The sequence below is a fragment of the uncultured Psychroserpens sp. genome (genome assembly GCF_947503375.1).
Taxonomy (GTDB): Bacteria; Bacteroidota; Bacteroidia; order Flavobacteriales; family Flavobacteriaceae; genus Psychroserpens.
In genome coordinates, this window is the sequence record NZ_CANNDQ010000009.1 from 1 (window position 1) to 57671 (window position 57671).

Consider the following 57671-nt stretch of genomic DNA (forward strand, 5'->3'; position numbering starts at 1 on the left):
TTAACGGTCACAGACACTAATGGAAATCAATCTACTTGTACAGCAACAGTTACAGTAGTAGACAATACGAATCCAACAGCGATATGTCAAGATGCGACCGTAGTATTGGATGGCTCAGGCAATGGAAGCATCACCACAGGTGATATTGACAATGGTTCAAATGATGCATGTGGTATAGCCTCACTGAGTTTGGATCAGACGAGTTTTGATTGTACAGATATCGGGACAAACACGGTAACCTTAACGGTCACAGACACTAATGGAAATCAATCTACTTGTACAGCAACAGTTACAGTAGTAGACAATACGAATCCAACTACACCAACATTACCTGCCATTACAGCACAGTGTTCTACTACAGTTTCAGTACCAACTATTGCAGATGTTTGTTCAGGAACAATCACAGGAACTACTTCAGATCCATTAACTTATAACACACAAGGGGCTTTTGCTATTACTTGGAACTTTGATGATGGTAATGGAAATTCAATTAATGTTGTTCAAAACGTGGTTATCAATGATACTACAAATCCAATACCAGCATGTCAAGACATTACAATTCAGTTAGATGATACTACTGGAACTGCTACAATTACTGGAAATCAGTTAGATAATGGATCTACTGATAATTGTGATACTGTTAATTTTACCTTATCTCAAAGTACATTTGATTGTACAGATATAGGTGCAAATGTGATTGTTTTAACTGTCGATGATGGAAATGGTAATAGTGAAATTTGTACATCAACAGTTACTGTTACTAGCCCGAATATTACGGGAGGAACTGTTCTAGGATATTTGAACAATACTGAAACCATAGCAGATGAAGATACTTTAGTTGAAGTTACCGCATGTCCTGACGAACCACAAAATGCAACGTTTAATTTAACAGGACAGACTGGAAATGTAGCTTACTGGGAATCTTCAACAGATGGAGGTTTAAATTGGACAACTATCGTAAATACAACGACAACTTATTATTATGCCAATATTCTTGAAACAACTTTGATAAGAGCAGTAATTCAAATTGGAGCTTGTCAAGCCAATTCAACAATAGTTCAAGTTGTGGTTATTCCACCTGACGTTCCGCCAACAATTGTTGGTCCAGATACTTTTGAAGTTTGTATAGGTGAAGTCATTACTGTTGAAGCACAAAGTTCTTTTGGTGTGAACCCAGCAGTTGGAGAAGGAGGCGATTTTGATACAGCCAATCTGAATACATTAGGCTGGTTAGTGGATGGTTCAGCATCTTTCTCGGCTGGCGGAAACAATACAAGCCCAACAGAATGGAAAGGTACTAATGGACCAAAAAAATTTCAAGGACGTTGTTATGATGTTGCAGACAATTCAAAGTTTGCAATCGCACATGGTGATATAGGCTATGCGACTACTTTAGAGACTCCTATTTTCAATACTTTAGGGTTGTCAACAGCCACATTAGAGTTTGATCAGGCTTATTATCTTACGGCTGGAGCATGGTGTAGAATTGAATTATCTTTAGATGGAGGAGCAACTTATCCTATACAATTAGATCCAGGAGGAACTTATAATTATACTGGGCCAAGTAATACAGGGTTTGTGGATTTAGGGTTTAATGGACAATGTAATAATACTGAATCTACTATGGTTGATCGACCAGTATCTATCGATTTACAAAATTATATAGGTCTTACTGGATTAAGAATAAAATGGACATTCAATGGAACTAATGGTAGTGCTTGGGCAATGGATAATATTGTAATTCCTGATGCACCTGTAGATGAAGTTATTGAATGGACAGATGGAACAGGAACTGTAGTGACTACAGGTTCAACAACAACAATTACACCAGCAACTCCAGGTGTACAAACGTATGGTGTTACCTCATTAATTAATGGGTGTAGAGCAGATGGAGATGAAGGAACAGAATTTATTTCAGTGGATGCAAGTTTAGCTTATGCTGGCGAGAATATTACTCAATTAGCTGCAGATTGTGGAGGAGAAATAAGCTTGAATGCTTATGATAATGATCTTACTGCTGCTCAAAATATTGCTAATGGTGTGTCTAATCCAGCAGTATTTACAACTGGAACTTATGCAGGTACAGGAGAAGCAGGTGTTTGGTCCGCTACGCCAATATCTGGATGCGGTAGTAATTATGAGTTTTCAGATATATCTAGTCCTAGTTCAAAATTTTCTGCAGATCCTGGAACTTATCAATTAACCTGGACAATACCTTCTATTAATTGTTCAGATAGTATTGAAGTAACTATTGAAAGTTGCCCTACAGTAGATTTTGATGGTACAAATGATTATATCACTTTTGAGGACAACTACGACCTTTCTAATCAATTTAGTATTGAAGTATGGGTTAAACCAGAATCAACAGTTGGAACACAAACCGTTTTCTCTAAGAGAGATGCTAATAATTTATCAACGGGTTATGATTTGACTTTAGTTGGAACATCTGTCAGATTCAATTGGAATGCTGCAGGTTCTATTCAGTCTTCATTCCAATTATCTACAAACAGATGGTATCATATAGCTATTACCAATAGCAATGGTACATATAGAATGTATATTGATGGCATAGAAGTAAGTGCGCCAGTAGCTGGAGTAGCACCAGCAACAAATACAATGCGTTGCATCATAGGAGCTATGGATCAAGCTAATAATCCTCCCAATAGCCCTATTAATTATTTTAACGGCTGGTTAGATGAAATTAGAATATGGAATGCAGCATTATCTGTAAATCAGATTCGTCAAATGATGAACCAGGAAATCATGAATAATACAGCTGTTAGAGGAGAAATCGTCCCTTTAGATATTTCTGGATTGGCTTGGACTGCTCTTGACGGATATTACCGTATGCAAGTCAATTGTGGTTACCTTATACCATTTGCTGGAATTATTAATGGTAAGTTGAGAAATATGAATTCATCTCAACAAGAAACAGCTCCTATTCCTTACACGTCAAGAGTTGATGGACAAGATTGGAGTACAGATAACACTTGGACACATTTTGCAGTTTGGGATGCTCCTAATAGTTTAGGTTATAACAATACACCAATCGATTGGAATATTGTTCAAATATCTCATAATATAGATTCAGGAAATAAGAACATCACTGTTTTAGGATTAATTTCTGATACAGCCAATAAAGAACTTAAGATCTCAGACCCACTTACTACACAAGACGAAACCAATGATGGGCAATCTTTACGAGTAACACATTACCTAAGACTTGATGGTAATATTGACTTGTTTGGAGAGTCTCAATTAATTCAAGATGAAGGAAGTATCTTAGATGTTACTAGTTCAGGTAAGTTAGAGCGAGATCAACAAGGAACATCTAACTTATACAATTACAATTATTGGAGCTCGCCAGTGAGTACAATAAATACTATTTCAAATAATAATCCATATGCTATAAATACGGTATTGAAAGATGGTACAGATTCAGCAAATCCATTAAATCTACAATGGACAACAGCTCACAATGCAAATGCAAACACTACACCGATTACGCTTAGTAGTCGATGGTTATATGCTTACGAGAATTTTCCAGAAGATACATATGCTGCTTGGAGAGATTTAGCAGAAACAGATGTTTTAAGTACAGGGTTGAGTTTTACAATGAAAGGAAGTGGTGCGGGAGATCCAATTGCTGATGTGCAAAACTATGTTTTTGTAGGAAAGCCAAACAATGGTACCATTACCACACCAGTAACAGTTGGTAATCAAGCGTTAATAGGTAATCCTTATCCATCGGCTATAGATGCAAATACATTTATTTTAGATAACATACCAGGCGGAAATGTTGGATCCTCGCAAAGTATTGACGGAACCTTGTATTTTTGGGAACATTATACCTCTAATTTTACTCATATACTAGAAGACTATGAAGGCGGATATGCAACGTATAATCTTACTGGAGGAAATGCTGCTGTATCACCACCACTAATTAGTGGTAATGGAACACCAACAAAATTGCCAGGAAGATATATACCAGTATCACAGGGCTTTTTTGTTACAGCAAGCAATCTAGGTGGTAATATTCAATTTAAAAACAGTCAGCGTATATTTGAAAAAGAAACGTCTACTAATTCTGAATTTTTTAGATCAAGTAATCCTAACATGTATGCTTCTCAAGAAGATCCTAACGAGGCTATAAAACGAGTTAGGATAGATTTTAAAACAACTGAAGGAGCTACAAGACCATTATTACTAGGTTTTGTGCCAAATGGTCTAGCTACTGAAAGTATCGATTACGCATATGATGCTGAAAATTCTGATGCCGAATTCCCTAACGATATGTTTTGGAGAATTGACGATAGAGACTTTACTACTCAAGGAGTAGGAGTATTTGATATTGAAAGTCAATATCCTTTAGCAATTTACGTCGCGCAAACAGGAACTTATAGAATATCACTTAAAGGACTTGAGAATTTTAATGATGCTGTAGATGTTTTTGTTTATGATTCGGTAACAGGAAACTATTTTAATATTAGTTCTGAAGCTTTTGAAATCACACTAGAACCAAATACATATTTAAATCGTTTTTACATAACCTTTACGGCATCTGAAGATACATTATCTACTTCTGAAGAAATTAAAAGCCAGACCATAATCAATTATTTGAACTCTACTCGTGAAATATACGTGAAAACACCTAATATTTTTGAGGTGAATGAGATACGTCTTATTAATTTATTAGGTCAAGAGGTTCAAGTTTGGAAGCATATACAAGAGTATTTTATTGGAACAACTATTCGAATTCCAACAGAAAATCTATCTGAAGGAACATATATAATAGAAGTCAATACAGAAAAAACATCATATAATACTAAGGCAGTAATTAAATATTAGTCTATTTATAGACGTGACAAAAATATCTACAAAATGCATTTCATCGAATTTTTATGCATTTTGTAGATATTTTTAATTATTTACATTACATTGGCAATGTAACAAATCAATGTTTCATTAAAGCCCTAATATAATGAAATCCCTAATCTACCTTTGTTTTATCATACTGTTTAGTATGACCTCAATAGACATACATGCTTTTTCTGGTAATAATTCTGAAGATACAAACTCTCAAATACAACGTGTACGAATCAATATCACTACAACCACTGGTTATACAAGACATTTGCTATTAGGATTTACACCAGACAATGCTGCTAGTGATGGTTTTGATTATGGTTATGATGCTCAAAACATTGATAATTTTGATAACGATTGCAATTGGATGATCGATAACGAACGCTATGTTATACAGGCTGTTGGCGCATTCAATAATAATAAAACCTATCCTTTGGGCTTGTTTTTAGCAGATGCAGGAACTGTAGAGTTTTCATTGCAGTCTCTTGAAAATTTCGAACAAAATATCAATGTGTATATTTATGATGCTCTAAACGATTCTGTAGTCTCAATTACAGATGCAAGCTTAATTGAAAGCATATCTGAAGGAAATCATATCAATCGTTTCTACATTACTTTCACTAATGATATTGATGCTATGATTTTTTCAGATGATTTATTATCTACAATAGAGTCTTCAATTCAACATCCAGAGATCAGTTATTATAACACCTCTAATGAACTAGTAATCAAAAATGGCCAAAATTACTATATTCAAATGCTCTCTCTTTATGATATTAATGGAAGGTTAATACAGCAATGGTCTTCTGAAAGTTTAGACAGATCGAATAACTCTAGAGTTTCTTTAAGTACTGTTTCTAAAGGAAACTATATTGTATTGATTAAAAGTAATAACCGTAATTATTATAAAAAAATACGAGTAACTAAGTAGTTTCTGGTTTTTTTAAGTGCGATATTAATGGTTACATTGATATTCTTTTTTTGTAATTTTAATATTTACAAATTGAGATGTTATGTCAAAGCAAAAATTAGGAATGCAAACCATTTGTACACATGTAGGAGAAATTAAAGATGAACAGTTTAAAGGCGCAATTTCTCCTATATACCTGTCAACGTCTTATGAGTTTGATTCAGTTGATATCAAGCGATATCCTCGATATTTTAATACACCAAATCAAGAACATCTTTCAAAAAAGATTGCTGCTCTTGAACAAGCAGAAACAGCTATGATATTTGGTAGTGGTATGGCAGCGATTAGCACCATGTTCTTAGCATTTTTAAAGCATGGAGATCATATTGTGGTTCAAAACACGCTATATGGTGGAACCAGTAATTTTATTCGTGAAGAATTTCCAAAATACGGTATAGAATTCACTTTTACTAATAGTTATAATGTTTCAGATTTTGAAGCAGCTCTACAACCTAATACTAAAGTGATTCATATCGAAACACCTTCAAACCCACTATTAACTATTACAGATATTAGAGCTATTGCTAGTTTAGCAAAGTCAAAAGGGATTATCTCTACCATTGATAATACGTTCGCAAGTCCTATAAATCAAAACCCTATTACGCTAGGTATTGATATTGTTATGCATTCAGCAACCAAATATTTAGGAGGACATAGTGATATTCTTGCTGGTGCAATTGCATGCTCACAAGAGCATATGGATTGTATCTGGAATGTAGCAAAAAACCTAGGAGGTAGTTTGAGCGATTTTACAGTTTGGATGTTAGAACGTAGTATGAAAACATTAGGGTTGAGAGTTAAAGCACAAACAAAAAATGCCAAGAAGCTTGCTAAATTTTTAGAAGCAAATCCTAACGTGGCTCACGTATATTATCCAGGTTTAAAAAGTCATCCTCAGCGTAAGTTGGCGAAATCTCAAATGAAAGATTTTGGGGCGATGTTATCTTTTGAATTGGTTGAAGGCATAGATGCCATGGCATTTCAAAAACAACTACATCTAATAAAGTCCTCGATGAGTTTGGCTGGAGTTGAAAGTACCATGTTATTGCCTAGTGAAACGTCTCATGCGCTATTAACTCAGGAGCAACGAGATGCGGTAGGTATTAGTAATCGACTCATTCGTTTTTCCGTAGGTATTGAGAATTTTAAAGATTTGAAGAATGATATTGAACAAGCTATAACTAAAACTAAAATTGCATCATTTGCACAAGCATAATAAACATTCTGAAGGCTACAATTTTGAAGCTTTAATTACAAAAAAACCAGCTTTGGAGGCTTATGTTTTTCAGAATAGTTTCGGGAATCTAACTATAAATTTTGCAGATCCAAAAGCAGTCAAACTATTAAACACAGCTTTGTTGAAGCACTATTATGGTATTAAATATTGGCAATTTTCAGATGAACATTTGTGCCCTCCAATTCCTGGACGTGTTGAATACATTCATTTGCTGAATGATTTATTACAGTCTTCTGGTCTTAAAAACAATCTAACCATTCTTGATATAGGTACTGGAGCAACATGTATTTACCCATTGCTGGGAAATGCTGAATACAATTGGCACTTCATCGCTTCAGAAACTGATAGTTCTGCATTTAAAACGGCACAAGTTATAATTGAAAAGAATAATTTAAATAAAGTTATTTCGCTTAAGCATCAAGATAATCCACTGCATGTATTAACAGGAATTATTAAATCATCAGATGCTATTGCCGCTTCAATGTGCAATCCACCGTTTTATAAGAATGAAGAAGAAGCTATGCAGAGTACAAAACGTAAACTGAAAGGCCTAGGGCTAAGTACCTATAAGGTCGTAAGAAATTTTAGTGGTACAGCCCAAGAGCTTTGGTATCCTGGAGGAGAAAAAGCATTCCTACATAATTATTTGTATCAAAGTTCACTTTTTAAGACCAATTGTTTTTGGTATACGAGTTTGGTATCTAAAAAGGAACATATCAAATCAATGCGAAAGTCATTGAATAAACTCGGCGCAACAAATATTAAGGTTTTAGAGATGGCTTTAGGAAATAAAATTAGTAGAGTAGTCGCATGGACTTTTTTAACAGATAAAGAACAACGCACATGGAATGTGTAAGTTCTGCTATAATTTGTAATTTGCATTATAATTAAATACATATGAAGTTAGATATATTGGCGTTTGGAGCACATCCAGACGATGTTGAATTGGGATGTGGCGCAACTATAGCGAAAGAAGTGGCTTTAGGAAGAAAAGTTGGTATAGTAGATTTAACACGTGGAGAATTAGGGACTCGAGGCACAGCTGAAACTAGAGACCAAGAGGCTGAAAATGCTGCTAATATTTTAGGAGTACTTGTAAGAGAGAATCTCAGATTTGCGGATGGCTTTTTTGTTAATGATAAAAAGCATCAGATGGAGATCATCAAAATGATTAGAACGTATCAACCAGATATTGTGCTATGTAATGCCATTGACGACAGGCATATAGATCATGGCAAAGGGAGTCAATTGGTGAGTGACGCTTGCTTTTTAAGTGGACTTCTTAAAATTGATACCGAAGTTAATGGTGTTTCACAAAAACAATGGAGACCAAAACTTGTGTATCACTATATACAATGGAAGAATATTGAACCTGATGTAGTAGTAGATGTTACTGGCTATATGGATTTGAAAATGAAATCTGTAATGGCTTACAAAACACAATTTTATGACCCAACCAGTAAAGCACCTCAGACACCAATTTCTAGTAAGAATTTTACAGATAGTATTACTTACAGAGGAAGAGATTTAGGGAGGTTAGTAGGTGTTGATTACGCTGAAGGTTTTACTGTAGAACGATACCCAGCAGTAGACAGTTTACTGGATTTGAAATAATACAAGTTCTTAGGCATTTATTTGTAGTAATAATTTAAAAAAAGTCTTTGCAGTAAATTTGAAAAGATTTACATTTGCAGTCCAATTACAAATGGTGGTTGTAGCTCAGTTGGTTAGAGCATTGGTTTGTGGTACCAAGGGTCGTGGGTTCGAATCCCATCATCCACCCAAAAAAAAGTCTTCAAGGTAACTTGAAGACTTTTTTATTTTGAGTATAAGTATGTATCTGTTTTAAGGTGCTGTTGTCGTTTCTACTTTATCAACTATAACTCTTTTATCACGATTGGCAACTTCCCAAGCCGTATAAAATACAAGTCGAGTTCTGTTCTCTAATAAATCGTATTGAATTTTATCAGCTGTATCAGTAGGTTTATGATAGTCATCATGGGTACCATTAAAATAAAAGATTACTGGTATGTTATTCTTTGCAAAATTATAGTGGTCTGACCTGTAGTAATAGCGGTTTGGATCATTATCATCATTATAGGTATAGTCTAAATCGATATTGGTATACTTGGCATTAACAGCTTCAGATAGCTGATGAAGATCTGAACTCAATTTATCACTACCAATAACGTACACATAGTTTCTATCGCCTTTTCGTTTTGGACTTACACGACCAATCATATCAATATTTAAATTCGCTACTGTGTTTTCAAGAGGGAATATTGGATCTTTATCTGTGTAATATTTTGAACCGAGAAGTCCCTTTTCTTCACCAGTGACATGCAAGAATAATATTGAGCGTTTAGGTTTAATACCATCTTTCATAGCTGTTTTGAATGCTTCAGCAATTTCTAATAATGCTACTGTACCAGAACCGTCATCATCAGCACCATTATATACGTTGCCATCTTTAACGCCTTCATGATCTAAGTGTGCAGAAATGACTAAAACTTCATTTGGTTTTTCTGCACCTTCAATGTAAGCAACAACATTTTCAGACGAGATATTTTCATAATTCTTCTTAATAGCTATTTCAAGGTTTGTATCTATTACCCTTGGTTTGTGATTAGTACTAATATCTTTAACTAAAGTACTAGCAAATGATTGGTTTATTAAAAAGTAAAATGCTTCATTTTCATCATCTCTAGCAGATGAAATGGTGCCTTTGTAGCCCGATTCATCTAATCTTTTATAGACTTTAGAGTAATAAGTATGCGCTCTATTATCTAACACAAAAATACCTTTTGCACCTAACTTCTTTGCGGTATCAATTTTAAGCTTTCTTGCGTTTCTACCAGATGTCCATTTTGTTTTCTCTTTAGTGCCAGAAGTAACATATGTGCTATCTGCATTCATAGGTTCACCAGATTTGAAAACGACTATCTTTCCTTTCACATCTATATCTTTATAGTCAGAATAGTTTTCAGAATCAATTCCATAACCTACATAGACAATTTGATTCACACTAAATGCTGGTACATTTACATAAGAAGACGGAATGAAGTCATCGAAAGCGATTGCAGATTTTCCATTGACCTTTACTTGAGCATCAGCAATTCTTTGACGTTCAAGAGGCACTTCTTGAAAGTAATTATCATTTGAAAATGGCGAAGGGGTGCCCAAAGCCATGTATTGTTCTTTTAAATAATTAACGGCTAACTTTTGACCTGGTTCTCCAGTTTCTCTACCTTCAAACTCATCTGAAGCATACGTATAAAGCATTTCTTTGAGTTCTTCTGAAGTTATTGTGTTTGCATAAATCGTAGGATCTTCTGGATGTTTTTTTTCAGAGATAGTAGATGAGTTCTCTTTAGGTGTACCACACGCGAGAATCAATGCACATAGCGTACATACTAGTAAATTCTTTTTCATGATAATAATATTGCAAAAATTTTACACGATATTACAAAATATCTCTGATGTAAGATTTTTTAAAGCACATCTTTAACAAACTTTAACAGCAGTTAATATGCTAGGTCTACTTCAAGACGTTTATCTGAGTTAGCAATATACCAAGCAGTTGAAAAGATAAGTTGTGTTCGTTTTTGTAATAATGGATAGTTTAACTTATCAGCAGTATCTGTAGGTTCATGATAGTCATCATGAGTGCCATTAAAATAAAAAATAACAGGAACTCCTTCTTGAGCAAAGTTGTAGTGGTCAGATCTGGTGTAATACTGATTGGGATCATTATTACTATTTAATCTGTAATCTAATTCTAAGTTTGTAAAATTATCATTTGCAGCTTCAGAGATATAGTGTAATTCTGTACTTAAGCGATCTGCACCTATGATGTAAACATAGTTAGGATTGTCTTCATGAACATCGTCAACACGACCAATCATATCTATATTTAGATTTGCAACGGTATCTTCTAAAGAAAAAATAGGATGCTTGGCATAAAATCTTGACCCTGTTAAGTTGATCTCTTCGCCAGTAAAATGAACGAACATGATACTTCGCTTTGGTGCGTACCCTTGATCTTTAGCTATTTTAAATGCTTGCGCCATCTCTAAAACAGCAGCAGTACCAGAACCGTTATCATCTGCACCATTATAAATCGCTTCTTCAGTAAAGCCTTCGTGATCTGAATGTGCTGATATGATTAAAACTTCGTCTGGGTAAACTTCACCCTTAATATAAGCAACCACATTTTGAGAGCTTTTTATATCGTCTGAAAAGTAGGATTCTGGTATAAGTTGGTAATAATTATTTGCACCAAGAGGTGAGCCGATATCTTGACTAATGTAGTATTCTTTTATATAATTGCTAGCTTTGTGATGACCAACTTCTCCAGCTCTTCTGCCTTCAAATTCATCAGAAGAAAACCGATATACATGTGTACTTAGTTCTTCGCTTGTAATGGTATTTGCATAGGTTTTAATGGTAGCTATTTCATCAAAGACGATGCTGTCTTTCACATTTTGTAATTTTTCTTTATGACTTAATGTAGCACAAGATCCAACAAGGGTCAAAGCAGATGCAACTAAAAGTGTTTTCATGTATAGCGGTAGATTGTATAAAAAGAGTTAAACGATTTATAACTCTAATTTTCAGTCAAATAAAACAAAAAAAAAGAGAATATAGAAGCTTTAGACAAATTTTTAATTGATGAGATTAAATCTCTTCGATATCTAAGTCGTTTAATTCTTGTATTGCATCTTCTTGCGATTCGTTTTCCTTTTCTTGTAATTCCTCAGTATTACCTACTTCAACCGTATCAAAGATTGCTTTGTATGTTGTTACTGTGAGCCCAATAATAGTCAGTAAAAACATAAGTTGAATAGATCTCTTAGAATTTTGTTTAGACAAATAAATGGTAATAACACCTAAAATTAATGCTGCTATTCCAGGTATATAAGCCATTTTCGATAGTGGAGTTACTGAAAGAATTACTGTTAATATGGCAGCTATAAATCCTAAAACAATACTTAATTTTCTCATGAGTTATTAATTTTTTAGCCCTGTAGCAGATTTGATTTTAAGCTCGCCACTACCTACTGCAATTTTAAATTTTGCATAAACAGGTATTTTATTACTATCGGCTGTTAACCAAAGCAAATTGTCATTAGTTCCTTTTAGAACATCACTATTGTTGATTGAAACGGCCAATTTATAGCACTCTTTTCTACCTAAAGCTGTATTTATAGTTTCTTTTTTTAGATACTTTAAATTGAAAGCAAATTCTTGATTGTCAAAGATGACCTTAAATGTTTGGCTATCTCCTGGACTAGCTTTATGGATGTCTAAGTTTCTAATATGATAAATGGTAGTTACTAAGTCTTTGGTTGAAGCTTGAATGTTTATGGTCTTTTTTTCTTCCCATATCGTGCCATCTCTTCGTTTTTTTCGTTTTATGCTCTCTACTGTATTTGATTTGTGTTTAAATTTATACTGCATAAATTTTTGATAACCCCCTTCATCAATATCTCTTTTATAGAGGTAAGGTGTAAGACTGTTTGGATTTACATAGCTTTCGTATAAATCTCTTATTTTAAAAAAACCATCCCACTTACTATAAGTAGTAGCTGTACATTTTAAGCGTAACAAAGTAGATTTTGATGTTTTTACCTCATTGGTTTCCATATTTACTTGGGCTAACTCTGTAAGAAGCCCAGACATGGTATAAGAAGCGCTGAATGTGAGTTTTTCATTTTTACCTATAGCAGTATTTTGGGCTTTAACTGAAATTATAGATAAGAATAGCAGGCTTAAAAAAATAGATCTCATACGTTAGGTTTTATGTATAACGCTTAACTAAGCATTAATTGTGCCAAATGTAAGACGGAATTTTTAGATATGGAAATTAGCTTTGGATGAGTTAAATCGCTAATCGGGTAAATAAACTGGACTTATAATATTTATTATTGATTATGTTAAAATAATCTTAATTTTTTTTATAAATTAGGTGTTCAAAAATTAACCAAAAAACAAACATGCTAAAAAAATTAGGATCAGCAAATCTATTCATGTTACTGCTTTGTGCTTTAATTATTATTGTTGCTGAATATTTATTTCTTTCTGGCGATCAATTACATGCTATTTTCATTGGTCTTTGGGCACCTACACTTTTAGGAGTAGTAATTTTTATAAAACAGATAAAAAATGGACGCTAACGATATTGTTTTCTGGTTTTCTGTATTCGTATCTTTCTGCGTGATTATTTGGGCTGTTTTAATTATTCGTGCCTATAATAAAATTGACAGAGATCGGTAATTTTTTTTAAATTTTCTTCCACAGTTGCTCACTATTCAAATAGAAGCTGCCAACAAAATCAAAATCACAATCTGAAGGTGCTATTATAGATAAAAAAGGTACGTTCTTTTTATCTCTATATAGATGATAAGTCTCACCAACAATTGGTTCAAAATTAAAACGCGCATTATATACCAAATTGTTGTATTCTAATTCTTGCATCATTTGGTCATATGCAGCCTTTAATTCTGAATATTTAGCTTGTATCTGTTTATTAGCCTTGTGTATGTTTTTATTCTTCCAAGCAGTTGTGTCTGTAATTTCTATTGAAGGTGCACCAACGTTAGTTGCATACGGTTTTAATGCAGCATCGTAATTTTGTGTCATTTTATTATAAACAACTTGATCAGGTTTTTTTTCTTCAGACATATTGGGTAAGCATTTTTGCAAAGATAATGGAGCCGTTTTTATTATAAGTCATGTATTGACATTTAATTAAAGCGGTATAAAAATGGTAATTTGGTATTATAAATTGACTTCCAATTAGTTGTCGTATAATGTGATATGTGTTATTTTTACAAATTCATGATATAAACAACTAACCAATGCGCTATATCTTAAGTGTTATTCTTTTCTTAGGAGTAAGTTTATTTGCTTACAGTCAGAACAAAACCTACCAAATTGGATTTCTTTTAGATAGAAACTCTCCAGAAATTGAAGGCTTATTACAAGAGCTTTCAAATGAAATTTCAGCAGTTGTAGGTGAGGATGCTATTATAGAATTTCCTACTAAAAGTAGACTAGTCAATAATTTTGATACTACAATTGCACTAGGTAATTACAACACACTGTTACAAAATAATACTGATATTATCATTGCATTTGGTATTGTTAACAATGCAGTAATCTCAAAGCAAACCTCTTATCAAAAACCTACCATAGTATTTGGTGCACTAAGTGAAGAGCTATTGACTGATGAGACTATGGGAGACAAAGTCGAAAACTATACCTCTATTACAACATCACAATCTTACGCTGAAGATATAAAACTATTACAACAATTGGCACAACCTAAATCCATAGGTGTCGTTATAGAAAAAGCATTCATAGATAATTTACCCATTGCAGAAACATTCAATGCAATTGGAGAACGTTTGAATGTAGAAATGAAATTGGTTCCATTTGAAACTTTAACTGATATTATCTCCAATTTAGAAGGTATTGATGCGGTTTATTTAGCTGGAGGTTTTTATTTGTCTGATGCTGAAATGCAAGAGTTAGCCAATGTGTTGATCTCTAAAAAAATGCCTTCATTTACTGCTAATCCAATTAATGATGTTGAAAATGGAATTTTAGCAACGTATCATGATCAATCAGAACTTAATCAATTTTTTAGACGTATTGCCTTAACCGTTGAATCGGTGTGTAATGGTGATGAGTTGTCTGATCTAAGTACAAGATTAGAAGCTAATAGAACATTAACGGTTAATTTCAACACAGCAGAAAAAATAGGGTTGCCGCTTAAATATAGTTTAATAGCAACTACCAGTTTTATTGGTAACCCTAAGGAAAAGGTTGCAGATAAGACGTATACTTTGGTAAGTGTAATGCAAGAAGCAATTACAAAAAATCTCGATTTACAAGCATTTCAACAAGACGTAGAACTTTCTAAAAAGGATGTACAAGTTGCTAAGAGTGATTATTTGCCAAATCTTACTGCTGCTGCTAATGGTAGTTATGTTGATCCAGAATTAGCCAAGGTGGGTAATGGCTCCAATCCAGAATTCACTACTTCAGGGAATGTCACTTTACAACAAACCGTATTTTCAGAGTCTGCTAATGCTAATATTAGTATACAGAAAGCAGTGCGCGATGCGCAAAAAGAAAATTATAATGCAGAGTCATTAAACACCATATTCAATACTGCTACTGCATATTTTACGGCATTGATCTTGAAAGCGAATTTATCAATTCAAAGTCAAAATCTAGAATTGACGAAGTACAACTTAAAAATTGCAGAAGAAAATTTTGAAGCTGGTCAATCAGGAAAATCTGACGTCTTACGTTTTCGTTCTGAAATGGCTCAGAATACGCAGCAAATGATTGAAGCGATTAATCAATTAGAACAAGGTTTTTATACTTTGAACCAGCTGTTGAATAATCCAATCGATTCTAAAATTGATGTTGAGGAAGCCGAATTACAAAAGGGCATTTTTAGTAATTACAATTATGAACAATTGGGTCAATTCTTAGATGATCCAACATTACGCAAGCCTTTTGTAGCGTTTTTAGTTCAAGAAGCTATTAACAATGCTCCAGAATTAAAGGCTTTAGACTATAATTTGAAAGCTACTGAACGCAGTGAACGCTTATTCGGAGTTGGACGATTTTTACCAACCGTTGCATTACAAGGTCAATATTACTATGAGTTTAGTCGATCTGGAGTAGGCACAAATTTTCCAACGGGCTTTCCAGCAGTTCCAGATAATTATTATACAGTAGGCGTTAATGTCTCTCTACCTATTTTCAATCAGAATAAGCAAAATTTGAATCAGCAAATTGCCAGTATTCAAAAAGAACAATTAGAGATTTCTAAAGATAATGTGAAATTAAATATAGAAAAGAATATAAATGATGCTGTTTTAGAACTTATAAACCAAATCTCAAATATCCAATTATCTAAAGTATTTGAAGATAACGCTAAAGAGGCTTTAGATCTAACACAAACGTCTTATGCTAATGGCGCAGTGAATATTGTACAGTTATTAGATGCTCAAAATAATTATTTGCAAGCACAATTAGCAAGCGCTAATGCAACTTATAATTACTTACAAGGCTCGATGCAACTGGAACGCTCTTTAGGACTGTTCTTCTTATTACAAGACAAAACAGAACGTGAGGCATTTATACAACGCTTTTTAGAATTCACACAAAATAATGAAGATTAACCTTAATACAACCATTATAATGCTATTTAATAGAATCTTTAAAATCAGTAGTTTCTTTTTAGTGATATTGCTAATTGGATGTGGAGAAAAAGAAATAAAAGAAGAGGTCGTATTGCGTCCTGTGAAATATAGTGAAGTTACCTATTTAGGAGGTGATAAAGCTAGACGCTTTAGTGGTACAGCCCAAACGGAAAAGATTATCAATCTAAGTTTTAGAAGTAGCGGAATTGTTACCAAATTGGATATGAAGTTAGGACAGAAAGTTAAAAAAGGAGATTTATTAGGCACACTAGATAATGTGTCTGCAAGATTAAATTACGAGTCTTCAATCGAGTCGAAAAACAGTTCTGAATCACAAATGAATACTGCAAAATTGGCTCTCAATAGGATGCGAACATTATATGAAAAAGGAAGTGCTTCTTTAAGTGATTATGAATCTGCTAAAAACTCGTACAGAACAGCTGTTGCTAGTTTTGAATCTGCCAAACGTAGTGTTGCTATTCAACAAGATCAAATTCAGTTTGGGTATTTATACGCTCCAGAGGATGGCGTGATTGCGTCGGTTTCAGCTGAGGTTGATGAAAATGTTTCACCTGGACAAACAGTAGGTGTGTTAAATGCAGGTACAGCTATTGAAATAGCGCTAGGTTTGCCAGAGTCTGTAATTAATGCTGTAAAAAAAGACATGAAAGTTAAAGTATCTTTTACAGCCATAGCAGATCAAACGTTTAATGCCATCATTACTGAAGTGGCACCAGCCTTAGATGCGAACACATCAACATATCCAATTACAGTCATGGTAACAGATTCTGATGAACGTATAAAAAGCGGGATGGCTGCAAATGTACTATTCGAATTTGTTGACGAAGATTTATCAAAGAATGTTATTGTTGTTCCAGCTAGTGCTGTTGGAGAAGATGGTAAAGGTAGATTTGTATTTTTGGTTGAAGGTGAAGGTGATACCGCAAAAGTAAAGAAGCAAGGTGTAACTATAGGAGATCTAACATCACAAGGATTTGAAGTGACTGAAGGACTTAAGGTTGGACAAAAAATAGCTACAGCAGGTCTTCAAACCTTATTAGATGGACAAGAAGTAAAATTAAACTAAGCGTAAATGAATTTAGCAGCCTTTTCCATTAATAGAAACCGAATAACATTTACTATTCTTGCTACCATCATGATTATGGGTATGGTGTTTTATCAATCTTTATCAAGAGATAGTATGCCTCCATACACAGTAAGAGTGGCTACAGTAGTGTCTTCTTTTCCAGGTTCAAGCCCAGAGCGTGTAGAACAACTCGTTACAGACAAAGTCGAGAAGATAGCTCAAGAGTTACCTGAACTTAAGAAAGTTACCAGTACCTCTAGGTCTGGATTGTCTGTTGTTACGGTTGAACTAAAAGACCAAGTTAAGCCAGAAGACTTACAAGCGGTATGGGATAGGTTAAGGCGAAAGTTGACACAAATTCAAGGATTACCATCTGGTGTGACACCCAACCTCAATGATGATGGTGTAGGTGAGGTGTTTGGAATAGCTGTTGGTTTAGTTATTGATGGCTTTACATATGCTGAAGCAAAAGACTATGTTGACGATATAAAAGATGATTTAATTAAACTGGATTTAGCTGCAAAAGTTGAAGTTGGTGGTGTGCAAGATGAACGTATATTTATTGAGTTTGACAATGCACGATTGAAAGAGTATGGGCTATCAGCTTCAAAACTGCAAAGTATTATTGGTTCAACCAATATATTAAGTTCTGGAGGTCAAGTTAATTTAGGAGACGAACGTATTATCTTAGAACCCACAGGTAATTTTAATTCCTTAGAAGACATTAAACAAACTTTAATTCCTGTAGGAGATGGCTCACAACTAGTGTATTTAGGAGATATCACCACAGTTAAACAAGATTATATCAATCCGCCAAAGCAATTGGTTACAGTAAATGGTAAGGAAGCCATATCCATGCATATTAGTCTTAAGGAAGGCGCTAACATCATTCAGCTTGGCTCAGATTTAGATGTAGTAATGAAAGATTGGCAAAGTCGTTTACCTGTAGGTCTAGAATTACAACGTTTATCTTCATTAGACATCTATATAGATAATAAAATTAGTGATTTTATTGTTAATTTAATTCAATCAATTGCTATTGTGCTTATAGTGATGCTGATTTTCTTGGGATTAAGAACAGGTAGTATCATCGCAAGTTTAATTCCTATGGTAACTATCATGACGCTTATGCTCATGGGAGTTATAGATATGGGATTAAATCAAGTCACTCTAGCAGCCTTAATTATGGCTTTAGGTATGATGGTAGATAATGCAATTGTTGTTGCAGAAACCATTATGGTAAAAATGGAAAATGGTATTGAAGCTAAAAAAGCAGCAATTGATGCCTGTGGAGAGTTGTTTACACCTTTATTAATTTCTACACTTACCACTTCAGCAGCATTCTTGGCATTCTACATGGCTGAATCAACAATGGGAGATATTGTAGGGCCAATATTTGTCGTTATTTCATTAGCATTATTATCTTCTTGGATCATTGCTTTAACTGTAATAACACTATTGTGTTTCTTGTTTTTAAAAGTGACACCAAAAAAAGAGAAAAAAGAAAGTTTCATAGATAAAACCATAAATAAGCTTAAACTTTATTATAAAAATCTAATTTTAGGCGCATTGGCTTACAAACGTTTAGTGCTTTTCGGAATTATAGCGGCCTTCTTTTTATCCCTTTTAGGGTTTGGTCAAATTCCATTTGTGTTTTTTCCAGATAGTGATCGTAATATGATAACTGTAGATATTAATTTACCTCAAGGCACGCGTGTTGAAGCAACACAAGACGTGATCAAAGGTATTGAAACCTATATGACTGATGAGTTGTTAGTGACTGATAATAGACTAAATGGAATAACCGATTGGTCTGCTTATATTGGTGAAGGTCCTGAGTCTTACGATTTAGGTTATACACCTGATGAGCCTGATGCCAGCTATGCGCATATCTTGATTAATACATCTGATTTTATCTACAATAATGAAATGGTAGAAAAACTGGATTCTTATGCATTTAATAACTTTCCAAATGCCGATATCAAAGTAGGCTTGTTAGGCTCTGGAGGTGGAGGGACTCCAATAGAGGTTAAAATTTCTGGGGCAGACCCAGATGTGCTAGCCGAATTAGCTGAACATACCAAGCAAAAATTGAAAAGTGTTTCAGGGACTAAAAATATTAAGGATGATTGGGGACCAAAAACCAAAAAGTTTGTTGTAAATATAGATCAAAATAAAGCCCAGTTGGCAGGAGTAACAAGTGCAGACATTGCTACATCATTGCAAACAGTTTTAGATGGCTTCCAAACAGGTGAATATCGTGAAAATGATAAGTCTATTCCTATTTTAATGCGTAGTAATGAGAGTCAGCAACAAACCTTAGCTTCTATTGAAACACTTAATATCTATGCTCAAAATTCTGGTAAGAGTGTGCCGTTATTACAAGTAGCTACTATTGAACCACAATGGCAATATGCTAAAATAAAACGATTAGATATCGATCGAACAATTAATGTGAGTAGTGAGCTTAATGCAACTGGAAATGCTTCTGCAATAATGAAAGAGATGAAGCCTTATATGGAAGAGGTCTCTAAAGAATGGCCAGATGGTTATACCTATCAATTTGGTGGTGATGCAGAGAATACTGCTGAAAATATGGGAGCAGTGATTAGTTATTTACCACTTTCAGGCTTCATTATTATTTTATTGCTAATCATTCAGTTCAATTCAGTTAGAAAAACAATTATGGTGGCATCTACGATTCCATTAGGAATTATTGGTGTTGTTATTGGCTTGCTTATTTTTCAAGAGCCATTTGGTTTTATGCCGTTTTTAGGTGTCATTTCATTAGCAGGAATCGTGATCAATAATGCCATAGTATTGATTGATAGGATTCAGATAGAGGAGAACGACCTTAAGCGACCTATTGAAGATGCTATCATTGCTGCCTGTTTACAACGATTTAGACCCATTTTGCTAGCCACGTTTACAACGGTTCTTGGGCTTATACCACTCTATTTGAGTGGAGGAGAGATGTGGGAAGGTATGGCTGTAAGTATTATGATTGGGCTGCTATTCGGGACTGTGATCACATTGCTTTTTATTCCTTCTTTTTACAGTATTTTATTTAAAGTGAATTATAAAAATTATAAGTTCAATGCGTCTATTATGGATGATTAGTTGATGCCTATGTTAGACAGGTTTTATTCATATCGGTTTGAATTATTTCTAGCAACTCAATTTGCAATTTTGTTTGGTTCATTGATTATACCAGTACGCTTGTTCGAAAATTGGATCATGCCTATATTTCTACTTTGTAACTTAGCATCAGGAGTGATACTCGCCTCTAAAAAGAAAGATCTATTCCGTTTTTTATTGGCGTTTTTTATTGTTTTGATCTTTGTATCTTTTGCTGAACTTATAAACCCTAAAACCAATAAAATCTTTAACTACATCAAGCTTGGGTCTTATTTTATTTTTTATGCTACCGTTACAGTTGAAATTATTAAACAAGTTTGGAAAGCTAAGGTTGTGGGTAAGAATGTTATTCTTGGGCTTGTAAGTGGTTATATCTCTTTAGGATTGCTTTCATTTTTCTTGTGCTTAACTATTGAGATTGTATATCCTAATTCTTTTTCTGGTTTAGCGGAAGCTAATACAACAAGTACAGATGTCACAGATCAATTGATGTATTTTAGTTATATCACTTTAATGACTATAGGTTATGGCGATATACTACCTGTAACAACTATTGCACAAAAAGCATCTGTGTTTATAGGCTTAATAGGTCAGTTTTACTTAGTGATTTTAACGGCAATTGTTGTTGGTAAATACATTAATCAAAGCGCAGTTGATAATTAATGATTTACGCACTTACGAAGTAGTTTCAGTTCACCTTAAATCCCATACACTTTTTTTGCGCTTTCTATTTGCTCCTTTTCTGTGGTATCAGGATAGAGTATGTATTTAGGTGCAATGATTGGCTTTACTTGTTCAATATGAATTTTTGTAATAGTTGTAAAAGGAAATTTTCCGTCAGTCATTTTAGTCAATATTTTTTCCATAGCTGAGAATTCAGAATCAGACTTTTTAACAATTTCAGCTTTACCTTTCACTTGAACACCTTTTTGAACAAGAATGTCTATAAAACTAACGCAGACATTACTGTTAAACTTTATATTCTGAACAGTTTGAGGTGAAGCTATATTTGCAATGATTATTTTGTCTGTTCCGAAATAATTAAATATTTCTTTAGGTGAAACATTTGGAATATTCTCAGATGAGGCCGTTGCAAGCCAGCATAAAACACTTCTATCAATATACTCCTTAATTTCGTTTGTTAAGTTCATTTGTCAAGTTTGAGTGACGTATTCGTGTATGGTTTCGTTGTGTTGTTTAGGAACTAAATTAATAAATATAACCACAACGCAGGAAAATCCGTAGGATTTTCCGAGCAGTCATAGAAAGAACAATGAACTATACACGTTGTTGTACTTTTATTATTTATTTAAAGTTTTTTAGCTTCAAGAAATGTTTTTTTGTTTTTAGTAATCGTCAAATGATGGTTTTTTTTGTTTAGTTTTTCGTAGAATAACCATTTTTCGGTTAAATTTTTGGCCCAATCATAACTTACTAATTCATTTTTATCTAAATATAAAAGTTTAGTTTTAGGAATATCAAATTGGCTATTAGGTAATGTCCCTATCAATAATCCATTCTGCCATGTTAAAGCAAAATACTTGTTTTCATTTGGATGTTTAATTGTTAAGAACGTTCTGAAAAGACCATTTTTAAGATAGATAGTATGATTTAATTCAATAGAAATTGGAACAGATTCATTAAATAAATTCCATTCGTCAATATATTCCTTTAGATATCTAATATCTTCTTCTGGTAGTATTTCTGTGAATGCTCTATCTGGGTTGATTAGTAAATTGGTTATAAAGTCATTCGATTTAGAATTTAAAGATTTTATCTGTTTTTTGATGTCACCATCATAATCTTTGATAAAATTCATTGCAGACTGTCCATAATATTCAGCAATCAAGTTTTTTTTATCAGATTTTATTTTAATGCTTGATAAGGAATCGATTTTATAGTTGCCAACATAAACTTCTTTGTCGACAATAAAATTCTTAACTTTTGGAAGAACAACATTTTTCCCATTTATAATTTGAAGGAGACTATTAGAAATTACTTCGGTAGAATTTGGTATTGCATCATCATTTACAAATACCACAGTGGCTGTCTTACTGTGTGGATAGTACCTTATTTCAGATGAATATCCTTTAAAGCCTCCTGTATGGAAAATAATTTTTTTTCCAACTTCTGGAAAATCTCTTATGTACCATCCATACCCATAACCAAAATTTGGTTCAATTGTTTTTTGAATGGAAAACATCTTTTTTTTGCCGTCCTTAGATAATATATCTTTTTCAAATAAGCCAGTAATCCATTTACTCATATCTGAAGCTGTACTAATGATATCTCCACCACCAATGTTCAGCCAACTTTTTGGGTAATCGGTATACTTCATGTGGTCCTCATCTCCAAGATAGCTTTTCGCTAGATCTGGAATTTCATTCTTATGTGTATATCGAAAATGTGTTTCACTTAAAGATAGAGGCTCCAGTAAAAATTCTTTAATAAATTCTTGATAAGATTTTCCAGCTACATGCTCTATAATAGCCGATAATAAAATATAATTGGCATTATTGTAATTAAACTCATTATTGGGCAATGAATAGCGTAGAGGGTTGTTTAGAATTCCTTCTATTGCCTCCCTTTTGGTCATTAATGACCAATAATTGGTTTTATTATCCCAACCAAAAGAGTTGACGCCTGATGTATGAGTTAATAACTGATGTATCGTAATATTTTTCTTATCATTAGGACAATCCTTGAAATACTTAGAAATAGAATCTGAAGTGAACAGCTTTTTGTCATCCTCAAGTCTTATTATTGCTGCAGCTGTAAATGATTTTGAAATTGAAGCGATGTAAAAAGGTGTAGAAATTTTGTTTTTTATTCTCTCCTTTCGATTACTTAAACCTCTTGCATCGTTAACTAAAACTGTATCATTCTTTTGAATATGAACAATTCCCGAAAAGCCTAAATTTTCTGCACTCACTAAATATTCTTTTGAATTTGAATAGTGTTCAGTAACATCAAAAGAGCAGGAAATAAACATCAAATAAATCAATGTAAATAACATTTTAAAATTTGATATTTCGTAATTGCGATAACTCATTTTATATTTTCTTTTTTTACTAAAAGACTATAAGAATCTCATTTTTAGTTATTCAAATAATGAAACACTACGTGTTTGTGTGTGATTTATGTAAAATTTTAGCCTAGCACTTTTGTGTTATGATGAGCCATTTATGGCGAAAATTCCTTTAGAAAGGAAAACGCAATGTTGAGTTGCGAGGTTTTTCCATTTACTAAAGTTACAAATTTTATCTAATCTTTCTCTTAACTAGTTTGCGTACTAATGAATTATACACTTTGTTAATTTTAGTACTTAATTTTTCTTGAATAGTTTTTCATTATAAAATTTCCTTTCATCCTAACTAAATGCATATAATTCTTTTCCTTACATTTCATTATTAATTAAATAACACCAATTAAAATCTAGGTGAAATTGATCAATTTTTGGTTTGTGATTCAAACATAATTATAAGGTTATAATGATAAAAATTCTTTCAATAATAAACTTAATTATAGCTACTCAAGCACTATTTTTAGTAGTCCACTTTTTCTTGAAGAAGAAAGGAGAGCAGTTATTGAACCAGCTATTAGGATTTCTCTGTTTTTGTTTTGCAATTCTTTCTATAAGAACATACAATTACTTTTATCCGTTTTCGGATTTAGAGTCAGTTCTGATTAGAATTTCTAACCATGTGGTTTGGTTTGTCGGCCCTTTACTTTATTTATATGTATTATATCATGACAAGAAGCTAACTTCAAAGTTGGTATTCTATAACATCTTTCCTTATTTTTTGATCGCTCTATTTGATATCTTTTTTAATAAAAGAGATCATATTATACATCTTCAAATTATTTCGATCATACAAATTAGCGCTTATTTATTGTTGTCTATTAAACATAGTCTTAAAAATTATAAAGAATCAAAACAATTTTTTAGCTGGATATTACCTTCTTTATATACGATGACCTTTCTTGTTTCTCTTTATTTGATTGTTCATATTTTTAAAGGCTTTGGTTCAGAGCTTTTTCCCAATGAGCTGAGAAGAAGTTTTACATCCTTATTGGCAATTCCAATTTTTTATATTGCATATAAAGAAATGAATTCGGATAATGAGTTTGGAATAAAGCCTACAAAGTATAAATCATCTTTATTATCTAATGAGACAACAGAGCAATACTTAAGGGCAATAGAAAAGGCTATGCAAGAGGAAGAATTATTCTTGATTAAGAATTTAACATTACAGACTTTTTCACGGTTGGTAAAAATCCAATCAAGGCATATCTCTCAGGTAATCAATCAAAATTTAGGACTTAGTTTTTCCGAATATCTTTTAAAGTACCGACTCAAAGAAGCAAAAAAAAATCTACTTGATCCAGATAATAAAAACCTTTCAATTTTTGGTATTGCTCAAAATTCAGGGTTCTCTTCTAATAGTAGATTCTATTACTTATTCAAAAAAGAAACTGGTCTTACTCCAAAGCAATATAAAGACAAAAAAAGATGAAATCATATTTCCTATATCGCGATATAGGAAATACTTTCTTTAGCTGTCATATGTACAGATATTACATTTGCTACCAAACTATTAATATCTTAAGATATGAAAACAAGATCTAGTAGCAGTAATTCTTTATTAATATATAAAATCATGATTCTGATCCTATTATGGGGCAATTTTTCTAGCTGTCAAAATAATTGTGCAAAGAAAATTGAGCTCATAGATCAACTATTGTCTAAGCTAAATTCAGAACAACAATTCAATGGCGGTTTTATGATTGGAAATAAAGATAGTATCCTATTTGCAAAAGTGTATGGGTATGCCAATATAGAAACAAAACAGCCATTAGATATAACAAATTCATTTGGCATTGCATCAGTAAACAAATCTTTGACAGCAACTTTAATTATGCGAATGGTCGAGTTAGAATATTTTACAACAGAGAGTAAACTAGTTGAGTTTTTCCCAGAACTTCCTTACAAGGAAATTACTATAGATCATCTTCTAACCCATACATCTGGGATTCCATTTTACTATGATAATTTGGTAAAGAAATATTGGAATATGTCCAATAAGATGACAAATGAGGACCTTTTTAAATTGTACGAACAGTATACGCCAAAACAAGAATTTCCTGCAGGAGAAAAGTTTTCATATTCTAATGCTGGATACATGTTTTTGGCAGGAATCGCTGAAAGAGCTTCTAAAAAAACATATGATACGCTTTTAAAAGAACTAATATTCGAACCTTCGGGGATGAAAGAAACAAGACGATTAGTTCATATAAAAGACGAATCTAACCTTGCGAAAGCACATGCATTATCTGTTGAAAAAAGCAGCTATGTTCCTTTAGATAGTCATGAAGATTACCAAAAATATCTTGACTTTTATTTTAGAAATAGAAAAGGAGCCGGAGGTCTCAATTCTACACTTGAAGATCTTTGGAAGTTTAGTAGAGCACTTCAAACGGAAGAGATTATAAAGAATGAAACCTTCGAAAAGATGCTTACACCTGGACAACTAAAAACTGGAAAACGACATATGTATGCCAAAGGATGGCAGTTAGAACCTAAGAATGGTAAAAAGATCATAGGTCATAGAGGTGGTTCTGAAGGAGAAAATTGCTTTTTTAGGATTGCTCTTGATGACGATTACACCTATTTTTTAATATCCAATACAAAGACACCTTATCTAAGCATAATCAATAACCAGATAAAGAATATTTTACAAGGTGAGCCTGTAGAAAAAGTTAAAATATCGGGAGTAGAAAGATTGTCTTTACTATTTGCAAAGAATGATTTTCAGTATGTTTCTGCCAAAGCCAGAGAAATGAGGTTGCAAAAAAATGATTACTATTTTACATTAAGTGAGTTCAATGCAGTTTCATGGAATTACTGGTTAAAAGAAGATTTTGAAAATGCATTGAATTTCTTAAAATTAGCCACAATTGCAATGCCATATAACGCAGGCACATGGGAAGTATTGGCTGAGGCTTATATGGAATTAGGTAAAAACGAACAGGCAATTAAGCATTATAAAATAACCATTAACAAGTTAAATTCAGATCCAACTAAAAAAGGGAAGAAGTGGGTTAATGAATGGATCGTTGAAATAAACGATAAAATTAAAATGATGCAGAAAGATTAAATATTTATAAGACATGATACATAATATGTATTAAAATTTTCTAATTTCTTTTTCTACATTGTTTTTTGTTAAATTTTATTCGGAAAAAACAAACCCCTTTAAAATCAATTGATTAAAAGGGGCTTTGCGGAGAAAGAGGGATTCGAACCCCCGGAGGTGTGACCCTCAACAGTTTTCAAGACTGCCGCATTCGACCACTCTGCCATTTCTCCAAAAGTGTCTCATTAGGTATTCCCTAAATGCGGATGCAAATATAGAACCCTTTTTTAATTCTTTCAAATAAAACCTCATATTTTTAAAAGAATTTATGCAATTATTGATTTAATTAATAATAGGAATACTTATGAAAGATTTTCAAAATGTAACTTTGCAAAGTTAATTATATAATGACATGAATATTATAGATCATTTAAAATGGCGTTACGCTACTAAAAAGTTTGATAGTTCAAAACAACTCTCTGACGATAAAATGCAAATTATTAAGCAAGCGTTTAATTTAACAGCTACCTCGTTTGGGTTGCAAACTATAAGTCTCGTCATTATTGCTGATAAGGAAAAACGTGCCTCATTGGTTAAGCATTCGTATTATCAAAACCAAGTGCTTGAGGCATCACACTTGTTGGTTATTTGTATTCAAGATGATATTAAAGATACAGATGTTGATGCACTTTTTAACACAGTTGCAGATGTTAGAAATACACCAGAAACTATTCTTCAACCATATCGAACAGACCTAAAGAACATGATGCAAAAAATGACAAAGACAGAACGTCAAGAATGGTCAACGAAACAGGCTTATATAGCATTAGGGAACCTTATGACGGTTTGTGCTGTTGAAGGGATTGATGCATGCCCAATGGAAGGTTTTGTTTCTCAAAAATATGATGAATTACTTCAGCTAAAAGATAGAAATCTAAAGTCAGTATTATTACTCCCAATAGGATATAGAGCAGATGATGATATGTTTGCTTCATTTAAAAAAGTAAGAAAGACTATTAACGAGTCTGTAATAAATTTATAATTACTACAATTCTTTTTTGACTGCCTATACTAATATGCTATATTTGTTTAAACAGTGATAAAAAGATATAATGAAAAAGTTAATACTACTAGTCTTACTTGTGTTTAGTATACACGTTTCAGCACAAATAGAAAACAACAATTGGTTAACTGATAGTAAAGTAGCACTTGATGCTTCTAACAATCAGAATAAACCTATATTAGTATTTGTTACTAACAATGACTCTGGCACAACATATGATTTACTAAATTCTGAGTTATTTAATGCTAAGGAGTTCAAAAACCTTTCATCTAAAATTGTCCTTTTAAAACTTGATGTATCTAATACTGATCAATATAATAAGCGTTTAGCTGCACATTATATTAAACATAAACAAGTTCCTGCGCTTGCGCTCTTGGATTCAAATGGTAATACTATAGGAAATGCGTTGATTAATGTTAATTCAGAATCGATAGCGACATTCATGTCTTTTATTAGCACTAAATTATAGAGTAAAACTATGCCTGGATTTGAGTTGTTTGGTGATTTAGAGCGTAAAGAAGTCAATGATGTATTAGATAATGGTGTTTTGATGCGCTATGGTTTTGATGGTATGCGTAATGGGCATTGGAAAGCCAAAACTCTTGAAAAAGAATTAGAAAATACATTTAAAACAAATCATGTACAACTGGTATCAAGCGGTACTGCAGCAGTATCTGTAGCGTTGGCATCTGCAGGAGTTGGAGCAGGAGATGAGGTCATCATGCCTACGTTTACCTTTGTAGCGAGTTTTGAAGCGATCCTAATGCTTGGAGCAATCCCTGTTTTAGTAGATATTGATGATACATTAACCTTAGATCCAAAGGCAGTTGAAGTAGCTATCACCTCCAAAACCAAAGCAGTTATGGTTGTGCAAATGTGCGGTAGTATGGCCAATATGAATGCACTTCAAACGATTTGCGAGACACATGATTTACTTTTTATTGAAGATGCATGCCAAGCAATAGGAGGAACATACAATAACAAGCCCTTAGGTAGTATTGCTGATTTAGGTTGTTTTTCTTTCGATTTTGTTAAAACAATAACCTGTGGCGAGGGAGGCGCAGTAATAACAAATAATTCTGAATATTACAAAAACGCAGATCATTACAGTGATCATGGTCATGATCACGTAGGCAATGATAGAGGTGCTGAAAATCATCCGTTTTTAGGATATAATTTTAGAATCTCAGAACTGCATGCTGCTGTTGGTTTAGCACAAGTAAAGCGCTTACCTGAATTTATTGCAATTCAAAAAAGAAACTATAACATACTTAGAGATGCTATTTCTGAAATTCCGAGCGTAATATTTAGAAAAGTTCCAGAAGGAGGTGAAGAGAGTTATGCTTTTCTGAATTTTTTTCTGCCTGACTTAGAAATAGCACGCATGGTGTCAAAATCGTTTAAAGAGAATGGTATTGATGCTTGTTTTCATTACTATGATAATAATTGGCATTATGTTCGTAAATGGGAGCACTTGAAAACCCAAAAATCATTATATCCCATTTCAGCTGAAGTTAGAAAAGGCCTAGAATACTTAAATACAAAAACATTTAAGCAATCTGATCATTTTATTGGCAGAAACCTATCGTGTTTAATAAAGTTGTCATGGTCTAAAGAAGAAGTAAGACAAAGAGCTGTAACTATGGCCAAATGCATAAAAATGGCTATAAATAATAGTTGATTATTTTTGAATGAGAAGTAGTGCTAAAAAAATAGATGCTAGTTTAGCATCAGGAATGTACCTCGTCAAGCTTTATGCTAATGTACCTTTGGTTATAAAAAAAATTATTGACTAATAACTTACAGTATCAACAATTTCAAGACCATAACCAATCATTCCAACTCGAGGTTTTTGTTCGCTATTGGTCATGAGTTTGAGCTTAGAAATATTAAGGTCATGCAGTATTTGTGCGCCTATTCCGAAATCTTTAGCATCCATTGGTATTTGAGGTGCTTTAACAATTTTATTAGGAACTTGGGCTGTTTTTAAAATGTCTAACCTATTCAGTAAATTGGTTGATTTTGGCTGTTGATTGATAAAGATAATTGCACCTTTTTCGGCATTGTTCACTACTTTGAACATATCATCTAGTTTCTTATCAGCATTATTGGTTAAAGTGCCTAGAATATCATTATTAACTAATGTAGAATTTATTCGAGTTAGTACAGCATCATCTATTGTCCAAGAGCCTTTAGTTAGTGCAATATGAACTTGGTCGTTAGTCGTTTGCTTGTAGGCACGTAAACGAAATGCCCCGAAACGCGTTTCTATTTCAAAATCTTCTTTTTTTTCAATCAACGAATCGTGTTCCATTCTATAGGCAACAAGATCTTCAATTGAAACAATTTTTAAATCGAATTTTTTTGCAACATCGATGAGTTGAGGCAGTCTTGCCATAGAACCATCTTCATTCATAATCTCAACAATTACACCTGCTGGATTCAAACCAGCTAATCTAGCAAAGTCTATAGCAGCTTCAGTATGACCTGTACGCCTTAAAACACCACCTTCTTTAGCGACCAATGGAAAAATATGACCTGGTCTAGCTAGATCAAAAGGCTTGGTGTTTTTATTTATTAACGCATGAATTGTTTTTGCTCTATCACTTGCAGAAATTCCTGTGGTAACACCATTTCCTCTTAAGTCAACAGAGACTGTAAATGCAGTTTCCATTGGATCGGTATTATTGTTTACCATCATGTGTAAGTCTAAATCCTTACAGCGTTTTTCTGTTAATGGTGTGCAGATTAACCCACGACCATGTTTGGCCATAAAGTTTACCATTTCAGGAGTAACAGCTTCTGCTGCAGCCATGAAATCACCTTCGTTTTCTCTGTTCTCATCATCAACTACAATGATTACCTTGCCTTGTTTTATGTCTTGAATTGCTTCTTCAATAGAATTCAATTTAATTACTGGAGTTTGCTGTTTGGTTTTAGTAATCATTTTAAAACATTTATTTAATGCAAAGATATAGCTTATTCTTTTGTGTAAGAAACCGCGTCATTTATTTTATTTATAGTTGTATAATGAAATAACGGATAAATGATAAAGGTGATAACTTGCGAAAGTATTTGGTATTTAAAAAGAAGCAATTTTTTTAAAGTAATAGTGTTTATATAGGTTTTAATTACATAAAACAGGTAAAGTATTAGCGAAATAACGCTTAGCTCTAGTGCTGGTAAAGCAATTTCAATTAGTTCATTGTTTTTAAGAATGAAATATGAAATGAATAGTCCCAATGCTAATATGTAGAATAACATTGACATATTTGAATTGAACTTTAAATTTGAATAGTTATTAGTAATCTTATCTAATTCAGTTTTATTTAAATTCAATTCACTTTTATTTACTTTGACTGTCTTTTTTGCAGAACTTAAGTTTAAGTCTTTATTGATTTGTTTGATTTGAAAGAAGTAGACTAAAAAGTATATGGGAATTCCAAAAATCACTATGATTATAGCATGTAAAATATTGTTCTTACCTAAATTCTTATATAGATTCGTGAAATCTAAAAATGCTTTAATAAATGAAAATAAGAACAAAATACCAATGGCATTTCCAGCAAAAAATAGAATATTGCCAATAGTTCCAAATTCGTTGTTTCTTAAAATAGCTCCCGAAAGTGTAAGTACTAATGTTATAAAGTATAATATAAAAGCCAATTTAGAGTTTTCAACATAAAGTTTCTTTAAACGTAAGGTTTCTTCAAATTTATAATCTGCTAAGTTTCCGGAAAACTTTAATTCCTGTTCAGTTATTCCTCTAGATTTTAGAATTGATAAAGATGTGTTTTTATGAGCTACCGTATAGTTATAACGTCTGTAATTCTTTAATACATCTATTAAATCACTATTGTCATAATTATTAAGCATTTGGTACATGTCAGAATCTATGGGTAATAGTGAATGATCGACTTGTTCTTCTTTCTTTATACCAAACAATTTCTTTAGCGGTTCAAATACCCCATCGGTTTCAAATAGACCTCTATCTTTTGTTGCTCTTTTTGTTAAATAAACACTTAACGGAAGCATGATCAACGTAGACAACCAAGTTGCAAGTACTGGGTTTAAAGTTCCATCTAAAGAGCTATTTTTTGCAAAAATACCTATGAAGTGATATGTTAAAAACAGTAGTATCGCAATTACTAGAGGTAAACCAATACCTCCTTTTCTAATTAATGCGCCTAATGGTGCTCCTACAAAAAATAAAATGATGCATGCAAATGCTAATACATACTTTTCGTGTAAAGAAATCACATGTTTACTTAGCCATTTAGTCGCTCCTGCAAAATTCTTTTTATTTGCAGTTAAAATTTGCATACTACTCGACGTTGTGTTTTTAGCCAAACCTAGTAACTGCACTTTAGTTTTGTTATTAAATAAACTCAGTATATTCCCATTAAAAATAGAATCTTTTTGAGGTTCAATATTTTCACTTAATATAGCAAATGAGGTTCGGTTATATAATGTTTTTGAAAAATCTTTATAGCTTTCAGACTTCTTAACATACAAACTGTCTATGGTGTAATTAAGACTACTAACATTTAACATGTTATAACGATTGTCATAGCTTTTGTCATCAATGTCTACGTCATTAAGTCCTTCTAAATCTACATTAATAGTATATTCTTCGAAATAGCTTTTAGCATGTGGCTTTTTTATTCGCTTCTTAGGATCTTTACTGAATATCTCTTCATAGTAATGCCCTTCATACAATACTAGTTGAAGAATGTTTGAATTTTCGTTACTTTTTAGTTCACCAGTTTCTGAGATGATAACTGTAGTATTTCCTGAGCGTTTCATCCCCTTTTTATGGATTACAACATTTTTAAGGAATTCGCCTTTTTCTCCACTTTTTTCTTCTACTTTAATATTGTATTCGCCAATATCGTTAAATTGACCTTCAGCTATTGCCATTGCTGGCTGTACCTTTGCAATATTCTTCCTTAAATTGTAAAAATTATAATTAGCCCACGGGATGACGTTATTTGAAAAAATGAACGTGGTTAAGCTTAGCAAAACAATAAAAATACTTAGCCCTCGCATAGCGCGTTGTAATGAGATTCCAGTAGATTTCATCGCTGCAAACTCATAGTTTTCAGCAAACTGACCAAATACCATTATGGAAGCAAGTAAAATGGTTAATGGTAAAATAAGAGGAATAAGTGTAGGAGTTACATAAAGCAAAAACTTAAGAATGACGTTTAATGCTAAGTCTTTTCCAGCTAATTCACTTATGTATAGCCAAATAGATTGCAAAACAAAAATGAGCATGAGTATTACAAACACGCTCAAAAAAGTTTTTAAGTAGGTCTTTAATATGTACCTATCTAGTATTTTCATCTATGATGGTTGAACCTTAGTCGAGTCTATTAATGTAATAGCCTTCATACTTACTCTCGTCAAAAGTAAACAAGGTTTTTGAAATCGGCTCGTTAGTTTTAAAAGAATTAACAGTTAAAGTGGTTTTGGTTCCATTTTTACCAATTTCTATAAGGTTGTATATATGTTTGGTTTTTGCATCAATACCTAATAATACTTGCTTGATCTCTGAATTTGTATCAATTGGATTTAATTTTATATATTGAATTTTTCTTCCCATGACATCTTGGATAATATCCATTTCATAACTATAACCTTCTTTATAAAAAGAAAGCATTTGGCTAGGAGTGATGGTATTTTCATCTTCAGTATTATTTGAAGAAATGGTCACTTCTTCATCTTCTGGACTTATGGTGTACAACGTCTTTCCATCAAAAATACGTGTAACACCTAAAATATTAAGAAGATATTTATCACCTTCCATAATCACATTACCACGTGTTTCTTGATTGATGTTTTCAGCAGAATTGTTAAGTGCATATTTGAAATCTATAGAAATATTCTCATAGGCTTTCGCTTTGCTATAAACATCATTCAATAGGGCTTCAGCTTTTTCAGCACTTTGTGCAAATCCGAATGTGCTCATTATAAATGTGCAAACTATAAGTATCTGTTTCATCATCGTTCTTTTATATTTTTAATATATGTTTATGTATTATTCATTTGCTAATAATTCATCAAGAGCTACTAAATCTGGAACTAATACCTGTCTGGCTTTACTGCCTTCAAAACCACCAACTATACCTGCAGCTTCTAATTGATCAATTAATCGACCAGCTCTATTGTATCCTAACTTTAATTTTCGTTGTAATAAAGATGCTGATCCTTGTTGTGCTGTAACAATAATTTCTGCAGCTTCTCTAAATAACTTATCTCTATCTTCAATGTTATTATCAAGACTTGTGCCACTTTCTTCACCCACGTATTCTGGCAATAAATATGCATTAGGATAGGCCTTTTGTGCACCGATAAATTCAGTTATTTTTTCTACTTCAGGTGTATCTACAAATGCACATTGAATTCTGATAATATCATTACCTTGTGTATATAACATGTCGCCTCGACCAATAAGTTGGTCAGCACCAGAACCGTCTAAAATAGTTCGAGAATCAATTTTAGAAGTTACTCTAAAGGCAATACGTGCTGGGAAATTAGCTTTTATAATACCAGTAATTACATTTACTGAAGGACGTTGAGTGGCAATTATTAAATGAATACCTATAGCTCGAGCCAGCTGCGCTAAACGTGCAATAGGCGTTTCTACTTCTTTACCAGCAGTCATTATTAAATCGGCAAACTCATCAACAACCAAAACGATGTAAGGTAAAAATTGATGACCATCGTTAGGGTTTAATTTTCTAGCCTTAAATTTTGCATTGTATTCTTTAATATTACGACACATTGCATTTTTTAGCATTTCGTAACGGTTATCCATTTCTATACAAAGAGAGTTCAATGTATTGATAACCTTGGTGTTATCTGTAATAATAGCATCTTCGCTATCTGGAAGTTTAGCTAGATAATGGCGTTCTATTTTATTAAAAAGTGTAAGTTCAACTTTTTTAGGATCAACTAGTACAAACTTTACTTCAGCTGGATGTTTCTTATAAAGTAAAGAAGTTAATACTGCATTTAAGCCAACAGATTTACCTTGACCTGTTGCTCCAGCCATTAATAGGTGAGGCATTTTGGCTAAATCTACAACCATGGTTTCATTGCTAATGGTTTTTCCAAAGGCAATAGGAAGTTCCATTTCAGATTTTTGAAACTTTTGGGATGCAATAACCGATCGCATGGATACAATAGTAGCATTCTTATTTGGAACCTCAATACCAATAGTTCCTTTTCCTGGGATAGGTGCAATGATACGTATTCCTAATGCTGAAAGTGATAATGCAATATCATCTTCAAGATTTTTAATTTTAGAAATTCGAACTCCAGCTTCAGGTACGATCTCGTATAATGTTACTGTTGGTCCAATAGTTGCTTTTATACTGGCGATACCTATTTTATAGTTGTTTAGTGTTTCAACGATTCGGTTCTTATTTTCTTCTAGCTCTTCTTGGTTAATCGTAATACCTTCTGTATTATATTTTTTAAGTAGGTCTAATGGTGGAAATTCAAATTTACTAAGTTCCAGTGTAGGGTCAAATTGACCAAAATCTTCCACTAACTTATTAGAGAGATTGTCTGTTTCTGATTCCTCTTCGGCAGCAGCTTCTATTTCAATATCTATTTCTGATTCGGGCTCAGGTATTTTTAATTCAATTTTTTGAAGTTCTTCTTTTATTTTGGGCTCTGGATGTTTTACGATTGTAGCTTCAGGCCCTTCAGTACTTAGTTCAAATGCAGATTTAATAGCCTCAGCTTCGGCGGTTAAATCGTTGTCTAATGGAATATTAATATCTTGTTCATTATTATCTATTTCAGATTTAAAATCACTTTTAGCTTTTTTGAAAAGAGAAACAAATGTTTGTCCAGTGACCTTAAATCTAATTGCAAGATACACGATGAGCACAAATACAAGTATCAATGCCGTTCCAATTTTACCTACATAATCTTGAAAAAGGCTGTTTACCTCATAACCAATAGTTCCACCTAAAGCATCATACTTATGTGTGAAAAAACCAAAAAATACAGAAAACCATATGATGATTAACGTTCCCCAGATCCAATGTTTTCTCAGTCTAGTCTTATTGATATCTAAGGTGATATATATGCCTGATAGGAAAAGTAATCCTGAAACTATAAATGATGAAATGCCAAACCCTTTTCTTATGAATAAGTCACTAATCCAAGCTCCAAGTTTGTTGAGCCAATTATCTGCTTTGACCTCTCTAGACGATAATTCGGTAAGTGTGCTTTGGTCTGCTTGTCCATTAAAGAAAAAAGACAAAAACGCAATAAACATTAAAATACCAGTAATGATTAATAAACTACCAAAGATCAATTTTTGCTGACTTGATAATTTAAAACTTGGTTTTTTAAGTTTAGGCGTGATTTTAGCTTTGCTTTTAGTCTTAGTTTTCTTCTTCGCCATCAAAGGTTGCTTAGTATAAAACAAAAATACAAATTACTAACGTTTATCCTAACTTAAAAAGTATTTAAAGCATTATAAAATTGATCCTTTTTTAAAAAGCTATATCAGCTTAGGAATGTATATCACCATAGCTGCAATTGTTGCAGCTACTGCAGCAATAAATACAGCACCTGCAGCAATATCTTTAATACGTCCTATGCTATCATGCCTATCAGGATGTATAAAATCTGATATGTACTCTATAGCTGTATTAACGCCTTCTAAACTCATGACTAATCCTATAAATACAATTTGAAATAACCATTCGGTTTTAGAAATTTCAAAGTAGAATCCTGCAATAGTAACTATTATAGCAATAAAGACTTGAATTTTTATGCTTGATTCAGTTTTGATTAAGAAAAGTGCGCCTTTAAATGCATAGCCTACACTTTTTAATCGGTTTACTAGAAAAGATTCTTTTTTCTGCATTTTGTAAGCTCCTTTAAGGTAGCTATTAGTATAATCACTTACTTTAGAGCTTTTAAAGCTGCTTCGTAATTAGGTTCATCAGCAATTTCTGGAACTTGTTCTGTGTATAATACCTTTCCTTTGCTATCTATAATGATAACACATCTTGATAGTAAGGTGTCAAATGCACCATCGACAAAATTTAAGCCATATGCTTCACCAAAGCTGCCATCTTTATAATCGGATAGACTAACCACATTATCTAGACCTTCAGCACCACAGAAACGAGCCATAGCAAAAGGAAGGTCTTTTGAAATACAAAGTACTTTAGTGTTTTCTAAGTTACTAGCTTCTTTATTGAAAGCTCTAATAGATTGAGCACAAGTGCCAGTGTCAACACTTGGGAATACATTCAGTACCAAATGGTGCCCTGAGTAATCATTATTAGTTTTTGTTGATAAATCGGTTGCTGTCAATTTAAAATCTGGAGCTATTGATCCAATTTCTGGGAGTGATCCAGAGGTGTGTACAGTATCACCACCTAATGTAACTGTTGCCATGTGTTATCGTTTTTTATGAATGTTAAAATTAAGTATTATTTAAATCTAAAACACCTAGCTACTATAATATTTTGCAATAGTTTAACAGTTGAATTTTATAAGCTATCAAAAAGGTTAGAAAGTGCCTACGATACCTATTTGATTTGCACCAAATCTTAAGTTCCATGACATTTGTTTTTCTTTTTTTGGATAGTCATAGGCTTTTTCTTCGAATAAAAATTTATCAATACTATCTACTACTATGATGCTTAAAGCTGCACTAAAAGCAATATCTGTAATCCAATGTGCATCATCAATTAATCTAGAAATAGGAGGAATGGCACCAATAGAGTAGATGCCAATTTTCACCCAAGTATTATCAAATTGTTTGGCTATGGCATGCGCCATTGTAATAGACAAAGCAGTATGGCCAGAAGGGAAAGAATGGTATCTAGCTTTACTAGAAAAAGGCTCAAAATCTAAATGATCTAGATTAGAACCAGGCCTAGCTCTTCCAAATGCAGTTTTACTGAAGGTTTGAATTAGACCAGTGGTTATTGAAGACGAGATAATAAGTACACTTGTTTTTCTTATTTTTTCATTTTTTGTTAGTAGTCCAAAACCATACAGTCCTGCATTAGCCATAAAATAGTTTTGCGGACTTCCAAAATACCATCCAAAATCTCGTATGACCTTTGGGAAATCATCTTTTTGATTTTGAAAAAAATCTCGAGTAGAATTATCAGCTATACTTAAAACCGCTGTGCCACCAAAAAGAATGCCTAGTTTGGCAAAATCATCTCCTTTCCAATGCAGAGGTCTTGTGAAAGAATGACCTACACCTTTTAAAGTGTATTTTATATCATGTTTTGCAAGCGTCCAAACTGAAGTTGTATCCTTAGATTTGGAAACAATTGAAGATTGTGCAATTGTTGTGTGAACACAAAAGCATAATAGTGTGAGTGTAATTAAAATTTTAATTTTCAAAAGCATTTATTTTTTGAAGTCGTGTCATTTCAACGCCTAAAAATAAGAAATATTTAAGTCTTGGTGTGCTGTCATTTTTAAGTTAGCATAATAAAATTCAAAACTATATTTGGTAACGATGAAAACATCTCAAATTTAGATTTTAATATTATGAGTATTATAATTTTAACATGTCTTTTTTATTAAATCCATAAAACTTGTTTTTAAGGTATTTTTTTTAAATATTTTTCTATTACTGTTTTTTACATTTGAAATAAATAATAATGATTATGGGTAAAAAACTAAACTTTATTGTATTGTCAACCTTGGTTGTTTTAGTGCTATTGTTTGGCACTGAATATCAAATTTTAAGTAATAGTGATCAAATAGATACTGGAGATACAGCATGGATGATCATAGCAACTGCATTAGTATTCATAATGACACCTGGTCTTGCCTTCTTCTATGGTGGAATGGTTAATAAAAAAAGTATCATATCTACCATGCTTCAAAGTTTTGTGGCTTTGGGAGTTATAAGTATACTATGGGTTATTGTAGGATTTAGTTTAGCGTTTGGAGATAGTATGTATGGTATTATAGGTAATCCTACGACTTATTTTTGTTTTAAAGATGTAGTAGTATCTCCAAATACTGATTTTGCACCAACGATACCATTTTTACTCTTTGCCTTATTTCAGCTTAAGTTTGCTATAATTACTCCAGCATTAATAACAGGAAGTTTTGCTGAACGCATAAGATTTAGAAGTTACATTTTTTTTATGGTACTGTTTTCTATTTTTATTTATTCACCTTTAGCACATATGACATGGCATCCTGATGGCCTTCTAAGAAATTGGGATGTGTTGGATTTTGCAGGAGGAACAGTAGTGCATATGTCTGCAGGAATGGCTGCATTAGCGGGAGCTATGTATTTAGGTAAGCGAAGAGTTGAAATTGAAAAGCCAGCTAACATCCCTTTTGTGATATTAGGAACTGGATTGCTGTGGTTTGGGTGGTTTGGGTTTAATTCTGGGTCAGCCTTAGGTGCAAACACTGATGCAGTGATTGCATTTGCTAATACTAATATAGCATCAGCCACAAGTATGATTACTTGGTTATTTTTTGAGCGCTATTTTAATAGAAAGATGTCATCACTCGGCGCATGTATTGGAGCTATTGTTGGTTTAGTGGCCATAACACCAGCTGCAGGTTTTGTATCGATAGGGCAGAGTGTTTTTATTGGCTTTATTGCGGCAATTGTAAGCAATTTAGCCATCCAGCTTAATAAGAAATCTAAGATTGATGACACACTAGAGGTATTCCCAAGCCATGGAGTAGGAGGTATCGTTGGAATGATACTAACAGGAGTGCTTGCAAAAGACGTAGGTTTGGTTTATGGTGCGTATACAACATTTACACATCATTTGATCGCTTTAGTAGTTGTTGCGTTATTTACGTTTTTTGGAAGTTTGTTGTTATTGAAAATAGTAGACACAGCTTTGCCATTGCGTGTTCGAACAGATCAAGAAATTAGAGGTCTTGATATTTCACAGCATGGCGAAAATATTGATTGAAAAATAATAATGAATTTATCTTAGTTCTGCACCTAATTGTTTCTCAAAATTTGCCTGAAGCTTATTCATTATCTTGTCTATCTGTTTATCAGTAAGTGTTTTTTTATCATCCTGAATAGTAAAGCTTACAGCATAGCTTTTTTTTCCTTTTGGAAGGTTCTTGCCTTGATATACATCAAACAAGTCTACATCTTTAAGCAATTGTTTCTCAGTGTGCATTGCAACTTTATCAATGTCTTCAAATGTAACTCCTTCATCTATTAACAATGCAAAATCACGACGCACTTCAGGATATTTTGGAATATCTTTAAATTTAATATCATTATGCATTACCAAATCTATCACATTATCCCAATTAAAATCTGCATATAAAACTTCTTGCGATATACCAAAATGCTTCAATATCTTTTTGTTAATGATTCCAAAGTCAACTAGTATCGTCTTACCATGTGATAAACTAATTCCTTCACTAAATACATCATTCTTCATTGGAGACACCTTGTATTTCAAAATGCCTACGCGCTCCAAAGTGCTATTGACAATTCCTTTTAGGTAAAAGAAATCACTTTTTTGAATAGGAGCATTCCAACGTAAGGTGTTTTTGTTTCCAGTTAAAAATAATGATAGACGTTTGTGCTCTTCGTGGCTGTCACCATAATTATGGTAAGTTTTTCCAAACTCATACAATTTTAAACTATCACGTTTCCTATTGATGTTATAGCTTGCAGCCTCTAAGCCAGAAAATAATAGACTTTGGCGCATAACACTCAAATCATTGCTCAATGGATTTAACATTTCTACATTGTGAGCTTCTTTGAGTTGTTCGCTTAGAGAAATATATTTTGGTGACGTAAGCGAATTGGAAAGAATTTCAAAGAAACCTTGAGCTGCTAATTGATTGCCTATAATATTTTGAAGTTTATAATCTTCAAACCTTGAGGTATTAGAAATGGATGCGTTTAATTTTTCCGTGGTATTAATGTTATTATAGCCATACACACGTAAAATTTCTTCAATCACATCTGCTTCACGCTGAACATCGTTTCTGTAAGCAGGAACAGTAAGACCAAGACCAGTTTCAGTAACATTATTTACTTTTATGTCTAGTGAAGTTAAAATACTTTTAATAGTTTCTTTTGGTATTTCTTCACCTATCAATTTCTTAGCATTATCAAAACTTAACCGAACTTGAAAGTCTTCAATTTTATTAGGATAGAAATCCATCAAATCACTTGTAATGTCACCACCAGCAATTTCTTGGATTAATAAAGCAGTTCGCTTTAATGCATATTCAGTAATGTTTGGGTCAATACCTCGTTCAAATCTAAAAGAAGCATCTGTATTTAAACCATGACGTTTAGCAGTTTTACGAATACTCACAGGATTAAAATAAGCGCTTTCTAAAAAGATATTTGTTGTGCTTTCAGTTACACCAGAATGTACTCCGCCAAAAACTCCAGCGATACACATTGGTTTTTCACCATCGCAAATCATCAGATCTTCCTCGTGTAATTCACGCTCAATTTCATCAAGCGTAATAAACTTTGTGCCTTTAGGTAATGTTTTGACTACCACTTTATTCCCAGATATTTTTGCAGCATCAAATGCATGAAGTGGTTGTCCTAGGTCATGGAGCACATAATTAGTGATATCTACTATATTGTTTTTTGGTGTTAAACCAATCGCTTTTAATCGGTTTTGGAGCCAAGTAGGAGAATCTTCAACCTTTACACCAGAAATAGTAACACCACAATAACGAGGTGCTAGTGCTTTATCTTTAACATCGATATCAATCTTTAATGTTCTATTCTCAACATGAAACGCACTTACTGATGGTGTAATTAATTCTGTATTGATCTCTTTTTGAAGTAGGCCAGCTTTTAAGTCACGAGCCACTCCAAAATGGCTCATTGCATCGGCTCGATTTGGTGTTAAGCCAATTTCGATAACATGGTCATTTTCTATTTTAAACAGTTGAGAGGCTTCAGCACCAACTTTTACTTTAGAATCTAATATCATTATACCATCATGAGAAGTGCCTAGTCCTAATTCATCTTCGGCACAGATCATACCATGACTTTCTTCTCCTCTAATTTTCCCTTTTTTGATGATCCAAGCTTCTCCTTCTGAAGTATATAGAGTTGTGCCTATTGTTGCTACTGGAACTTTTTGTCCTTTTGCTACATTAGGAGCACCACATACAATTTGTAAGGGTTCTTCTTTTCCAATATTTACTGTGGTAACTTTTAATCGGTCAGCATTTGGATGTTGATCGCAGGTGAGTACTTCACCAACAACAATTCCTTTTAAGCCACCTTTCACGGACTCATATGCTTCGATGCCTTCAACTTCTAAACCTAGATCAGTTAGAAGTTCACCTGTTTGTTCTGCCGGCCAATCAATCTTTAAAAATTGCTGTAGCCAATTATATGAAATCTTCATCTTTGTACGTTAATCAATTGGCAAAGATAATAATACTAAATAGTTATATAAATTGATATTATGTTTTCTTTGTAAGAATTTTATATTTGTACTGACTATTAGTCCGTTAATTCCTCATTTATGAAAAAATCTCTTGTTTTTTTAATAAGCTTTTTCTTATTAATGTCTTGTCAATATGATGAACAAATTGCATTAGAAAAAGGTGTTTGGCGTGCCGAGTTGCAAGTTGCTAATGATGAGGTGCTTCCATTTAATTTTGAAGTTACTTCACGAGAAGCATTAAAGATATTCAATGCTGATGAAGTTATATTAGTTAATGATATTACCTATCTAAATGATACGGTTGTAATTAAAACACCAGTTTTCGAAGGGTATATTGAAGCAATTTTAAAAGATGGTACTTTGAAAGGTCATTTTATAAAAGAAAGTTTAGATCGTGTGGTTCCTTTTTCTGCTAATGCCAATGACGAAAACCGATTCATCGTTTTTGGAGATGGTGCTAATCAAGACATTTCAGGTAATTGGGAAGCCGTTTTTAGTCCTGATGTAGAAGAAGATAGATATATAGCTAAAGGCGTTTTTAAACAAAATGGTAATAAGGTCACAGGTACTTTTAGAACAACTACTGGCGATTACAGGTATTTAGAAGGCGCTATGTACGATAATAAAATCAAACTTTCAACATTTGATGGTGCTCATGCATTTCTGTTTACTGCCGAAGTAAAAGGCGATAATATGACTGGAACTTTCTATTCTGGAAATCATTGGAAAGAACCTTTCATAGCTAAGCGAAATGATGATTATGAGTTGCCAGATGCGAATAATTTAACATTTTTGAAGGATGGTTATAAAACCTTAGAATTTGCTTTTCCTGACGCTGGAGGGAATATAGTTTCTTTATCAGATGACCAATTTAAAGACAAAGTTGTTGTAGTGCAAGTCATGGGAAGCTGGTGTCCTAATTGTTTAGATGAAAGTAAGTATTATGCTGAATATTATAATACTCGTTCTAGTGACGATATTGAGTTTATAGCTTTGGCGTTTGAATATGCTAAAACCAAAGAAAAAGCTTTCAACAGTATCAAGCGTTTAAAAGATGATATTGGTATTAAATACCCAATACTGTTAGCGCAATATGGTACATCTAGCAAGCAAAAGGCACAAGAGAAATTACCTATGCTTAATCATGTGTTATCTTATCCTACGTCTATATTTATAGATAAACAAGGTGAAGTTCGCAAGATACATACAGGTTTTAACGGTCCTGCTACTGGAGATAAATTTACTGAGTTTAAAAATGAGTTCACAAGCTTCGTGGAAGGACTGTTAAACGAATAATAAGGTTTTACACAAACTACTATTTCCTATAAAATACATTTCCTTCATAAACAGCTGCAACTGTACCTTCTTCATTTGAAATAAAAAGAATATCTCTGCCTCGGCTATCTCTGAATTCAACACGAATAGAATCGTCGCTTGTTGACGGACTAGCAATTGCTGTTGAAATTCCTAAATTTGCCTTTAAAGTATTCTTATAAGTTTCTATATGTAAGGTGCCTATATAAGGATTCACATAATCGCCTTCATAATTTTTAAAATCATGCATCAAAGTCCATTGTCTTTTTGCTCGTTTTTCTTTATCCTTTGCAAAACCATTTTGAATTGATGTAACTCTATCTTTTACTTTATTGACATGATCAGAATAATCAGAGTCAATGTTAATGTTGCCTAAAAGTAAATTATAGGTGTATGACGCTAATAAGTTAGCTATATTATCGCCAAAATGATTTTCATTAACTAATATGACAATACCAATTTTTTCTTCAGGTAAAAATGAAAAATGAGAAAAATAACCATCAAAGCCGCCGAAATGATAAATAGCTTTGTGTGTTTCAAATTTTGCGTTATTCCAACCAAGACCGTAACCTGTATCATTAAATATGGTTCCTTTTCGTTCATATGCTGAAATGCTTGTCTGTGCTTTGTCTATAATCGTTTTTGGTATGATTTGTTTTCCGTTTATCTCGCCATTGTTCATGTGTAATAGAAGCCATTGTTGTGCGTCTTCAATAGACATCATCATTCCTCCAGCTGCTTGAAAAGTTTGATCATTCTTTCTTGTTGATGCAATTCTTGGTAACCTGTCTTGATTTATAGCGGTATAAGGTTGAGCGATATCCCAGTTTTCTTTTTTTGCTTTTGATAAATAAGCTGTAGTATGTGATAATTTCAATGGACTGAATATCTTTTTTTCTAGTAGATCTTTCCAATAATAACCATATTCTTCAGATAAGATCAAGTCTAAAAGGTTGTAACCAAAATTATCGTAGCGATATGATTTGTTGTTTTCTAGAGATCTCGTCTTATCTTCGAGAATTCGAATAAGATCATCTTTGGTATAATCACCAATACTAGCAAATTGCCATGTGTAATAATTATTGTAGATGCCACTTGTATGCGATAATAAATCTGTGATAGTAATATTCTGAAACAAAGAATTGTTCTTAAAATTTTTAATTGGTGCAAATTCTGTTATGGGTCTATCTAGGTCTAGTAGACCGTCATGCTCTAATTGTGCAGCGAGCAATCCAACAAAAGATTTTGTTACTGATGCAATGTAATATGAAGATTGAGTGGTAGCTTGTATTGAGTCTTCAAAATTTGAATATCCATAAGATTTAATAAAGAAAGGTTTATTATCTTTAATTACTGCTATTGACAAGCTAGGTATTTCTTTAAATTCTAAAAAATTTTTGCTTATAAAGTTATCAATGGCTTGAATTTGCTCATCTTGAGCCTGTACTATAGTGATGGCAAGTAATAATGCGATAAGTATCCCTTTTAATTTCATAATTACATTTTGATTAATGACTAAAACGCAATAAACAACATGTAATGTTTAAAATATTGAACAAATGAAACCTATTGAATCAATTTTTTGAAGTGTCTTGGTGTTAAATTTGTTTCGCTTTTAAAATTTCTGTTTAAATGGCTTTGATCACAATAGCCATTCTCTAATGCAACTTGAGCTAAAGGTGTTTCATTTTGAAACATAGTGGCCATTGAGCCGTTTACTCTTAAAGTCTTTAAGTACGATTTTATAGATTGTCCAAAGTGTTTTTTGAATATTTTGGTTAAATAAACAGGATGAACATTGAAAGCCTTAGCTAAATCTTTACTTTTAATGACTTCATTGTAGGATGTATCTAAAATTGTTTTTACTTCTCGAATCCATTGTGGTGGCTTATTTTGTTTAGTATGCGCTTTTTGATGTTTAAAATGACCTAGAAAACCATTTAGAGTTTCATAATATTCTTTTTCAGTTTTATTGAGTATCAGTGATTGAAGGAAATGGTTGCAGTTGCCACTGTTGATCCAGTTCCATTCAGTTAGCATATCAGGATGATGTATCTTATTGTGATTTTCTTCTTTTAAATAGATAGAAATGATAGCACAATCATTTGAAAATAAATTATTGTGAATTGTTTTGCGAGGTTTGATGACCATGTTTGCAATGCCTCCAATAGCAGTTTTGCTGTCTACGGTCTCATGAATAGATCCACTCAAAATCATACTTATTGCAGTTTCGTTATGATGATGTGGTTGCATTATCACGCCTTCTTTGTAAAGGGTTCTCGTAATATCAATAAATGGGTTTGAAAAAAAATACTTCCGATTGATTTCCATAAACGTCTGTTAATTGTATTGAATTCTCTTTTCTAAAAATACAATATTGTTGATACTTGGTAAGCTAATCTTAAAAAATAGTTAATTAACAGTAAATCGAAGCTTTTTAACGAAATGCTAACAACTGTTACTTTAAATCCTATCTAACTTGTGGTTAACAAACTAACAATCAATCACAATGAAAAATTACAATCCTATCAAATTTTTGATGTGCTTATGTCTATTAGTATCATTTAGCACAAATGCACAATTAAATGCACCACGAGGAAGCCAACAGGCTACGGTTTCTCAGCGCGTAGGTGTATCTGACGTAACCATTACTTACGCTAGACCAAGCGTAAATAATCGTGAAATATGGGGAAAACTTGTTCCTTATGGTATGAATAATTTTGGCTTTGGATCAGCTACTGCTGCACCATGGCGAGCTGGTGCTAATGAAAATACGATTATTACATTTTCTCACGATGCCACAGTAGAAGGAAAACCTATTGAGGCTGGAACTTACGGTTTGCACATAGAAGTAAAACCAGATAATAAAGCAACACTTATTTTATCGCATGATGCAGATGCTTGGGGTAGTTTCTTTTATGATGAGAGTAAAGATGCTTTACGAGCAGATATTACAACAAGAGTCGTGCCTCATCATGAATTATTAACTTTTGAATTCAATGAAGTTTCTGCTAATTCTACTACGGCTTCACTTGCTTGGGAGAAAAAAGCATTTCCGTTTTCTATTGCGTTTAACGTTACAGATATCGTGCTTAGTGATTTCAGGAGTAAATCAAAAGGTCAGACAGGTTTTCAGCGTCAAAATTGGGAACAAGCTGCAAATTATGCACTTAACAATGGAGGTGATTTGAATGAGGCTTTAGGTTGGGTTAACAATGCAATTTCTGGACAGTTTTACAGTCAGAAAACGTTTAATAATTTGGCTATCAAAGCGCAAATCCTCAATAAAATGGGAAATAAAGATGCGTTTGCTAGCACTACTGATGAAGCAGCTTCTTTAGCTAATGCAAATCAATTAAATGCCTTAGGGTATCAAATGCTAGGCATTAAAGACTACGATAGAGCGCTCACTTATTTTAAGAAAGCAGCTAAGTTAGATCCAGATAATCCTAATGTATATGATAGTTTAGGTGAGGCATATAAAACCATGGGTAATAAAAAAGAAGCTATAAAATTATTTAAAAAATCATTATCAATGAATCCACCAGCAAATGTTAAAGCTAACTCAGAGAAGCATTTAAAAGAGTTGGGAGCAATGTAATATGATTTTAAATTCATCAATCAATCAAACAGATCACATCAATTAAAAAACGTACAGTTATGTTTAAGCCTAATGATATAATTAGGCTTTTTTTGTAAATTTTTTTAACTAGAATTTAACGCAGCTAAACAGTAATAAATTTAAGTTTGTTATAAATCAAATTCATTTGTACTTCCAAAAACACATACCTAGTCCTTTGTTTTCAAGATATATAGATTGTTATTTTACAATGGATATGAGTCTAATAGATACGTGTGTCAAGGATCTAGTTATACCAGATGGAACTTTTGGTCTCATTTTTATAGAAAATGAAGAATCTATAGGAAGAAGTATGAGTACATCTACTTCGAGTTTACCATTGAAACAGGCTTCAATTTTTGGACAAAAGACACATGCAATCAATTATGAGATTAATTCAATAAACTCTCAAGCGTTCGGACTAAAAATCAAGCCTAGTGGTATTTCTTTATTTACCAAAGATACTTCTGCTTTGCAAAACGCCTACACAAGTATTGATACCTTAAGTGATGTAGAATTATTAGAAGTAGAATCTAAAATTCTTGAAGCAACTACTGTTTATGAAAAAATAAAACTTATAGAACTCTACATGTCAAGAAAGCTCAGCAGTATTGAATTAAATGATGATTTTAAGTTGATGGAATCAGTTATAAATTACATCTACTTGAAAAAGGGAAACATTAGGTTTGACCAGCTGGCAGTAGATTTTGGGTTAAATTATAAGAAAATGGAGCGTTTGTTTATGAAGTTTATTGGTTTAACACCTAAAGTGTACATCAGGATTATACGATTTAATGCCTGTATTTCTTCACGAATGATAAATCATTCTGACAGCTTAACACAATTAGCTTACGAGAATGGATTTTTTGATCAATCACATTTTATAAGAGAATTTAAGCAATTCACGTCGTTAACACCAAAACAATTCTTTGACAAGAATAGAAGTTATTCTGAAGTTGAAAATTTAAATATTATCAATAGTCGTTGGTGAGAGATTTGTAATGTCTAAAAATTACAATTTTCAAATTTTTACTTCATGTATGTTTGATTTTTAAATTGAAACTACATCTATAATGAAGCGATTATCACCACACTATTTATTTTTTCTACTGGTAACTATTTCTTGTAGTGCGCAAATTGAAGCACCAGAAACTTTAATCAAAGAAAACAATATAAAGGCACATATTAAAACATTAGCTTCTGATGATTTTTTAGGCAGAAAGCCTGGTACAAAAGGTGAGCAGAAAACCATACAGTATATCAAATCACAATTAGTGGCGTCAGATGTGCTTCCTGCAAATAATGGAAGTTATTTTCAAGAGTTTAAAATTCAAAAGGTAAAATTTTCCGAGAGTAGCCCAATGGTGATTCATTCAAAGAATAATAAACGAACTTACGCTTTTGAAAAAGATTTTTATGCAAAAACATCTTATAAGCTAAATCAAACGGTAGAAGTTAAAGCAGCAGAAATGGTATTTATTGGCTTTGGTATTGTTGCGCCAGAATATAATTGGAACGACTATAAAGACATAGATGTCAAAGGTAAGATAGTAGTTGTATTATTTAGTGACCCTGGCTATCACTCTAAAGACCCTGAACTTTTCAACGGAGAGCAGCCAACATATTACGCAGGAATACGTCATAAGAAGCGAGAAGCTGCAAAACATGGTGCAGCAGGATTAATTATGATTCATGATGATGCGATCAACTGGGATGCGGTAAAAGATGAGTCAGAGGCGCCTATCTTTATAGAGGGGCAGCCTCAATTAGCTTCAGATGGATTAAAATTTTCTGGACTAATTTCCAAAGCTTTAATGAATGACTTAATTACTGATTCTGATTATAAAATTGATTATGTGAAAAGTGCGCTAGCAAAAGATTTTTCTGCTTTGCCATTACAAAGCAAACTATCAATCTCTTTGAGTGCTACATACGAAGATTTAGTTAGTACAAATAATGTTGTAGGTATCGTGAAAGGAGCAAAGCGACCTGATGAATATGTTCTATATACAGCGCATTGGGATCATGTTGGTACTAGAGCTCCAAATATGGGTAAAGATTCAATTTTTAATGGTGCAATTGATAATGCTTCGGGTACCGCTATGCAACTAGAGGTAGCAAAAGCATTTTCTAAAATGAAAAAACGACCAGAACGGTCAGTGATTTTTCTGTTTACTTCTGCTGAAGAAATGGGTTTGTTGGGTGCTGAATACTATGCACATAATCCTTTATATCCTTTAAATAAAACGGCTTGTGTTATAAATGCTGATGCGAGTTTTGCGGTAGAGAAAATGCGAATGGTGATCAATGTAATTGAAAGTCATACAGAAATGGACGTGCTAGTAAATAAAGCAGCTTCAAAACTTGGCAGAGAAATTGTTAAAACTGAAGGAGAGGAGCTCCCAGGAAATGTATTTCAAAGGTCTGATCATTATCCGTTTGTTAAAAAGGGAGTTCCAGCGGTTTGGAATGTTGGAAATTTTGAGCCTTTAAATGGAGATAAAAAAGAGGAAGAGAAAATAGCAGCATATATGCAGCATTATCATCAAGTGACTGATGAGTATTATGAAGGGTTTAATGCTGCAAATATTACTTTTGATGCTCAGCTTAATCTACTCACAGGCATCGAAATTGCTAACTCTACTGAATGGCCAAACTGGAATGAAGGTTCAGCATACAAATCAATCCGAGATAAAAGTATTAATGACTCAAATTAAATTCTATACGCTATGTTCTTAATAGTTTTGTTGTCAGGATATATAATTCCAAATGTTCTTGTACTTGCCGAGTTGTCTATATGTGTTTAAGATGGTTTTGTGCTCTGGCTGTGCTAGTGAAGGGTCTTTATTCAAGATATGTTTCGCATAAAAACGAGCACTTTGCAAAATGTCTTTATCCTTAACGATATTAGCAATTTTGAGATTTAGTACACCGCTTTGCTGTGTTCCCATAATATCACCAGGACCACGAAGTTTTAAATCTACTTCAGCGATTTCAAAACCATCGCTTGTTCTAGTCATGGTCTCTAATCGTGTTTTACTGTCTTGAGATAATTTGTGTCCAGTCATTAGTATACAATAGCTTTGTTCTGCACCACGACCTACGCGCCCTCTTAGTTGATGTAATTGAGATAAACCAAAACGTTCAGCGCTTTCAATAATCATAACTGATGCATTTGGTACATTTACACCAACTTCTATTACAGTTGTAGCTACCATGATTTGTGTTTCGCCTTTTACAAAGCGTTGCATTTCATAATCTTTATCTTTTGGTTTCATTTTTCCATGAACAATAGAAATTTGATATTTTGGTTGTGGAAAATCTCTTACAATGCTTTCATAACCATCCATTAAATCTTTGTAATCTAATTTTTCACTTTCTTGAATTAAAGGATAGACAATATAGACTTGCCTGCCTTTGTCAATTTCGTCACGAATGAACCGCAATACTCTGAGTCTATTTTTATCATATCTATGTACAGTTTTTATGGCTTGTCTTCCTGGTGGTAACTCGTCAATAATTGAAATATCTAAATCGCCATAAACAGACATAGCTAACGTTCTTGGGATTGGAGTTGCAGTCATAACTAAAATGTGAGGAGGAGAAGTGTTTTTTTTCCATAATTTTGAACGTTGAGCAACTCCAAATCGGTGTTGTTCGTCAATTATTGCTAGCCCCAAATTTTTAAATTTCACCTTGTCTTCTAGTAATGCATGTGTACCAATTAATATCTGTAGCTTGCCATTTTCGAGAGATTCATGAATTTCTCTTCTTTCTAAAGTGTTACTTGAACCAGTAAGTATTTTTATACTGATATTTAAGCTTTTAGATAAATTAATTAATCCTTGATAGTGTTGGGCTGACAAAATTTCAGTTGGCGCCATTAAGCAAGCTTGAAATCCATTGTCAAGTGCCATCAACATTGACATGAAGGCGACTATTGTTTTTCCAGACCCAACATCTCCTTGCAATAGGCGATTCATTTGTGCATTACTACCTAGGTCTTGTCTAATTTCTTTAAGAACTCGTTTTTGCGCATTGGTTAAATTAAAGGGCAAATGACTTTTGTAAAAGCTATTGAAATAATGTCCTACAGTCTCAAAAGGAAATCCTTTTATTTTAGATTTATGAATAAGATTTTTTAAAATTAATTGAAGCTGAATGTAAAATAATTCTTCAAATTTCAGTCTAAATTCTGCACGTGTTAAGAGCTCTTGATTTTTTGGAAAATGTATGTTAAACAGTGCATCGCTTTTTGATATCAATTTGAGTTCAGAAATTAAATGATTAGGCAGTGTTTCTGTAAAACGGCCTTTGGTTTCTAAAAACAAGTTTTGCATAATTTTACTCATTACACGATTTGTAATGCCTTTATTAGCTAGTTTTTCTGTTGATGGATATACAGCTTGCATTGAAGAGCGTAAGTTCTGCTCGTGCGTTTTTAGCGGTTCAAGTTCGGGGTGTGGCATATTAAAAACGCCATTAAACCAATTTGTTTTACCAAAAATAACATAGGGTGTATTAAGTTTAATACTATCTCTAACCCATTTTTGACCACGAAACCAAACCAATTCTATACGACCAGTATCATCTTCGAAGGTCGCAACAAGACGCTTTCCTCTTTTCTGAGCTACATCTTTAAAGCCAGTAATTTTTCCAATTATTTGTACTTCAGCACTATTACGCTGTAATTGGTTGATTTTGTAATACGTGGTTCGGTCTATGTGTCGATTTGGAAAAAGATTAATTAGATCCTGATACGTTCGGATTTGTAACTCATTACGCAACAAATCAGCACGATTAGGGCCAACACCTTTAAGGTAGTCAATTGGAGTTTGAAGATTGATACTCATTAGTTCAAAATTATCACTTTTTTCTAATGTTTTTGAGTCAATTTTATTTTTTCAGAATTAATATCATATATAATCTATATATTGTAAAAAAATCATTCAACTTATGAAAATCAATTATATAAGAAACGTATTAAGCCTTATGCTTATCGTTTTAAGTTTGTTGTTTATTGTTAATTGTAGTAGTGATGAATCGTCTAGCGATGAGGTTCAAGCTTCAAGTATTTCTATTACTGGTAATTTTCTTCCTTTTGGAGAGGTTAATATTATGAGTAGTTCTGCATCACAGAGCGTTCTTGTTAGAGGTAGTAATCTGAGTTCAAATTTAGAGATCTCAATAACTGAAAATTTCGAGATTTCTTTAGATGACATCAATTTTACAAATCAGCTTACTGTGAGTAGAAGTGACGCTAACAATGCAGATCAAATGTTATACGTTAGGTTTTCACCTTCAGCTACTGCAATAGGTGTGATTACTGGTACATTGACATTAGAGAGTGATTCTGCAACAACACAAGCTTTAGTTTTAAATGGTTTAGGTCTTGACACTACTCCTGTGATTAATGTTAATAGTTTGTCTTTTAATTTTGACGACACACCTGTTTCACAACAATCAAGTACAGTAAGTTTAGTTGTTAACGGTAATAATCTTGCTTCAGGTATTGATATCAATTTAAGTGAGGGCTTTGAAGCTTCTTTTGATGGTAATACGTTTATGAATACACTACAAATTCCATCTGCTACTGCTAACGATGAAACGTTGGTATATGTTAGGTTTTCGCCTATTGCAGTTGGAGCTACTACTGGAATGTTAAGTCTAGCGAATACAGAGGCTAGCAGTGTTGATATTGCTTTAAATGGATTAGGGTTGGCATTAGTTCATAATTATATCACGTTTAATTCTGAGCGACTTGCATTTGGAGGTGCTTATAGTCAAACAGCCACGCAAACATTTAATCTGCATGATGATGTGTCTAACGTTGAAACAATTAAAATGTATGTAAAGCTTAGATGTCCTTCAGTTGGTTGTGATGAGTGGGATGTTTATGCTAATGTTAAAGTTAAAGACGAGGCTTCAGGAGAATTGTATGAACTTGGTAGGTACATCACACCATATTGGAATGATAACAGTCAATTAGATAGAGGATTTGAGTTTGATGTAACCGATTTCAAATCATTATTAACAGGAGCTACCGAATTAAGGATAAGAACAGAATGCTGGAATGATAGAGGCTATGAAGTGACTGTTGATTTTGATTATATAGAAGGAACGCCAGATTATCCTTACTATGCTATTTCAAGAGTTATTGCTTATGATGATTGGTCCACATCTGGTGTGCCTTATGGGATAAATCATAGTTTTGATTTAGACAAATCTGTGTCTATTCCATCAAATTCTGAAAGCACACATTTAAGAACAATTATATCAGGTTGGGGACACGCAACACCTAATGATGCCGATGGAAGACCTTGTGCAGAGTGGTGTTATAGAACTCATGATGTCAAAATTAATGGCGCAAATATGTTTCAGCATAATTTATCACCTTTAGGCTGTGCTTCAAATCCAGTTAATAACCAAGATCCGGGTAATTGGCAGCCAGATAGAGCTGGGTGGTGCCCAGGAATGGTAGTCCCTGTACGTACAGATCAATTTGGAACTTCAATGGCAGGAAATTCATTTACATTTGAATATGATTATGAAGATTGGGTTAATAATCAAAGTAATGGCGATGCTTTTTATGCAACATCTACTTTTGTAGTCGTAAAAAGTAATACACCAATTAATAAGCCTGTAGTTACAGAGTAGTTTATGATTTATATGAAAAAAAGTGCGCTTACTGCGTGCTTTTTTTAATTTACTATGATTTAAAAATGTGAAAAATGACACATAAAAATTGTATTTTGGTGTCATCTTTGCACAAATTTATTCATGAAATTATTTTTTAAACTTCTAATTCTTTTTTTGCTTGGGAATGCTTTCGCTCAGCAAACAGATCATGTTGACTTTAAGAATATTAATGCAGTTATTTGGTTTGATGAAGTTAGCATTGATACTATGAAAATCGTTGAATACGAAGTAAGATTCGATATTTTAAAGCCTACAGATTCCATTTTTTTAAATGCTGTTAACATGGAATTCTATAATGTTCTTTTGAATGATAAACCAATAAGTGTTTTAAATGATGGTAAAAAATTAATAGCCGAAAATGAGTTTAAAAAATCGGTCAATAATACACTAAGATTTGATTGCAAAGTTTTTCCTAAAAAAGCCATCTATGCTATTAAGGATCAAATCTGGACACAAGGTCAAGGAAATCAAACTAGTAATTGGTTGCCAAGTATAGATGATGTCAATGATAAAATTGAATTTGATCTTTCTGTAGTTTGTAAAAACGACTATGAAGCAATAGCTAATGGCTGGCTGATAAAAAAAGAAATTGGTGAAAAATTCACAAAATGGAGTTATGATATGCAGCAACCAATACCAAGTTATCTTGTTGCATTGGCTATTGGGAAGTACGAGAAAATCAAAGAACTTTCAAAAAGTAAAACACCCTTAGAATACTACTACTATCCTGATGATTCTTTGAAGGTTGAGCCCACCTATCGGTACACGAAACAGATGTTTGATTTTTTAGAGGGAGAAATAGGCTTCGATTACCCTTGGCAAAACTACAAGCAGGTTCCTGTTAAGGATTTTCTGTATTCAGGAATGGAAAACACAGGGCTTACTATATTTTCTGATACGTTTGTTATAGATTCCATTGGATTCAACGATAGAAACTATCTTACAGTAAATGCTCATGAATTGGCACATCAATGGTTTGGCAATTTGGTTACCGCAACATCAGGAAAGCATCATTGGTTGCAGGAAGGATTTGCTACGTATTATGCCTTATTAGCAGAACAGCATATTTTTGGAGAAAATCATTATTATTGGCAACTTTTTGAAAATGCTCAAGAATTAATTGCACAAGAGTCTGCAGGAAAGAGTACATCGTTATTAGATCCTAGATCAAGCAGCGAAACATTTTATAAAAAAGGAGCTTGGGCTTTGCATATATTACGTGAAAAAGTTGGCGATAGCGTTTTTAAGGTAGCTGTAAAATCCTATTTGGAGAAGCATCAATATTTGAATGTAGAAACAAGTGATTTTATCTCAGAAATTGAAAAAGCAAGTGGAAAAGATCTTACAAGTTTTGTTAATCAATGGTTGGTACAGGTTAAGTTGCCTGAAGATGAAATGGTTAAAAGTTTAAAGCGATCTTCTTTCATGCAGGAGTATTTTATGGTGGATTGTGAAGTTTATAACTCGAAATGCATAGATTATCTTGAATCATATGTTTCTGATAAAGCTAAGATTAAGGTGATTAGTCAAATGGTGAAAAAGATAGATTCAAGTGCGTTTTATAACAGTTTAGAAGTGAGGCAGGCTATAGCTAAACATATGCGTAAAATACCATTAGAATTAAAATCGCATTATGAAACACTTTTAAATGACAAGTCATATGTAACTATAGAAAACGCACTTTATTATTTATGGGTGAATTTTCCTGAAGAGCGTGCGAAGTATTTACAGAAAACCAAGGATTGTATTGGTTTTAGCGATTACAATGTGAAATTACTCTGGCTAGCGTTACATTTAAATACAGTAATGTTTCAGCCAGATAAGAAGCAGTATATTTTAGATAAATTAATAAGTTATTGTTTGGCAAATCATCATTACGAATTACGAATAAATGCATTTCGTTATATAAAGTTGCTTAATGCTTTCGAAGAGAAGTCTATTCGGAGCCTTATAGATGCTACAAAACACCATAATTGGCGTTTTGCAAAATTTGCCAAAAATCTATTATCAGAATTAGAAACCATAGAAGCGTATAAATTAATAATAGATAATCTTAAAAATCAGTAAAGTGAGAGCGTTAGTAATATCTGGAGGAGGAAGTAAAGGCGCGTTTGCTGGAGGTGTTGCACAATATTTAATTGAAGGTTTAAGGAGAGATTATGACATGTTTCTAGGAACGTCAACTGGGAGCTTGCTTGTACCTCATTTAGCTGTTAATGATATTGGTAAGCTGTATGATATATTTACCAATGTACAGCAAAATGACATTTTCAGTGTAAGCCCATTTGTACAGCGTAAAAAAGGAGATAGAGAATACGTGTCTATAGATTTTATAAACTCTTTATGGCAATTTATTCGTATGAAGCGTACGTTTGGAGAGAGCAAAGCACTTAAGCGTAACATCAAGCGTAATTTTACTAAAGCAGAATTTGATAAAATAAGAGCGTCTAAGGAAGATGTAGTTGTAACAGTTTCGAATTTATCTATGAATCGGGTAGAGTATAAGTCCATTAAAGATTTTGATTATGATGCTTTTTGTAATTGGATTTGGATTTCATGTAATTACATTCCGTTTATGTCTTTGGCCACTGTTGATGGTTATGAGTATGCCGATGGAGGCTTAGGATGTGTTATTCCAATTAGGGAAGCTATTTTACGTGGTGCTACAGAGGTTGATGCTGTGGTGTTAGAAGCAGAACAAATGGAGCGTACTAAAATTTTAGGAAAGAACCCGTTCTCGTTGATGATGAATTTATTTGGGCATCTTTTGGATCAAGTAGAAAAAAATGATGTTATTATTGGTAAGTTAGCTGCTAAAAATAGAGGTGTTAAGCTTAATTTGTATTACACGCCAACCAGCCTAACCGAAAACTCTTTGATATTTAGTAAGCGTTTGATGGTAAAATGGTGGGCTCAAGGTTATGAGTATGCTCAGCAAAAGCATTCAAGTGATTGAGTCGCTTTGCAAAGAATTCTTACCAGATATCTGAAACCTCTTCTTTAATAAAAGAAAGTGCTGCATCGCTAGGGGATCGTTTATCCATCATACTGGTTAAAAGCGTTTCTCTAAGCTTATCTGCTGTATCAATTTTGTCAGAAATAGTTGCTTTTCTAATCATCTGAATTGTTGCGTTCTTTGCGGTAGAAGTAATACTCCAGCATTTGTCTGTAACATAGATTTGTTGGGCAAGATTATGGTCGAATTCTTGTTCAATATTTGCTATAAGTAATGATTCATAATCTTCTTTATTTGAAGATGTTGGCTGTACTCTAATTAGTAATTTTGAAGGTTTTATTCGTTCAAGATATAATGACATGCGCTCGTAGGCTTGTAAGCGCATAGGTAAAGCCTCTTTTTGCAAATCTTTCTGAATTAAAAAATCGCGTCTTCTACTTTCGTTTTCTACATGTTCTTTAAAGAATAAAAAAGCGATAGCTCCAGTTACAATAGCTGGAATACAGTACAATAAAAGACCTAATATATCGAGTTCCATAGAGTGAATTTTAATTTATTTTTGTTTGAGTTGTAAACTTAATAGTTTTTAAAATACTGTCTTAATTTTTTCCTCCCAAATATGTACAATTTTTTAATTCTTGCATGCCATTAAAGGGAACATCAGTTTTATTATATTTATAGGTGCTACTAAGCTCTTTTGATAAATTATGATCATCTACATTTACTTCTATGTCATCCATAGTAAATTGGCATGGATGTTCATAACCTGCTGCATGAGTGATTTCGATTAATTCTTTTCTAAAGGATTTGAAATATTGGGCAAGACGTTCAGATTTTAAAGGAATATTTATGCCTCTTTGTAACCATTTGCTCTGAGTGGCTATCCCTGAAGGGCAACGATTTGTATGGCATACTTGTGCTTGAAT

Annotated in this window: 43 protein-coding genes and 2 tRNA genes (1 of these 45 running past the window's edge); 24 read left to right on the forward strand and 21 right to left on the reverse strand. The window is 33.0% G+C overall.

All coding sequences use genetic code 11. The features are described from left to right. From Q0876_RS14040 to Q0876_RS14065, 6 genes are all read left to right on the forward strand, one after another. On the forward strand, window positions 1-4848 hold a 4848-nt coding region (locus Q0876_RS14040; RefSeq protein WP_367276656.1), incomplete at its 5' end, for a LamG-like jellyroll fold domain-containing protein. Window positions 4849-4981: 133 nt separating this feature from the next. After that, window positions 4982-5797, forward strand: a complete 816-nt coding sequence (locus tag Q0876_RS14045) for a T9SS type A sorting domain-containing protein (RefSeq protein ID WP_299228961.1) — start codon at window positions 4982-4984, stop codon at window positions 5795-5797. 82 nt (window positions 5798-5879) lie between these two features. Further along, window positions 5880-7052: a PLP-dependent aspartate aminotransferase family protein gene (locus Q0876_RS14050; RefSeq protein ID WP_299228964.1), complete on the forward strand. Its 1173-nt coding sequence runs from the start codon at window positions 5880-5882 to the stop codon at window positions 7050-7052. Further along, complete coding sequence (gene rlmF / locus Q0876_RS14055; protein WP_299228966.1) at window positions 7039-7929, forward strand: 23S rRNA (adenine(1618)-N(6))-methyltransferase RlmF; 891 nt, start codon at window positions 7039-7041, stop codon at window positions 7927-7929. Before Q0876_RS14050 ends, rlmF begins: the two co-directional genes overlap by 14 nt. A gap of 41 nt (window positions 7930-7970) precedes the next feature. Then, window positions 7971-8687: a bacillithiol biosynthesis deacetylase BshB1 gene (gene bshB1, locus Q0876_RS14060; protein ID WP_299228968.1), complete on the forward strand. Its 717-nt coding sequence runs from the start codon at window positions 7971-7973 to the stop codon at window positions 8685-8687. A 94-nt stretch (window positions 8688-8781) separates the two neighbouring features. Beyond that, window positions 8782-8855 (forward strand) — tRNA-His (locus tag Q0876_RS14065). A gap of 63 nt (window positions 8856-8918) precedes the next feature. Here the strand turns inward: Q0876_RS14065 and Q0876_RS14070 are convergent. The 4 genes from Q0876_RS14070 to Q0876_RS14085 form a co-directional block, all read right to left on the reverse strand. Next, the gene (locus tag Q0876_RS14070) at window positions 8919-10505 is read right to left on the reverse strand and encodes a M28 family peptidase (RefSeq protein WP_299228971.1); all 1587 of its coding nucleotides are present in this window, start codon (window positions 10503-10505) and stop codon (window positions 8919-8921) included. A 92-nt stretch (window positions 10506-10597) separates the two neighbouring features. After that, entirely contained in the window at window positions 10598-11635 is a 1038-nt protein-coding gene (locus Q0876_RS14075; protein ID WP_299228974.1) for a M28 family peptidase, read from the reverse strand. Between the two features lie 115 nt (window positions 11636-11750). Next, on the reverse strand, window positions 11751-12077 hold the full coding sequence (locus tag Q0876_RS14080; protein ID WP_299228977.1) for an FUSC family protein: 327 nt from the start codon (window positions 12075-12077) through the stop codon (window positions 11751-11753). A gap of 6 nt (window positions 12078-12083) precedes the next feature. Further along, window positions 12084-12863 (reverse strand): DUF3108 domain-containing protein, encoded by a 780-nt coding sequence (locus Q0876_RS14085; protein ID WP_299228980.1) that lies wholly within the window; start codon window positions 12861-12863, stop codon window positions 12084-12086. 206 nt (window positions 12864-13069) lie between these two features. On the opposite strand from Q0876_RS14085, the gene Q0876_RS14090 reads away from it, so the two are divergent. Continuing rightward, window positions 13070-13249 (forward strand): hypothetical protein, encoded by a 180-nt coding sequence (locus tag Q0876_RS14090; protein ID WP_299228983.1) that lies wholly within the window; start codon window positions 13070-13072, stop codon window positions 13247-13249. 106 nt (window positions 13250-13355) lie between these two features. Here the strand turns inward: Q0876_RS14090 and Q0876_RS14095 are convergent, their stop codons facing one another. Further along, window positions 13356-13757 carry a DUF2452 domain-containing protein gene (locus Q0876_RS14095; RefSeq protein ID WP_299228985.1) on the reverse strand — a complete coding sequence of 134 codons (402 nt, stop codon included), beginning with the start codon at window positions 13755-13757 and terminating at the stop codon, window positions 13356-13358. A 176-nt stretch (window positions 13758-13933) separates the two neighbouring features. Between Q0876_RS14095 and Q0876_RS14100 the strand changes: the two genes are divergently transcribed. From Q0876_RS14100 to Q0876_RS14115, 4 genes are all read left to right on the forward strand, one after another. Beyond that, window positions 13934-16276, forward strand: a complete 2343-nt coding sequence (locus tag Q0876_RS14100) for a TolC family protein (RefSeq protein WP_299228987.1) — start codon at window positions 13934-13936, stop codon at window positions 16274-16276. Next, the gene (locus Q0876_RS14105; protein WP_299228990.1) at window positions 16266-17384 is read left to right on the forward strand and encodes an efflux RND transporter periplasmic adaptor subunit; all 1119 of its coding nucleotides are present in this window, start codon (window positions 16266-16268) and stop codon (window positions 17382-17384) included. Before Q0876_RS14100 ends, Q0876_RS14105 begins: the two co-directional genes overlap by 11 nt. Before the next feature lie 6 nt (window positions 17385-17390). After that, window positions 17391-20504, forward strand: coding sequence for an efflux RND transporter permease subunit (locus Q0876_RS14110; RefSeq protein WP_299228993.1), 3114 nt, complete (start codon window positions 17391-17393; stop codon window positions 20502-20504). Between the two features lie 117 nt (window positions 20505-20621). After that, window positions 20622-21185: an ion channel gene (locus Q0876_RS14115; RefSeq protein ID WP_299228996.1), complete on the forward strand. Its 564-nt coding sequence runs from the start codon at window positions 20622-20624 to the stop codon at window positions 21183-21185. A gap of 35 nt (window positions 21186-21220) precedes the next feature. On the opposite strand, the gene Q0876_RS14120 is transcribed toward Q0876_RS14115, so the two are convergent. Continuing rightward, entirely contained in the window at window positions 21221-21673 is a 453-nt protein-coding gene (locus tag Q0876_RS14120) for a pyridoxamine 5'-phosphate oxidase family protein (protein ID WP_299228998.1), read from the reverse strand. A gap of 158 nt (window positions 21674-21831) precedes the next feature. Further along, window positions 21832-23574, reverse strand: coding sequence for a serine hydrolase (locus Q0876_RS14125; RefSeq protein WP_299229000.1), 1743 nt, complete (start codon window positions 23572-23574; stop codon window positions 21832-21834). Window positions 23575-24085: 511 nt separating this feature from the next. Between Q0876_RS14125 and Q0876_RS14130 the strand changes: the two genes are divergently transcribed. Both Q0876_RS14130 and Q0876_RS14135 read left to right on the forward strand, forming a co-directional pair. Then, a complete protein-coding gene (locus Q0876_RS14130) occupies window positions 24086-25039 on the forward strand; it encodes an AraC family transcriptional regulator (RefSeq protein ID WP_299229003.1) in 954 nt (317 codons plus the stop codon). A gap of 96 nt (window positions 25040-25135) precedes the next feature. Further along, complete coding sequence (locus Q0876_RS14135) at window positions 25136-26680, forward strand: serine hydrolase (protein ID WP_299229006.1); 1545 nt, start codon at window positions 25136-25138, stop codon at window positions 26678-26680. Between the two features lie 127 nt (window positions 26681-26807). On the opposite strand, the gene Q0876_RS14140 is transcribed toward Q0876_RS14135, so the two are convergent. Continuing rightward, window positions 26808-26892: transfer RNA gene (locus Q0876_RS14140), tRNA-Ser, on the reverse strand. A gap of 179 nt (window positions 26893-27071) precedes the next feature. Between Q0876_RS14140 and Q0876_RS14145 the strand changes: the two genes are divergently transcribed. The 3 genes from Q0876_RS14145 to Q0876_RS14155 all read left to right on the forward strand — a co-directional run bounded on the left by Q0876_RS14145 (window position 27072) and on the right by Q0876_RS14155 (window position 29403). Beyond that, entirely contained in the window at window positions 27072-27701 is a 630-nt protein-coding gene (locus Q0876_RS14145) for an NAD(P)H-dependent oxidoreductase (RefSeq protein ID WP_299229009.1), read from the forward strand. Window positions 27702-27771: 70 nt separating this feature from the next. After that, window positions 27772-28191: a thioredoxin family protein gene (locus tag Q0876_RS14150; RefSeq protein WP_299229012.1), complete on the forward strand. Its 420-nt coding sequence runs from the start codon at window positions 27772-27774 to the stop codon at window positions 28189-28191. Between the two features lie 9 nt (window positions 28192-28200). After that, window positions 28201-29403 (forward strand): DegT/DnrJ/EryC1/StrS aminotransferase family protein, encoded by a 1203-nt coding sequence (locus Q0876_RS14155; protein WP_299229015.1) that lies wholly within the window; start codon window positions 28201-28203, stop codon window positions 29401-29403. A 111-nt stretch (window positions 29404-29514) separates the two neighbouring features. On the opposite strand, the gene ribB is transcribed toward Q0876_RS14155, so the two are convergent. From ribB to Q0876_RS14190, 7 genes are all read right to left on the reverse strand, one after another. Continuing rightward, the gene (gene ribB, locus Q0876_RS14160; protein WP_299229018.1) at window positions 29515-30669 is read right to left on the reverse strand and encodes a 3,4-dihydroxy-2-butanone-4-phosphate synthase; all 1155 of its coding nucleotides are present in this window, start codon (window positions 30667-30669) and stop codon (window positions 29515-29517) included. 32 nt (window positions 30670-30701) lie between these two features. Beyond that, window positions 30702-33068 carry an LptF/LptG family permease gene (locus Q0876_RS15705; protein WP_367276657.1) on the reverse strand — a complete coding sequence of 789 codons (2367 nt, stop codon included), beginning with the start codon at window positions 33066-33068 and terminating at the stop codon, window positions 30702-30704. Window positions 33069-33084: 16 nt separating this feature from the next. Continuing rightward, window positions 33085-33726, reverse strand: a complete 642-nt coding sequence (locus tag Q0876_RS14170; RefSeq protein ID WP_299229172.1) for an outer membrane lipoprotein carrier protein LolA — start codon at window positions 33724-33726, stop codon at window positions 33085-33087. 36 nt (window positions 33727-33762) lie between these two features. Beyond that, on the reverse strand, window positions 33763-36147 hold the full coding sequence (locus tag Q0876_RS14175) for a DNA translocase FtsK (RefSeq protein ID WP_299229021.1): 2385 nt from the start codon (window positions 36145-36147) through the stop codon (window positions 33763-33765). Between the two features lie 99 nt (window positions 36148-36246). Further along, a complete protein-coding gene (locus Q0876_RS14180) occupies window positions 36247-36615 on the reverse strand; it encodes a diacylglycerol kinase (protein WP_299229023.1) in 369 nt (122 codons plus the stop codon). 38 nt (window positions 36616-36653) lie between these two features. Further along, complete coding sequence (gene tpx / locus Q0876_RS14185; protein WP_299229024.1) at window positions 36654-37154, reverse strand: thiol peroxidase; 501 nt, start codon at window positions 37152-37154, stop codon at window positions 36654-36656. Between the two features lie 114 nt (window positions 37155-37268). Then, window positions 37269-38120 carry a phosphatase PAP2 family protein gene (locus Q0876_RS14190; protein WP_299229026.1) on the reverse strand — a complete coding sequence of 284 codons (852 nt, stop codon included), beginning with the start codon at window positions 38118-38120 and terminating at the stop codon, window positions 37269-37271. A 269-nt stretch (window positions 38121-38389) separates the two neighbouring features. On the opposite strand from Q0876_RS14190, the gene Q0876_RS14195 reads away from it, so the two are divergent. Next, on the forward strand, window positions 38390-39673 hold the full coding sequence (locus tag Q0876_RS14195) for an ammonium transporter (protein WP_299229029.1): 1284 nt from the start codon (window positions 38390-38392) through the stop codon (window positions 39671-39673). A 15-nt stretch (window positions 39674-39688) separates the two neighbouring features. Here Q0876_RS14195 and pheT read toward each other — a convergent pair whose 3' ends face one another. After that, window positions 39689-42115: a phenylalanine--tRNA ligase subunit beta gene (gene pheT, locus Q0876_RS14200; protein ID WP_299229033.1), complete on the reverse strand. Its 2427-nt coding sequence runs from the start codon at window positions 42113-42115 to the stop codon at window positions 39689-39691. A gap of 120 nt (window positions 42116-42235) precedes the next feature. Between pheT and Q0876_RS14205 the strand changes: the two genes are divergently transcribed. Then, the gene (locus tag Q0876_RS14205; RefSeq protein ID WP_299229036.1) at window positions 42236-43453 is read left to right on the forward strand and encodes a TlpA disulfide reductase family protein; all 1218 of its coding nucleotides are present in this window, start codon (window positions 42236-42238) and stop codon (window positions 43451-43453) included. A gap of 19 nt (window positions 43454-43472) precedes the next feature. On the opposite strand, the gene Q0876_RS14210 is transcribed toward Q0876_RS14205, so the two are convergent. Both Q0876_RS14210 and Q0876_RS14215 read right to left on the reverse strand, forming a co-directional pair. Next, entirely contained in the window at window positions 43473-44966 is a 1494-nt protein-coding gene (locus Q0876_RS14210) for a serine hydrolase (protein WP_299229039.1), read from the reverse strand. A 71-nt stretch (window positions 44967-45037) separates the two neighbouring features. Then, window positions 45038-45802 (reverse strand): AraC family transcriptional regulator, encoded by a 765-nt coding sequence (locus Q0876_RS14215; RefSeq protein WP_299229042.1) that lies wholly within the window; start codon window positions 45800-45802, stop codon window positions 45038-45040. 178 nt (window positions 45803-45980) lie between these two features. On the opposite strand from Q0876_RS14215, the gene Q0876_RS14220 reads away from it, so the two are divergent. The 3 genes from Q0876_RS14220 (at window position 45981) to Q0876_RS14230 (ending at window position 49807) form a co-directional block, all read left to right on the forward strand. After that, a complete protein-coding gene (locus Q0876_RS14220) occupies window positions 45981-47072 on the forward strand; it encodes a DUF2911 domain-containing protein (RefSeq protein ID WP_299229045.1) in 1092 nt (363 codons plus the stop codon). A gap of 166 nt (window positions 47073-47238) precedes the next feature. Then, on the forward strand, window positions 47239-48081 hold the full coding sequence (locus tag Q0876_RS14225) for a helix-turn-helix domain-containing protein (RefSeq protein ID WP_367276659.1): 843 nt from the start codon (window positions 47239-47241) through the stop codon (window positions 48079-48081). Between the two features lie 82 nt (window positions 48082-48163). After that, window positions 48164-49807, forward strand: a complete 1644-nt coding sequence (locus Q0876_RS14230) for a M20/M25/M40 family metallo-hydrolase (RefSeq protein ID WP_299229050.1) — start codon at window positions 48164-48166, stop codon at window positions 49805-49807. A gap of 33 nt (window positions 49808-49840) precedes the next feature. Here Q0876_RS14230 and recG read toward each other — a convergent pair whose 3' ends face one another. Next, window positions 49841-51985 (reverse strand): ATP-dependent DNA helicase RecG, encoded by a 2145-nt coding sequence (gene recG, locus Q0876_RS14235; RefSeq protein WP_299229175.1) that lies wholly within the window; start codon window positions 51983-51985, stop codon window positions 49841-49843. Between the two features lie 61 nt (window positions 51986-52046). On the opposite strand from recG, the gene Q0876_RS14240 reads away from it, so the two are divergent. The 3 genes from Q0876_RS14240 to Q0876_RS14250 all read left to right on the forward strand — a co-directional run bounded on the left by Q0876_RS14240 (window position 52047) and on the right by Q0876_RS14250 (window position 56745). Next, window positions 52047-53747, forward strand: a complete 1701-nt coding sequence (locus Q0876_RS14240) for a peptide-N-glycosidase F-related protein (RefSeq protein ID WP_299229053.1) — start codon at window positions 52047-52049, stop codon at window positions 53745-53747. 123 nt (window positions 53748-53870) lie between these two features. After that, window positions 53871-55856 (forward strand): M1 family metallopeptidase, encoded by a 1986-nt coding sequence (locus Q0876_RS14245; protein WP_299229056.1) that lies wholly within the window; start codon window positions 53871-53873, stop codon window positions 55854-55856. Window position 55857: 1 nt separating this feature from the next. Beyond that, on the forward strand, window positions 55858-56745 hold the full coding sequence (locus Q0876_RS14250; RefSeq protein WP_299229059.1) for a patatin-like phospholipase family protein: 888 nt from the start codon (window positions 55858-55860) through the stop codon (window positions 56743-56745). Between the two features lie 19 nt (window positions 56746-56764). Here the strand turns inward: Q0876_RS14250 and Q0876_RS14255 are convergent, their stop codons facing one another. Next, window positions 56765-57283, reverse strand: a complete 519-nt coding sequence (locus tag Q0876_RS14255) for a hypothetical protein (RefSeq protein WP_299229062.1) — start codon at window positions 57281-57283, stop codon at window positions 56765-56767. Window positions 57284-57344: 61 nt separating this feature from the next. Next, window positions 57345-57671, reverse strand: partial view of an FMN-binding glutamate synthase family protein gene (locus Q0876_RS14260; protein ID WP_299229064.1) — the final stretch only. It continues 1230 nt past the right edge of the window; only the last 327 of its 1557 coding nucleotides appear in the window; its start codon lies beyond the right edge, outside the window — the gene reads right to left on this strand; its stop codon occupies window positions 57345-57347.

What these genes read in the sequence shown, in the direction of transcription:
- Q0876_RS14045 (WP_299228961.1), top strand. Translation starts at nt 4,982, where the DNA reads ATGAAATCCCTAATCTACCTTTGTTTTATCATACTGTTTAGTATGACC.
- Q0876_RS14050 (WP_299228964.1), top strand. Translation starts at nt 5,880, where the DNA reads ATGTCAAAGCAAAAATTAGGAATGCAAACCATTTGTACACATGTAGGA.
- bshB1 (WP_299228968.1), top strand. Translation starts at nt 7,971, where the DNA reads ATGAAGTTAGATATATTGGCGTTTGGAGCACATCCAGACGATGTTGAA.
- Q0876_RS14070 (WP_299228971.1), bottom strand. Translation starts at nt 10,505, where the DNA reads ATGAAAAAGAATTTACTAGTATGTACGCTATGTGCATTGATTCTCGCG.
- Q0876_RS14075 (WP_299228974.1), bottom strand. Translation starts at nt 11,635, where the DNA reads ATGAAAACACTTTTAGTTGCATCTGCTTTGACCCTTGTTGGATCTTGT.
- Q0876_RS14080 (WP_299228977.1), bottom strand. Translation starts at nt 12,077, where the DNA reads ATGAGAAAATTAAGTATTGTTTTAGGATTTATAGCTGCCATATTAACA.
- Q0876_RS14085 (WP_299228980.1), bottom strand. Translation starts at nt 12,863, where the DNA reads ATGAGATCTATTTTTTTAAGCCTGCTATTCTTATCTATAATTTCAGTT.
- Q0876_RS14090 (WP_299228983.1), top strand. Translation starts at nt 13,070, where the DNA reads ATGCTAAAAAAATTAGGATCAGCAAATCTATTCATGTTACTGCTTTGT.
- Q0876_RS14095 (WP_299228985.1), bottom strand. Translation starts at nt 13,757, where the DNA reads ATGTCTGAAGAAAAAAAACCTGATCAAGTTGTTTATAATAAAATGACA.
- Q0876_RS14100 (WP_299228987.1), top strand. Translation starts at nt 13,934, where the DNA reads ATGCGCTATATCTTAAGTGTTATTCTTTTCTTAGGAGTAAGTTTATTT.
- Q0876_RS14105 (WP_299228990.1), top strand. Translation starts at nt 16,266, where the DNA reads ATGAAGATTAACCTTAATACAACCATTATAATGCTATTTAATAGAATC.
- Q0876_RS14110 (WP_299228993.1), top strand. Translation starts at nt 17,391, where the DNA reads ATGAATTTAGCAGCCTTTTCCATTAATAGAAACCGAATAACATTTACT.
- Q0876_RS14115 (WP_299228996.1), top strand. Translation starts at nt 20,622, where the DNA reads ATGCCTATATTTCTACTTTGTAACTTAGCATCAGGAGTGATACTCGCC.
- Q0876_RS14120 (WP_299228998.1), bottom strand. Translation starts at nt 21,673, where the DNA reads ATGAACTTAACAAACGAAATTAAGGAGTATATTGATAGAAGTGTTTTA.
- Q0876_RS14125 (WP_299229000.1), bottom strand. Translation starts at nt 23,574, where the DNA reads ATGAGTTATCGCAATTACGAAATATCAAATTTTAAAATGTTATTTACA.
- Q0876_RS14135 (WP_299229006.1), top strand. Translation starts at nt 25,136, where the DNA reads ATGAAAACAAGATCTAGTAGCAGTAATTCTTTATTAATATATAAAATC.
- Q0876_RS14145 (WP_299229009.1), top strand. Translation starts at nt 27,072, where the DNA reads ATGAATATTATAGATCATTTAAAATGGCGTTACGCTACTAAAAAGTTT.
- Q0876_RS14150 (WP_299229012.1), top strand. Translation starts at nt 27,772, where the DNA reads ATGAAAAAGTTAATACTACTAGTCTTACTTGTGTTTAGTATACACGTT.
- Q0876_RS14155 (WP_299229015.1), top strand. Translation starts at nt 28,201, where the DNA reads ATGCCTGGATTTGAGTTGTTTGGTGATTTAGAGCGTAAAGAAGTCAAT.
- ribB (WP_299229018.1), bottom strand. Translation starts at nt 30,669, where the DNA reads ATGATTACTAAAACCAAACAGCAAACTCCAGTAATTAAATTGAATTCT.
- Q0876_RS15705 (WP_367276657.1), bottom strand. Translation starts at nt 33,068, where the DNA reads ATGAAAATACTAGATAGGTACATATTAAAGACCTACTTAAAAACTTTT.
- Q0876_RS14170 (WP_299229172.1), bottom strand. Translation starts at nt 33,726, where the DNA reads ATGAAACAGATACTTATAGTTTGCACATTTATAATGAGCACATTCGGA.
- Q0876_RS14175 (WP_299229021.1), bottom strand. Translation starts at nt 36,147, where the DNA reads ATGGCGAAGAAGAAAACTAAGACTAAAAGCAAAGCTAAAATCACGCCT.
- Q0876_RS14180 (WP_299229023.1), bottom strand. Translation starts at nt 36,615, where the DNA reads ATGCAGAAAAAAGAATCTTTTCTAGTAAACCGATTAAAAAGTGTAGGC.
- tpx (WP_299229024.1), bottom strand. Translation starts at nt 37,154, where the DNA reads ATGGCAACAGTTACATTAGGTGGTGATACTGTACACACCTCTGGATCA.
- Q0876_RS14195 (WP_299229029.1), top strand. Translation starts at nt 38,390, where the DNA reads ATGGGTAAAAAACTAAACTTTATTGTATTGTCAACCTTGGTTGTTTTA.
- pheT (WP_299229033.1), bottom strand. Translation starts at nt 42,115, where the DNA reads ATGAAGATTTCATATAATTGGCTACAGCAATTTTTAAAGATTGATTGG.
- Q0876_RS14205 (WP_299229036.1), top strand. Translation starts at nt 42,236, where the DNA reads ATGAAAAAATCTCTTGTTTTTTTAATAAGCTTTTTCTTATTAATGTCT.
- Q0876_RS14210 (WP_299229039.1), bottom strand. Translation starts at nt 44,966, where the DNA reads ATGAAATTAAAAGGGATACTTATCGCATTATTACTTGCCATCACTATA.
- Q0876_RS14215 (WP_299229042.1), bottom strand. Translation starts at nt 45,802, where the DNA reads ATGGAAATCAATCGGAAGTATTTTTTTTCAAACCCATTTATTGATATT.
- Q0876_RS14220 (WP_299229045.1), top strand. Translation starts at nt 45,981, where the DNA reads ATGAAAAATTACAATCCTATCAAATTTTTGATGTGCTTATGTCTATTA.
- Q0876_RS14230 (WP_299229050.1), top strand. Translation starts at nt 48,164, where the DNA reads ATGAAGCGATTATCACCACACTATTTATTTTTTCTACTGGTAACTATT.
- Q0876_RS14240 (WP_299229053.1), top strand. Translation starts at nt 52,047, where the DNA reads ATGAAAATCAATTATATAAGAAACGTATTAAGCCTTATGCTTATCGTT.
- Q0876_RS14245 (WP_299229056.1), top strand. Translation starts at nt 53,871, where the DNA reads ATGAAATTATTTTTTAAACTTCTAATTCTTTTTTTGCTTGGGAATGCT.
- Q0876_RS14255 (WP_299229062.1), bottom strand. Translation starts at nt 57,283, where the DNA reads ATGGAACTCGATATATTAGGTCTTTTATTGTACTGTATTCCAGCTATT.